Origin of the sequence: Segatella albensis DSM 11370 = JCM 12258, from assembly GCF_000426565.1 — a bacterium.
In the GTDB taxonomy this organism is placed as follows: Bacteria; Bacteroidota; Bacteroidia; order Bacteroidales; family Bacteroidaceae; genus Prevotella; species Prevotella albensis.
The window spans coordinates 57,365-115,035 of sequence record NZ_AUFP01000005.1 but is presented as its reverse complement, the minus strand read 5'-3'; the positions used below and the strand labels follow the sequence as shown (position 1 = coordinate 115,035).

At 41.8% G+C, this 57,671-nt stretch carries 38 protein-coding genes and 3 pseudogenes (1 of these 41 cut by a window edge); 20 read left to right on the top strand and 21 right to left on the bottom strand.

The features are described from left to right. Positions 1 to 403: the 3' portion of a ZIP family metal transporter gene (locus K333_RS0103420; RefSeq protein WP_024989288.1), read on the top strand. It extends 371 nt beyond the left edge of the window; only the last 403 of its 774 coding nucleotides appear in the window; its start codon lies off the left edge, out of view; the stop codon is at positions 401 to 403. A gap of 124 nt (positions 404 to 527) precedes the next feature. Here the strand turns inward: K333_RS0103420 and K333_RS12860 are convergent. Further along, positions 528 to 626, bottom strand: a pseudogene (locus K333_RS12860) (type I restriction-modification system subunit M N-terminal domain-containing protein); the annotation flags it as partial. Between the two features lie 961 nt (positions 627 to 1,587). On the opposite strand from K333_RS12860, the gene K333_RS0103415 reads away from it, so the two are divergent. The 5 genes from K333_RS0103415 to K333_RS0103395 are packed head-to-tail and all read left to right on the top strand — an operon-like array spanning position 1,588 to position 7,941. Further along, complete coding sequence (locus K333_RS0103415) at positions 1,588 to 3,990, top strand: TonB-dependent receptor (protein ID WP_024989287.1); 2,403 nt, start codon at positions 1,588 to 1,590, stop codon at positions 3,988 to 3,990. Between the two features lie 59 nt (positions 3,991 to 4,049). Further along, a complete protein-coding gene (locus K333_RS0103410; protein ID WP_024989286.1) occupies positions 4,050 to 4,478 on the top strand; it encodes a cupin domain-containing protein in 429 nt (142 codons plus the stop codon). A 36-nt stretch (positions 4,479 to 4,514) separates the two neighbouring features. Continuing rightward, complete coding sequence (gene preA / locus K333_RS0103405) at positions 4,515 to 5,969, top strand: NAD-dependent dihydropyrimidine dehydrogenase subunit PreA (RefSeq protein ID WP_036889054.1); 1,455 nt, start codon at positions 4,515 to 4,517, stop codon at positions 5,967 to 5,969. A gap of 49 nt (positions 5,970 to 6,018) precedes the next feature. After that, positions 6,019 to 6,744, top strand: coding sequence for a M15 family metallopeptidase (locus K333_RS11830; RefSeq protein ID WP_244870405.1), 726 nt, complete (start codon positions 6,019 to 6,021; stop codon positions 6,742 to 6,744). Between the two features lie 3 nt (positions 6,745 to 6,747). Continuing rightward, positions 6,748 to 7,941, top strand: a complete 1,194-nt coding sequence (locus K333_RS0103395) for a glycoside hydrolase family 3 protein (protein WP_051230852.1) — start codon at positions 6,748 to 6,750, stop codon at positions 7,939 to 7,941. Between the two features lie 393 nt (positions 7,942 to 8,334). On the opposite strand, the gene K333_RS13535 is transcribed toward K333_RS0103395, so the two are convergent. From K333_RS13535 to K333_RS0103360, 7 genes are all read right to left on the bottom strand, one after another. Further along, positions 8,335 to 8,469 carry a hypothetical protein gene (locus tag K333_RS13535; RefSeq protein WP_262498676.1) on the bottom strand — a complete coding sequence of 45 codons (135 nt, stop codon included), beginning with the start codon at positions 8,467 to 8,469 and terminating at the stop codon, positions 8,335 to 8,337. Between the two features lie 13 nt (positions 8,470 to 8,482). After that, on the bottom strand, positions 8,483 to 9,055 hold the full coding sequence (locus tag K333_RS0103385) for a sugar O-acetyltransferase (RefSeq protein ID WP_024989282.1): 573 nt from the start codon (positions 9,053 to 9,055) through the stop codon (positions 8,483 to 8,485). An 11-nt stretch (positions 9,056 to 9,066) separates the two neighbouring features. Then, positions 9,067 to 9,270 carry a hypothetical protein gene (locus tag K333_RS0103380; protein WP_024989281.1) on the bottom strand — a complete coding sequence of 68 codons (204 nt, stop codon included), beginning with the start codon at positions 9,268 to 9,270 and terminating at the stop codon, positions 9,067 to 9,069. A 27-nt stretch (positions 9,271 to 9,297) separates the two neighbouring features. Then, complete coding sequence (locus tag K333_RS11825; protein WP_244870404.1) at positions 9,298 to 10,515, bottom strand: transporter substrate-binding domain-containing protein; 1,218 nt, start codon at positions 10,513 to 10,515, stop codon at positions 9,298 to 9,300. 97 nt (positions 10,516 to 10,612) lie between these two features. Next, a complete protein-coding gene (locus K333_RS0103370) occupies positions 10,613 to 12,265 on the bottom strand; it encodes a glycoside hydrolase family 43 protein (RefSeq protein ID WP_027452330.1) in 1,653 nt (550 codons plus the stop codon). Positions 12,266 to 12,271: 6 nt separating this feature from the next. Next, a complete protein-coding gene (locus K333_RS0103365) occupies positions 12,272 to 14,740 on the bottom strand; it encodes a glycosyl hydrolase 115 family protein (protein ID WP_027452329.1) in 2,469 nt (822 codons plus the stop codon). 23 nt (positions 14,741 to 14,763) lie between these two features. Further along, positions 14,764 to 15,627 carry an AraC family transcriptional regulator gene (locus K333_RS0103360; protein WP_024989280.1) on the bottom strand — a complete coding sequence of 288 codons (864 nt, stop codon included), beginning with the start codon at positions 15,625 to 15,627 and terminating at the stop codon, positions 14,764 to 14,766. Positions 15,628 to 15,822: 195 nt separating this feature from the next. Here K333_RS0103360 and K333_RS0103355 point away from each other — a divergent pair, with 195 nt between their 5' ends. From K333_RS0103355 to K333_RS0103345, 3 genes are read left to right on the top strand one after another with little or no spacing between them, the layout of a single operon-like run. Beyond that, on the top strand, positions 15,823 to 16,218 hold the full coding sequence (locus tag K333_RS0103355; RefSeq protein WP_024989279.1) for an alpha-L-fucosidase: 396 nt from the start codon (positions 15,823 to 15,825) through the stop codon (positions 16,216 to 16,218). Positions 16,219 to 16,227: 9 nt separating this feature from the next. Beyond that, on the top strand, positions 16,228 to 18,570 hold the full coding sequence (locus K333_RS0103350) for a glycoside hydrolase family 2 TIM barrel-domain containing protein (RefSeq protein WP_027452328.1): 2,343 nt from the start codon (positions 16,228 to 16,230) through the stop codon (positions 18,568 to 18,570). Between the two features lie 2 nt (positions 18,571 to 18,572). After that, entirely contained in the window at positions 18,573 to 21,584 is a 3,012-nt protein-coding gene (locus K333_RS0103345) for a glycoside hydrolase family 2 TIM barrel-domain containing protein (protein WP_027452327.1), read from the top strand. Positions 21,585 to 21,990: 406 nt separating this feature from the next. Here the strand turns inward: K333_RS0103345 and K333_RS0103335 are convergent, their stop codons facing one another. Both K333_RS0103335 and K333_RS0103330 read right to left on the bottom strand, forming a co-directional pair. Beyond that, entirely contained in the window at positions 21,991 to 23,241 is a 1,251-nt protein-coding gene (locus K333_RS0103335) for a type II toxin-antitoxin system HipA family toxin (RefSeq protein ID WP_027452326.1), read from the bottom strand. Continuing rightward, positions 23,238 to 23,537, bottom strand: a complete 300-nt coding sequence (locus K333_RS0103330) for a helix-turn-helix domain-containing protein (protein WP_024989278.1) — start codon at positions 23,535 to 23,537, stop codon at positions 23,238 to 23,240. The genes K333_RS0103335 and K333_RS0103330 overlap by 4 nt, the downstream gene beginning before the upstream one ends. A gap of 270 nt (positions 23,538 to 23,807) precedes the next feature. Between K333_RS0103330 and K333_RS0103325 the strand changes: the two genes are divergently transcribed. The 9 genes and pseudogenes from K333_RS0103325 (at position 23,808) to K333_RS0103285 (ending at position 42,878) form a co-directional block, all read left to right on the top strand. After that, positions 23,808 to 24,008, top strand: coding sequence for a helix-turn-helix transcriptional regulator (locus K333_RS0103325; protein WP_024989277.1), 201 nt, complete (start codon positions 23,808 to 23,810; stop codon positions 24,006 to 24,008). A 152-nt stretch (positions 24,009 to 24,160) separates the two neighbouring features. After that, a complete protein-coding gene (locus K333_RS0103320) occupies positions 24,161 to 27,415 on the top strand; it encodes a helicase-related protein (protein ID WP_024989276.1) in 3,255 nt (1,084 codons plus the stop codon). 10 nt (positions 27,416 to 27,425) lie between these two features. Beyond that, positions 27,426 to 31,220: an Eco57I restriction-modification methylase domain-containing protein gene (locus tag K333_RS11820; RefSeq protein ID WP_081657191.1), complete on the top strand. Its 3,795-nt coding sequence runs from the start codon at positions 27,426 to 27,428 to the stop codon at positions 31,218 to 31,220. Beyond that, complete coding sequence (locus K333_RS0103310; RefSeq protein WP_024989275.1) at positions 31,213 to 33,090, top strand: hypothetical protein; 1,878 nt, start codon at positions 31,213 to 31,215, stop codon at positions 33,088 to 33,090. The genes K333_RS11820 and K333_RS0103310 overlap by 8 nt, the downstream gene beginning before the upstream one ends. Positions 33,091 to 33,182: 92 nt before the next feature. Next, positions 33,183 to 34,997, top strand: coding sequence for a hypothetical protein (locus K333_RS12640; RefSeq protein WP_024989274.1), 1,815 nt, complete (start codon positions 33,183 to 33,185; stop codon positions 34,995 to 34,997). 42 nt (positions 34,998 to 35,039) lie between these two features. Then, positions 35,040 to 39,344, top strand: a complete 4,305-nt coding sequence (locus K333_RS0103300) for an NACHT domain-containing protein (protein WP_024989273.1) — start codon at positions 35,040 to 35,042, stop codon at positions 39,342 to 39,344. A 55-nt stretch (positions 39,345 to 39,399) separates the two neighbouring features. Then, a pseudogene (locus tag K333_RS13075) lies at positions 39,400 to 39,561 on the top strand (AAA family ATPase); the annotation flags it as partial. Between the two features lie 110 nt (positions 39,562 to 39,671). Next, on the top strand, positions 39,672 to 39,998 hold the full coding sequence (locus tag K333_RS0103290; RefSeq protein ID WP_024989272.1) for an antitoxin VbhA family protein: 327 nt from the start codon (positions 39,672 to 39,674) through the stop codon (positions 39,996 to 39,998). 135 nt (positions 39,999 to 40,133) lie between these two features. Beyond that, the gene (locus K333_RS0103285) at positions 40,134 to 42,878 is read left to right on the top strand and encodes an AAA domain-containing protein (protein ID WP_027452325.1); all 2,745 of its coding nucleotides are present in this window, start codon (positions 40,134 to 40,136) and stop codon (positions 42,876 to 42,878) included. Positions 42,879 to 43,233: 355 nt separating this feature from the next. Here K333_RS0103285 and K333_RS0103275 read toward each other — a convergent pair whose 3' ends face one another. The 11 genes from K333_RS0103275 to K333_RS0103225 all read right to left on the bottom strand — a co-directional run bounded on the left by K333_RS0103275 (position 43,234) and on the right by K333_RS0103225 (position 55,754). Continuing rightward, entirely contained in the window at positions 43,234 to 43,485 is a 252-nt protein-coding gene (locus tag K333_RS0103275; RefSeq protein ID WP_154652976.1) for a hypothetical protein, read from the bottom strand. Between the two features lie 437 nt (positions 43,486 to 43,922). After that, positions 43,923 to 44,279, bottom strand: coding sequence for a hypothetical protein (locus K333_RS13345; protein WP_024989270.1), 357 nt, complete (start codon positions 44,277 to 44,279; stop codon positions 43,923 to 43,925). Between the two features lie 52 nt (positions 44,280 to 44,331). After that, positions 44,332 to 47,091, bottom strand: coding sequence for a DEAD/DEAH box helicase (locus tag K333_RS0103265; protein WP_024989269.1), 2,760 nt, complete (start codon positions 47,089 to 47,091; stop codon positions 44,332 to 44,334). An 8-nt stretch (positions 47,092 to 47,099) separates the two neighbouring features. Then, positions 47,100 to 49,040 carry an EH signature domain-containing protein gene (locus K333_RS0103260; RefSeq protein WP_024989268.1) on the bottom strand — a complete coding sequence of 647 codons (1,941 nt, stop codon included), beginning with the start codon at positions 49,038 to 49,040 and terminating at the stop codon, positions 47,100 to 47,102. Continuing rightward, positions 49,040 to 49,738 carry an OmpA family protein gene (locus tag K333_RS0103255; RefSeq protein ID WP_024989267.1) on the bottom strand — a complete coding sequence of 233 codons (699 nt, stop codon included), beginning with the start codon at positions 49,736 to 49,738 and terminating at the stop codon, positions 49,040 to 49,042. The genes K333_RS0103260 and K333_RS0103255 overlap by 1 nt, the downstream gene beginning before the upstream one ends. Beyond that, positions 49,738 to 51,720, bottom strand: a complete 1,983-nt coding sequence (locus K333_RS0103250) for a MotA/TolQ/ExbB proton channel family protein (protein WP_024989266.1) — start codon at positions 51,718 to 51,720, stop codon at positions 49,738 to 49,740. The genes K333_RS0103255 and K333_RS0103250 overlap by 1 nt, the downstream gene beginning before the upstream one ends. Before the next feature lie 73 nt (positions 51,721 to 51,793). Next, positions 51,794 to 52,099: a hypothetical protein gene (locus tag K333_RS12635; RefSeq protein WP_154652974.1), complete on the bottom strand. Its 306-nt coding sequence runs from the start codon at positions 52,097 to 52,099 to the stop codon at positions 51,794 to 51,796. 49 nt (positions 52,100 to 52,148) lie between these two features. Further along, positions 52,149 to 53,072, bottom strand: coding sequence for a nucleotidyl transferase AbiEii/AbiGii toxin family protein (locus K333_RS0103240; protein WP_024989264.1), 924 nt, complete (start codon positions 53,070 to 53,072; stop codon positions 52,149 to 52,151). Next, positions 53,065 to 53,829, bottom strand: a complete 765-nt coding sequence (locus K333_RS0103235; protein ID WP_024989263.1) for a type IV toxin-antitoxin system AbiEi family antitoxin — start codon at positions 53,827 to 53,829, stop codon at positions 53,065 to 53,067. Before K333_RS0103235 ends, K333_RS0103240 begins: the two co-directional genes overlap by 8 nt. Before the next feature lie 234 nt (positions 53,830 to 54,063). Beyond that, positions 54,064 to 55,161 (bottom strand): tyrosine-type recombinase/integrase, encoded by a 1,098-nt coding sequence (locus K333_RS0103230; protein WP_027452324.1) that lies wholly within the window; start codon positions 55,159 to 55,161, stop codon positions 54,064 to 54,066. Further along, on the bottom strand, positions 55,149 to 55,754 hold the full coding sequence (locus K333_RS0103225) for a hypothetical protein (protein ID WP_036889048.1): 606 nt from the start codon (positions 55,752 to 55,754) through the stop codon (positions 55,149 to 55,151). The genes K333_RS0103230 and K333_RS0103225 overlap by 13 nt, the downstream gene beginning before the upstream one ends. Before the next feature lie 813 nt (positions 55,755 to 56,567). Here K333_RS0103225 and K333_RS0103220 point away from each other — a divergent pair. Beyond that, positions 56,568 to 57,371 (top strand): type IV toxin-antitoxin system AbiEi family antitoxin domain-containing protein, encoded by an 804-nt coding sequence (locus tag K333_RS0103220; RefSeq protein WP_024989261.1) that lies wholly within the window; start codon positions 56,568 to 56,570, stop codon positions 57,369 to 57,371. Further along, positions 57,368 to 57,571 (top strand): annotated as a pseudogene (locus tag K333_RS0103215) (nucleotidyl transferase AbiEii/AbiGii toxin family protein); the annotation flags it as partial. The gene K333_RS0103220 and the pseudogene K333_RS0103215, both read left to right, overlap by 4 nt. Positions 57,572 to 57,671: the final 100 nt, after the last annotated feature.

The window sequence follows — 57,671 nt, the reverse complement described above, 5'->3', positions numbered from 1 at the left end:
CATGGCTATCGGTGTTGTTCTGGCTGGAGCAGGGCAGGAGGGCGTTGACATTAGTGTTGCCAGTGCACTCGTTGTGTCACTTGGCATTGCCATTCAGAATGTACCTGAGGGTGCTATCGTCTCTATTCCAATGCGTACATCGGGCAAGACACGTACAAAATCTTTTTTGTTGGGATGTTTAAGTGGTATTGCTCAGCCTTTAGGAGCGATTCTTGTCATCCTGCTGGCAACCCTGTTTGTTCCTATGCTCTCTTACATGCTGGCTTTTGCTGCAGGAGCAATGCTCTATGTGGTTGTGGAGGAATTGATACCCGAAGCCAGTAGTGGTGAGCATACTAATCTGAGTACCATTCTTTTTGCTGTAGGCTTTGCTCTTATGATGTTGCTTGATGTGATATTATAGTTATAGGTGATGAAAATAATGCAAATATGCAGAACTTTGATTATATGACTCCGACTCGCTTTATTTTTGGCAAGGAGTCGATTGTGAAGCTGCCCAGCGTCATGGCGCAGTTTGGAAAGAGAATTCTGTCGCTGATATACTTCAGGAAGATAAGACCCAGCACGACACCTTTATACTCCGAGGCATCAAGGTTGCCACACAGTTTGTCTGCTGCTCTCCATATTTTCTCCTCAAATTATTGTGCTAAATTCTCATCGGAATAGTAAGTTTAGTTTGGATTATGGATATATAATATGGGAATAAACTAAACCATGAAGTGTATTATCAAGCTGGTCTCTCTTTTTTTTGACGGCAATTGCATCTTTTGGTCTTGTTATGCGAACTTTTTTTTCTTTGAATTCTTGGTTAGGGTTTGCCTATTTTATTGTGTCAAATATGTCCGTTAGATACGACACTATTCTTCTTCCCCGTTGCCACTTCGAACTATTGGAAGTCTTAAACTCTTTCTCATTATGATAGATAAGCATGTATGGCAGACAGCAAAAGTTTTATTGAAATACTCCGTTTGCTTGATGCCTAATTTTATGCTCAATTGGTCATTTGGCTTTCTTCTGCTTGGTTATTTAGCAAAGTATTGTTCGGTGATTTGGAGCAAATTCATTCGGTCATTTTAACCCTCCAGATTGTAGTCTGTTGCTTAAAACTGTCTATTTGGCCCCAAATTCTGCATAAATATTAAATTTCAATTCCTTGTTTCATTCTAAAATGCATTTTTCATGGCAAAGAACAACCAGTCTACAGACAGGTAGATGCAAGTAACCTACCTGTTACCTACGAGAAATAACAGAAATGGAATAAATAAAGCACTACTCTTACTATACCTCTACAATACAATTCCTATAATCTTCCTCCTATTGTTGTCCGTTTGTTGTCCGTTCATTTAGCGAACAACAAACGGACAACAATCGAACCAATAGCCTTGTAATAGTATGGTTGTAGTATAGCTGTAATAAGGGAAAGACAAAGTATATATACAAGATTATTTAATAAAAGTAAAAAATAATAACATCATTAATTCTAAAAAAAACTATCTTTGCGAATAAATTACTTCTTCGTAGCCTTAAACAACACTTTTCCTAATATATACATCACATTCTATACACAATCATTAAAGGTATAAATATATGAAACAGAAGAAAAATTGGATAATCACCGTTCTTCTCATCATCTGCAACCTAAACGTGGTACAAGCAGAAACATTACGAGGAACAGTAAAAGATGCAATTACTGGTGAGCCATTAATAGGTGCTACTGTTAGAATTGCTGAATTGGAAAATGTTGCTGTAGTATCAGATATTGACGGCAACTATATAATAAATATCAAGCAAGGCGGCCGCTATACTGTTGAAACAAACTACATTGGCTACGAACCGAGTCTAATGAAAGAAATAATGATTTCTGGCGCAAAAGAAGTTGTTATTGACATTACTCTACGTGAAAGAACTAATGAAATAAAAGAAGTTATTGTGCGACCTCGTATCAATAAGGAAGCAACAGTTAACCCCACTGTACTGACAGGTGGTGTGATGCTTTCTATGGAGGAAGCCAGTAGATTTGCAGGTGGTTATAACGACCCTGCCCGTTTGGTAATGTCGTTTGCTGGTGTATCAGGCGAAGCTGACGGAAGTGGCCTTTCCATACATGGCAATGCCCCCGAACGTATGCAGTATCGCATAGAAGGTATTGAAGTTTTTACCCCAAACCACTTTAACGATACCTGGAATGCAGGCTATGGACTGGTGAGCGCTCTGAATTCTAACGTCATTGGCAACAGCGACTTCTTTACTTCAACCTTCAATGCCAACTACAACAATGCTCTGAGCGGTGTGTTCGACGTAAAGATGCGATCGGGTAACAACTCAAAGCACGAAAACATACTTCAGATAGGTACCATATCTGAGGAGTTGACACTTGAGGGGCCTATCTCACGACAGAACAACAGTAGCTACATCGTGAACTATCGTTATGGTTTCACTTCGCTAATGGATCAACTGAACTTGATAGACACAGACGGAGCACATGTAAAATTCCAAGATTTCTCTATCAAGCTCAATTTCCCAACCAAACGTGCAGGCACATTCTCTATTTTCGGTCTGGGCTTCCACGACAACACATGGGATGGTCGAATGAAACTTGAAGACATACATTCTGCATACGACGTTTCTGACGTCGAAGCTAAAGTATCACAACTGTTGGCTGGAATTTCTCACAAAATTCACTTAGGCAATAAGTGGAGTTGGCGTACCACGGCAGCCTATAACATGCAGCACCTAAAGAGTGACACATATTACTACGGACTTATGCGTTCTGATAATGACGTCCTCAAACAGCCACTGGCGTATGAAGAACCCGAGAAGAAATATCTCTTCAGCAACCAAAAGATGAACGAAGACCGATTGCAGTTTAACACAGAACTGTCGAAACAGCTTACAGACAAGTGGCTTACTCAATTTGGTGGCGGATACTCTCATCGTTTCTTCAATCTCACATATCGCTCTGCTGATAAGGTCTATGCACCAGTCAACACCATGCAAGAATACACCAATATGAAGGACAACACAGGCTTGGCAAACGTGTTCTGGCAGAACCTTTTCACAATAAACAATCATCTAAGCCTTTCGGCTGGTATTTCTGGGAATTACTTCCTGCTCTCAAAAGATCTGTCAATAGAGCCTCGCATCAGCATAAAGTGGGATGCTAACGATAAAAACAGTTTATCACTGGGCTATGGCCTGCATTCTATGGTGGAAAAACTTGATGCCTACTTCTATCGCGATGCACAAGGAAATCTGGTAAACAAAGATCTGGGATTGAGCAAGGCACATCATCTGCATGCCACCTACATTCATAAATTCAACAGCAATCTTACATTGCGCATGAATGCCTACTATGAATATGGATTCAATACTCCAGTAGGTATTAACGGCAGCACATATTGTGTAACGAACCGCTACTTCTTCTACACCGACGAACCGCTTGAAAACAAAGGAAATACTCGCAACTATGGCGGCGACATCACCCTTGAACACTATATGAGTCATGGATTCTTCGGACAGACAAACTTTTCTCTCTATAAGTCACAATATAGGGGCGAAGACAAGGTATGGCGCAACCAACTCTACGATCGTGGCTTTATGTTCAAAATACTGGGTGGTAAAGAATGGATGTTGGGTAAGAACGTACTCAATGTCAGCGCAAAATACTCTATCCAAGGCGGTTTACGCTATACACCTATCGACGTAGAGCAAATGCGTGCAAATGTAGCTGCAGGTATCATCGACGACAATCCTATATACAAGGATAATGAGGCTTTTTCAAAGCATTTCGATCCCACAAGCATCATTGACCTTACCGTTAGCTATAAAATCAACAAACGGAAAGTAAGTCACACTATTGCTTTCGAAGGTCTTAACATTCTGGGAACCAAGACTCCAATGTTCCAGCGTTTCGATTTGGGCACTCTCGATGTGCGCACAGACAAAGGCGGCGTCTCATTGCCAAATATCTTCTATCGTCTTGACTTCTAATAGTAAATTACATAAAATAAGAAATAGCTATGACACATAAAAACATACTTATCTGCTGTATGATAGCCTTAATTTACGGCATAACATCGTGTAAGGAGGCAAAAGTACAAGAAAACAAAGAAACACAGAATGTTGTGAGCACAGAACTTCTCCGCACCTCTCAAAGCTGGGATGGTGTGGAGCTGCCCGACTATCTGCAAGGGCGCCCCGAACTGGTGGCTGTGAAATACGTGTTCCCCGCAGGTAAGAAACTGGGCTGGCATCATCATCCCGTAATGAACTACGGCATACTGGTGCAAGGTGAACTTACCATCATCGGACAAGACGGCAAAAAGAAGGTTGTGCATGAAGGTGAAGCTGTAGTTGAAATGGTAAATACCATTCATCACGGCGAAAACCGAGGCAAGGAACCAGTCATCCTCTATATGTTTTACCTTGCACAAAAAGGCATACCACTTGCCGTACAGCATCCCGAGATTCCACTATAGTGAACTAAATAAAAGTATCATTATAACAAGATTGCTATGAAATTGAATATCTACGAAGAAGCAAGCCGCTGCCTGTTGTGCGAAGATGCCCCATGCACTCAAGCCTGCAGGACAGGCGACCCTGCACGTGCTATTCGTGCCATACGTTTCGACAACAGTAAGCCCGCACTGCAATGGGTAAAAGACTGCAGCGACGAAGATTTAGAGCGAGCAGAACAAGTGTGCATTCACTCAGGCGGTTCTATCAATATCAAGGAAATACTGCATAACATCAGCCAAGACGATGTGGACAACAGCAACTATCCAGATCTTCATATCATATTCTGCGGTATTCATTGTGAGAACCCATTCTTCCTGGCCTCGTCGGCTGTCTGTACCAACTACGATATGGTTAGCCGTGCTTTCGAGGCTGGATGGGCAGGTGTATTCTATAAGACCATCTGTATGCAGGAAATAAAGGAAGTGTCACCACGTTTCGACGCAATGCATAACAATGACACACACGGTGATTTCTATGGATTCCGGAACATGGAACAACTGAGCGAGAATCCTGTAGATCTCGATTTTGACATTCTTCACCGATTGAAAAAAGACTACCCATCAAAGGTAGTCATAGCCTCTATAATGGGACAGAATGAGGAAGAGTGGATTTGTTTGGCCAAAAAGGCCGAGGAGGCTGGTTGTGATGCGATAGAACTGAACTTTTCATGTCCTCAGATGAAACACAAGGGCATGGGCAGCGATGTTGGACAAAGTCAGGAACTAGTAAAGAAATATACCGCTTGTGTAAAACGAAGTGTGAGCATACCTGTCATCCCCAAAATGACACCTAATATCACACATATTGCCGAACCTGCAGTAGCCGCAGTAGAGGCTGGTGCCGATGCAATTTCTGCCATCAACACCATAAAAAGCGTTACGATGGCTGCCGAGGCTGAAGTAGCAGGACAGCGCACCATCTCTGGGTATTCAGGTCGTGCTGTACGACCAATTGCCCTACGTCACATTTTGGAACTGGCACAAGCCCTCTCGCATACATCCCTCAGTGGTATAGGCGGCATTGAGACTTGGCGGGATGCCTTAGAATTCATCCAACTTGGCTGTACAAACGTTCAGGTGTGCACTGCAGTCATGCAGTATGGCTATCGAATCATAGATGACCTAACACTTGGTCTTCAGCGCTATATGGCAAAACGCAACATCACACAGTTACAACATTTGGTTGGCGAACAGTTGCCGAAATTTTTTAAACCCAATAACCTTGATCGTGATACCATCGTCTATCCAAAGATTGTTCGAGACCTATGTATCGGCTGTGGCCGCTGCTATATTTCTTGTATGGACGGAGGTCATCAGGCTGTCACTTTCGACACAGCCACCCGTGAACCCCATATTATAGGTTTCAAATGCGTAGGTTGTCACCTATGCCGCCTCGTCTGTCCAACAGGAGCTATAAGCGTATGTAAAAGAATAATAAAAAAAAACTTATAATCATAAAACAATGAAGAATATATTATATCTATTAACATTATGTCTTTTCATGCAGTCATGTTCTAAGAAGAACACTAAGATCTGTATTGAGGAAGATACAAGTCAGTTTGTAACTATTACCGATGTTGTGCCCGACGCCATCCTGGAGATACGCTACTACGGCACGTACAACTTCGTGGGCAGTCGCATCGACGGCTATGAGGAGCCTACGGCACTGCTCACCAAGCAGGCTGCAGACAGTCTGAAGGCCGTCAGCGATGATGTGAAAGCACAAGGCTATCGCCTGAAGATCTACGATGCCTACCGTCCGCAGAAAGGCGTTGACCACTTCGTGCGCTGGGCAGAGGACATCAACGACACGCTGATGAAACCCTATTTCTATCCCGATCTCGACAAGAGCGTGCTCTTTCCTCAGGAATACATCTGTCTGAAGAGCGGACATACGCGTGGCAGCACCGTTGACTTGACACTGTTCGACATGAACACTGAAAAGGAACTCGACATGGGCGGCACCTTCGACTGGTTCGGCCCAGAGAGCCATCCCGACTTCTGTGGCAATCCTGAAACGGGCGAGTACACAGGTGACAACTCAAAGTCTCCTGCTGAGCCTAAGCGCAGCATCACCCCCGAGCAGTTCCAGAACCGCATGATTCTCCGCCAGGCCATGCTCCGCCACGGCTTCAAGCCTTTCGACACCGAGTGGTGGCACTTTACCCTGAAGGACGAACCCTTCCCCGACACCTATTTTACATTCCCAGTCAAACAATTAAAGTAAGAGATGAGACAGGTAAAACTATGGATGAGAGCCGCCATCCTCTTCATCTGCGGCGCAAGTATATTCACCTCGTGTACGAACGACGATGACCCTGTGACCCCGCCGACCGACGAGGTGGAGACGCAACTGCAGAAGATGACGTTGCGCGAAAAGGTGGGGCAACTGTTCTACGTGCGTCCGGAGTGTCTCGACACCACCATTCACTTCAACCTGGTCAGTACCATAGACCACAGTGCAGACGACATCAAGAAAATCAAGCTGCAGGCCGTGAACGGCACGATGCAGGGCGTGAACGAGAAGTACCCCGTGGGCGGCATCATCCTCTATGCCCATAACATCGAGGACGAAGCGCAGCTGGCCAGATTCATCTCGCAGATACGCACCCTAAACGGCTCACCGCTGCTTTGCATCGACGAGGAGGGAGGACGCGTGGCCCGTATCGGAAACAATGAGAACTTCCAGGTGGAGAAGTTTGAGTCGATGGGCGCCATCGGTGCCACGGGTGACCCGCAGAATGCCTACCACTGCGGCAACACCATCGGCGCCTACCTCAGGAGATATGGCTTCGACATCGACTTCGCCCCCGTGGCCGACGTGAACACCAATCCGGAGAACATCGTCATCGGTGCCCGTGCCTTCAGCGACGACCCTGCGGTGGCAGCACCGATGGTCGTCAACTACCTGCAGGGGCTGAAGGATGCCGGCGTGACTGGCTGCATCAAGCACTTCCCTGGCCATGGCGACACCAAGGCAGACACGCACTATGGCTATGCACAGAGCCTGAAGACTTGGGAACAGATGAAGGACTGCGAGATGATCACCTTCAAGGCAGGCATCCAATGGGGTACTCAGTTGATAATGACGGCTCACATCGCCACGCCTAATGTCACGGGGTCTGACATCCCCGCCACCATGTCGTCCGTCATCCTGCAGGACAAACTGCGCGGTGAACTGGGCTACCAGAACATCATCATCACCGATGCGATGGAGATGGGAGCCATCACCAAGCAGTACACCAATGGCGAAGCCGCTGTGGGTACGCTCCAGGCTGGTGCCGACATCGTGCTGGGTCCGCAGAACTTCGTGGAAGCCTTCGATGCCGTGGTCAAGGCCGTGGAAGACGGCAGGCTCTCCGAACAGCGCATTGACCAAAGCGTGCGCCGCATACTGAAACTGAAGAGGCAAATAGGACGATAGTGACAATCAGAGACTATAGCGTGTAGGCATGATAATATAATAAAATCGGCACAATGCAAACATCTACAAAAATCTGCAAATATCAGGTGACAACTACCCCCAAAATGAGTATCGGATATTTGCAGATTTTTACCCCTATTTTTCGTACTTTCTACCGCAGAATGTGCTAATTTTTATTTGCAGATTTTTGCAAGTATTTGATAATAAGTTAGTTATTGAATTTGTTGAAATACTCTAATAATACAGTATAACTAATTATCAATCAGTGTATTATAAACTATTTTCCGACGCAGAAGTTACTATCTGCAAATATAATCCGCTGATATACAGCAATATAACATTAGTTTATATTATAACGTAAAAACAACCATTTTTATTGCCTTGAAATGGCGTTTATAACGTAACATTCATAACACCACCGCCAACGTTGGCCAGATAGCTGTTCAGATGTGAATGTACATCGATTATGCCCTGAGCCTGTACCATTGCCGCAAACATCAGCGAGATTAGCGTTATCCTCAGTCTCATACCTTTTTGCTTATTATTCGATTTCAATCTTCTTAATTACTTTGGCAGGGACACCACCGACAATCGTGTTTGCCTCGACATCCTTTGTCACGACAGCACCAGCTGCAACAATGGCACCATCACCAATGGTGACTCCGGCAAGAATTGTTGCATTGGCTCCAATCCAAACATTCTTGCCTATGTGAATAGGGGCATAGCTCATGCTCTGACGTCTGGCAGGGTCAAGGGCGTGATTGATGGTTGCCAACACGACGTTGTGTCCAATAAGTGCGCCTTCATCGATGGTGATACCACCCTGATCCTGAAATTTACAGCCCATGTTGATGAAGACTCGCTCCCCAATGACGGTGTTCTTACCGCAGTCGGTATGGAACGGTGGAAACATTCCAACCGTCTTGGGAAACTCTCGTCCCCAAAGCTGCTTCAATAAAGCGTGTAGCTGTTCTGGAGTATGATACTTCCCGTTAATCTCGGCAGTTATCTTTAGTGCCTCCTGCGACAACTGATGAAACATCATGTGGACTTTGCCGCCACCAACTACAGGCTTACCTGATGCCATATAGTCACGAAATTCTTGTATTGTCATTATCTTTTGATTTATTGTTCTTTTGTAAATTTATAAACAGCCCACGTAGGTATAATAACCAATAGCAATAAGGTTATCTCTACCAATGCGTAGGAGCCAAAATAGTCAACCATTGTATGAAATTTCAAAACTCCATCTACAAGGAATATCAGGAGGGCAAACCAGCAGACATAGAAGATGGTTGCATATTTGATTTTTCGTTTCTTTAGTTTCATATTTACAATATAGATTCTAATATTTCTTTATTTGTAGGCATATACAAGCCCATACTTCTCATGCAGTTTGCGGAGGGAACCATCTTTCTTCATATTACTTATGACATTGTTCACCATCTGCAACAAATCTTCTTGCCCTTTCTGCATCAGCACACCAATCTCACCGTGAGTAAAGGGAGTGTTCAATAGTGGGGCAGCGAGTCGGGAATCGGTCTGCACATAGTAAGGTGCCTCTGTAATCTCTGTTATCATCACGTCGGCTACACCTTCAGCAATGAGTGTAGGAATTTCCTCGTTCTTGGGGTGTATCATGATGTTAGCGTGAGTCAGGTTATCGTTGGCAAACTTCTCATTCAGCCCTCCTGGATTTACCATAACTGTCACTTCTGGCTTGTTGATGTCGGTCAACGACTTGTAGCGGTCTGCTTCAGAAGCTCTGCAAAGGATGGTCTTGCCGTTAGCCAGATAGCCGTCACTCATTAGCATTGTTTTACGTCGGGTGTCAGTGATAGTTATACCACCAATAGCAAGGTCGAATATCTGAGGCTCTGTAAGTACATCGGCTGCCAACGTAGGCCATGAGGTCTTTTTGAACTCTATATTTACGCCCAACCTATTTGCTATCTCTGTGGCAACCTCAATATCGAAGCCCCAATAAACTCCATCAGGTTGGCAGAAAGATAGCGGTCTGTAGTCACCAGTAGTGCCAATGAGGATAGTGCCATGTTCAATAATCTCTGCAACTTTACCATTGAGGGGAATGTTCGTTAAGGTTGAAAGGATGAAAATGGAATGTTGTTCGTTTTCCTTTCCGAACTGGATAGCTCCCTTTAGATCATTCTCTGGGAAAAGCTTTGTACTGTCGAAATAGTAAAGCCCATCTTGACTGTTGTACCAACCGCCTATATATCCTTCGTGCTGCAAGACATGGTGCACAACCTTGTTGAGCAAGTCACGCATGCTCGAACTCAGCTCGCTTGCTACCGACGGGACGCAAGAATGGCTGTTTTGAGTAGCAGCAAAACTGACGGCTATTCCTTCAGTCGGTTCCGTCATCGTGCGGATGTCAAGAGTAAATCCGTTGGGGTGGTTTTGACTGAAAGTCCAAACCTTGTCAGCAATATTTGTTATGTTGCTTTGCTTTGTTGTGTTGTCATCATTTGAAGAACATGAGGCAAAACAGGTTGTTCCACAAATGGTCAGGACAGCTATAATCAGCCAAATTTTTAGTCTTTCTCGTATCATATCACAGTATTATTTCCATTGTTGTTTTTTTTATCTACTTCTATCTCCTTCTAACGTCCTCTATCTGCGGAGCAAGCGAAAGCTGAATTAGGATTTTTTATTCTGTTGTATATTCAAACCAATCAAAATCTGCATATCCGTCACCACCTTGGGCAAACAAGCCAAGCATAACGCCTGTGAATCCACCTATCACTTCGGTTGAAAGATAGCGGAAATCCATTTTGCTAAGTGTAGTGAATGATTTGCCATCGGCTGAAACTTGCATGTAGTAATAATCCTTGTCAGAGCTGATGCGTATATAAGCCTGAGAGTCTTTCAATTCAACGGGTTGACCGGTATGACAGAGTGCTCCCACACGGATGTTTGACTTGACAACTAGCTTTCCTTTTTTTCGTTCTACAATCAAATCATAATGATTTAACGGTGCGGCATAAGCCGTGATTCCTGCTTGCGAGCCTTCTGTTAGATGTGATGCGTCAACGAGCGCGGTGGCGCTGAAGTATAACTCTGTCTGGCGCCTTGCCACAAAGGTGGGTGATGTGGCTGCATCGAGAGGCGTAGAAGTGGAATGTAGACGCAGCCATCCCTTTCGCTCGGTGAGCGAGTAGCGTGAATAATCGGGATTACCTATACTCATCCATCCCCAAGGTAATCCTATGCTGCTGTAGCTGTCGGCTGGTACCTCGCGCTTGATATATTTAAACTCTTCGCGAACAGGGTCAAGGGGCATTGGGACTTCAGGCAAGGTGTTGCATTTCATGTCGATGGCGATAGTTCCATTGCCATTGACCACAGGCCATGCATCCTTGTCCCAACGTACAGGTGCAAGCAGTGTTTCGCGTCCCATCACATGCAGGAGGTAACCGCTGGTGCGATACCCCAGACATATCATCCACCATGAGGAGTCGGGCGCTTGTATGAGGTCTGCATGTCCGAGTCCTTGAATATTGCTGTTCTGCATCTTCATACTGAAATGCGTGAGAATGGGGTTTGCAGGATTCGGCTCATAGGGACCGAACAGTGATTTACTTCGCAAGATGTTGACGTGGTGGCCATGTTCCGTGCCGCCTTCGGCAAGCATCATGTAATAATAGCCGTCTTTCTTGTATATGTGCGGTCCTTCAGGATAACGTCCGCCGAGTCCCGTTCCCAAGTGATGAAAATCGCCTGTACGCTGACCTGTATTAACGTCAATTTCGCAGATGTTGATTTCACCCGGCTTGATTCCTGGGCGTGTTTCGTCTGCTGCTGCTTTCCATAAGAAATAGCACTTCCCTTCGTCCCAAAAGAGGGTAGGGTCGCAACTGCCGAGGGCAAAGTCAATGAATATGGGGTCGGACCATTCTTTAGATGGGTCATCTGTCCATACGTAGAAATGACGACGTGATGGGAAAATGGTGGTCACCATGTAATAGCGGCCCTCATGATAGCGGATGGTTGGAGCATAGATGCCCGCATTAGTCCAACCCTGTTCCGGCTGGCTTTGTGTGTAAAGCCCCGAGAGGTCAAGCTGCGATTTGCGCGAGAGGCAATTACCTACCTGTTCCCAGTGTATCAAGTCTTTGCTGTGGAAAACTGGTACTCCAGGAAAATACTGGAACGTGCTGTTGACAAGGTAGAAGTCTTTTCCGTTTGTGCACACACTTGGGTCGGCATGAAAGCCGGGAAGCACAGGGTTGCGATAGCCCTGAGCCAGAATGTTCAAAGACGCTATAACAGCGATAGATGTTATGAATAACAGTTTTTTCATAATTGTTTATTCTTTGCCGTGATAGGATGGATGTTCATTATCAGGATTAATGACTAATTTTTCAACTACGATTTCTGGGTCTATCATAACAACTTTAATGGTATGATTGCCTGCTGTAGGTATGTCGAAATCGATGCTTAGCCATCGAAGGTTGTCGAAAATTTCGCTACGCATCCGTTGACGTGTGCCAGACAGATAGATGTCGCTTGCAGGTTGAGGAAGTGGTTTCAGCACCTTAGAACGTGCAATGTTCTCTTTTGTATATTCGTTGAAGGTGTCCACATATCCTTGTCGTGCATCAATGGTCTGCATCTCGCCATCATCGACACGAACACCGATACGGAGTCCGCGAGCTGGGTTTATGTCGTTGGTGGGCAAAATTCCCAGTGCAAGCTTCTGCTTGCCTGATTGTGAGAAGTGGATGTCATATTCCAATGTTGCGCCATCACCCAGAGGACGGCTTTTTGCTGTAACGGGTTCAATGCCCATATTGCCCTTGCCGCGTCCCAGTCCTGGCAAAAACACCCAGCGTGCATCATCTGTGGCTGTTCTGCGTGTGTAGTCATGAGCCATGATGGCTGTCTCGCTGACGGTTATGCCAGTTTTGTCCGATGGTTTGGCCACTTGAGGCAAGGTGTTCTCGTTTGGCATCGACCACATGCGGTAGCCAATGTGCTTGTCAAGCATCATGCCATCCCACTTGCCTCCAGCAATGACCTTGTTATATTTGTCGGTCATCTGCTTGTCACGCTCAAAAAGCGTCTGCATTGTAATCGAATCACCCAAAGTTGCCGCCAGATATATCTTCGCCACTCCAGCACTTGCCACAGCCGGGTATTCTACCAATTGATAGAAGGCATCCTGCATTTCCGCAGGCATCTTCTTGCTGAGTGAAAGGGTGCGTTTCTCCAACTCATCCCAACGGTTGAACATACGTTGTTCCTCACCAGTCTCAACGCTGTAGATACCCACACGCTGTACCTCTGGCTTGCGCTCCAGATTCATATTTGAATATTCCGTAACGATGTCTGCAATTTCTCTTGCATATTCGCCGCCAAAGATGCTTCGTGCCCAATCTACCATGTATTGGTCTATCTTGTCGGCAGGATAATCGTCAGGATTCCAGGCATAATGCATAATGAAGTCTATAGGCATTTCCTTTGGTTTGAGGTCGCCTACATTGATAATCCAGATACGGTCAATGCCCGTCTGGTATGCCAGATTCAGTTGCTCGCGAATCTTTGCGGCAGTCGTAGTATTTATCCACCGGTCATTCCAGGGTCCACCGTTCATGTCAATGTGGTAGTACATGCCCATGCCTCCTTTGCGTGTCTGTTCCTTCTCTGGTCCTGTGCGACGGATGTATCCCCAGTTGTTGTCGCAGAAGAGCAGGGTGACATCATCAGGAACGGTGAAACCAGCATCGTAATAGCGTTGCACCTCGGTGAAGATGGCCCACAATTGCGGAACCTCACTGGCAGGTTTCTTATACACACGTTCAATAATCTCGCGCTGACCATCCACCACATCTTTCAACGTCTTCATATTGTCCTCATCATCACCATTGCCCATAGCTACATCGCCGTCACCACGCATACCGATGGTTATCAGATTGTCGTATGCCTTATTGCGCTCAAGACCCTCTTCAAAGAATCTGTCAAGATTGGCCTTGTTCGTCGCATAATCCCACGCACCTATACTGTCTTTACGATATACATACTCCTTGTGGGCACGCATCATCGGCTCGTGATGGCTGGTTCCCATGACGATGCCCATATCATCAGCCAACTGAGGCGAGAGAGGGTCATCTTCGTTGAAACGGCTGTCCCACATGGCCGGCCAGAAGTAGTTGGCTTTCAGACGGAGCATGAGTTCAAAGATACGAGCGTATGCTTTAGAGTTGATTCCACCAAACTGGTTCTTGCACCACGTGCCGAACGAAGGCCATTCATCGTTGATGAATATGCCGCGGTATTTTACTTTAGGTTCACCATCCGTATAGATGCCGCTTTTAGCAAAGAGCTGATCATGTTTCTGGATGGGTGCATCAGCCATCCAGTACCAGGGCGAGACTCCTATTTGTCTTGACAGTTCATAGATGCCATAAATGGTGCCACGCTTGTCAGACCCCAAAATGACGAGCTTGCCCTTGTCCGTAAAAATCAAATACTGCTCCCATTTGCCCTGCAGTTCTTTTGACTGCTGTTTGTACTTCTTGGCCAGTTTGCTTTTTCCTATGGTGCCCACTACAACAGGTGCATTTGCACTGCCAGTGACGGCTTTGAGGTCGTGGCGCAGATTCTCCACAGCCATTCTTACCCCCTTCCAGTCGAGAGGGTCGTATGTGATGGTGTCTGATGTTCCCGTCAGTTCCACGTCATATATCGAGCTTCGCTTAAAATTAATGAATTCTGTGGCGTATGCAATGTTTGCACATGCTATCACCAACAGTAAGCTGATCATTTTTTTAGTCATATAATAATATTGTTGTTGTTGAATTATAATCTAAGTTGTCTGCGATATTCCTGGGGAGTGATTCCAGCCATCTTGCGGAAGATACGGATGAAATAACTATGGTCGCTAAATCCAAGTTTGTAGGCAACCTCTTTCACCGAACAATCAGAGGTGAAGAGCAGCAATTGGGCGCGTTCCACCTTTTTACGGTTGATGTACTGAACAGGTGTCTGGGCAAATTCCTGCTTAAAAAGCCGGATGAAGTAGGTCTTGGTGACGGTTGCCACATCGGCCAGTTCTGTCACGTCTATCTCATCGGCAATATGTTCATGAATATGCTTCAGTACGCGTTTCATGCGCTCATCGGATGTCCAGATGCGGGGCTTCGCCTCCCGAAGGAAGTGCGACATAATCATCAGCATGGCACCTCTCAACTCCATTTTCTCCCATAGTGCCATGTTCATGTACCGTTCCACATAATCGGAAGTCTGTGCCGACGTATCGTAGCTCTTCGGATCGGGCCCTGGAAGCTTAGCGTCGGGATGCTGTGTTGACACATATTCAAACAACCGTTTGACGCTGTTCCCCGCCCAAACCTCGGTAGGTAGTTCATACGTCTCCTGCATATCTACTTCGTTCTTAAATCCTTCATACATGTGAATATAATACAATTTGAATACCCCATGACACTCATACGAATGAATGACAAAAGCTGGTATGATATACATGTACCCTGGCTTTAACCTAACGTCCTTATCCGGCAGATGAAGCATAGCCTCTCCTTCCATTATATAAAAGATGCGGATGAAGGGAGAACTCACTTTCTGCCAGTTCCAATCAGCATGATGCGTGGCATAGCCTACATTCAGCATCATCAGGTTCATTGACTCTATCGGTATCTGTATCATCGCATAATGATATTTAGCAATTTTGCTGCAAAATTACAAAAATTCTTTGATTTTTTAATGAAAGCGATAGGACAAAATTGCACTCCGCCCACTGTTATCATAATAATGTCCTATTATTGGATAATATTTTGATCTGTTGGTAACTATATATTTTGTACCTTTGCAGACAAATCGAAATACTTTATTTTAGAATCAATGAACAGATACAGATTATTGGCAGTCATCGCCATTGTAATAACGATTGGGGTGACAAAGGCTCAGGATACTATTGATATATGGAATCTTCCGCCCCTCAGCATAGAGCAAGGACGTTATACCACCGACTGGGACAACCTGAGCCGGCAATATAATACGCCTGCATGGTGGCGTGAGGCAAAACTGGGTGCATGGTCTCACTGGGATCCGCAATCAGCGGCAGAGGATGGTGACTGGTATTCGCGTGGTATGTATATGGAAGGTCATCCCCAATCGAAATTCCATCAGACTATTGGCGGTTTCACCGGAGTGATGCTCGGACTCTTCGCGCATTGCGGTAATGAAACAAGCGCTGGGTATGCTGATGTTGACTGGTTTGAGTATCTTATACAATAAAAAAAACATATGAAATCTATTATTACTCTTTTTGCTTTTCTGTTTAGTACAGGACTCGCAGCACAAACAAGCCAGACGTTGTTTGATGACGGATGGACATTTAGCCAAGATGGTAAGACCATCAGTGTGAACCTACCCCATGACTGGGACATCTATACGGCTCCCAATCCCGAAAGCGGTGCTACCGGTACGGGAGGAGGCTGGTATGCCGCAGGTAAGGGCGAATACCGCAAGAAATTCGCAACGCCCAAAGGTGAGATTGTGAAACTCCACTTTGAGGGTGTCTATCAGAAAGCGGAGGTTTTCGTGAACGGCCAAAAGGCTGGACAGCATGGTTACGGCTATACTCCGTTTACCATCGATGTCACACCATATTTATTTAAAGGCAAGCGGCAGAATGAGGTCGTTGTGAAAGTAAATAACAGTGAACAGCCCAACTGCCGTTGGTATAGCGGTTCTGGCATCTATCGCCATGTGTGGCTCGAGACCATGCCCGCGTTGCATATTTCGGAGAATGGTGTATTCGTGACGACACCGAAGATTGAGGCCAATAAAGCTACAGTCAATGTGGAAGTGACCGTGCAAAACGAAGGCAATTCTGAACAGCAGAGTATCGTAGAGGTAGAAGGCCAGCAGAAAACGGTACTTCTGAAGGCAGGCGAAAGCAAGAAGGTAGACTTTAGCTATACCATCAGTAACCCGCATCTTTGGTCACCCGATGATCCATATCTTTATACCGCAAATGTGAAACTCTCAACTCTCAGCTCTCAACTCTCAACGAAATATGGCATCCGCTCCTTCTCGTTCGATGCTGAGAAGGGCTTTATGCTCAATGGTAAGCCTATGGTTCTTAATGGCGCCTGCGTGCATCACGACGACGGCGTGTTGGGTTCGATGGCCTTCGATGCGGCAGAAATCCGTAAGGTAAAACTGATGAAGGAGGCTGGGTTTAACCTCATCCGCACTTCACATAATCCTACAACACGTGCTTTCCTCGATGCCTGTGACTCAATCGGTATGCTCGTTATCGGTGAGGCCTTCGACGGTTGGCGTACAGCCAAGTTGAAATACGACTATTCAACACTCATTGACTCATGCTATCGCGAGGATATTCACGCAATGGTGATGCGTGATCGTAACCACCCCAGCATCATCTCTTGGAGCCTAGGCAACGAGGTTATCGAGCGCAAGGAATTACGTGTTGTCCATACAGCACGCCTGCTGAAGAAGGCTGTCTTGGAGATTGATGACACACGTCCTATCACTGAAGCCCTCTGTGCTTGGGACCGCGACTGGGAAATCTATGATCCCCACTTCGAGGTGCTTGATATCGGTGGTTACAACTATATGATTTTCAAGCACGGCAGTGACCATCAGCGCGACCCCAAGCGCGTGATGTGGCAGACGGAAAGTTATCCGCGTGATGCCTTCCGCAACTGGGCAACTGTGAATGACCATCCCTATGTAGTAGGTGACATGGTGTGGACAGGTCTCGACTATCTGGGTGAATCGGGCATTGGTCGCTATTATTATGAGGGCGAACGGCCGGGCGAAAGCTTTGCTGAGGGGGGACAGCCCGATTGGCACGGTGCTTACTGTGGTGATGTGGACATCACCGGCTGGCGCAAGCCCATCAGCCATTACCGTGAGATGTTGTGGGACGTCAAAGGTCAGTGGTCAAAGGCCAATGGTTTGTATATGGCAGTGAAAGAGCCCAACGGCTATCGTGGAAACATCAAGGAGACCATGTGGAGTGTATGGCCTACGTGGGAGAGTTGGAACTGGACAGGCAGTACTGACTACAAGGGTGAGGCTGTTCCCTCCTGGGAGGGTAAACCCATTGATGTGGAGGTTTATACGAAAGCGCCTAAGGTAAAACTTTATCTGAACGACAAACTTGTAGGTACGAAACAGGTGAGCCGCGATACACAGTTCAAAGCAGTGTTTAGCATTCCCTACGAGGTAGGTGTGCTGCGTGCTGAAGCTGATGGAAAGAGTGTGACACTTGCCACTGCCGGCGAACCTGCACGTCTGCGACTCACTGCCGACCGCAATGTGATTGCTGCCGGAGGTCAGGATTTGGCATATATTACTGTTGAGGTAGTCGACAAGGATGGTCGCGTCTGTCCTGATGCAGCCATTCCCTGTGAGGCTGTCGTGAAAGGTCAGGGCCAGTTGATGGCTTTTGCTTCTGCCGATTTGAAGGACCGTGAACCGAAAACCTCTTCTCGTGTCACCACTTGGAAGGGTCGCGCCTTGCTTGTAGTACGCAGCAGTAAGACCAAAGGTAAGGCCCAGATTAACATCAAGAGCAGTCTTCCTACAGCCACACTGACCATTATCTCAAAGTAAAGATGAAAAGAGTCCTCGTCTTCATAGCCTCCATGCTGACCTTGACAGCTCAGGCACAAACCACACCCGACTGGGAGAATCCCGCCGTGCTGGGCATCAACAAACTGCCCTATCATGCCACGTTGCAACTGCCTTCGAAATGGAAGGAATGTCCGGAGATATTCAGTCTCGACGGCGAGTGGCAATTCCATTGGAGCCGCAATCCGGAGGAAAGGCCTGTGGGATTTGAGAGAGAGGACTATGACGTAAGCCAATGGCACAAAATCAAGGTGCCGGGCAACTGGCAGACGCAGGGCTTCGGCACCCCCATCTATACCAATATCGAATACCCTTTTAAGCGTAACCGCCCCAGTGTGACGAGTGAACCTCCACATGACTGGACCGCCTACGAGAACCGCAACCCCGTGGGTTCGTATGTGACGTTCGTCAATGTGACCAAAGAAATGCTCGCTAAGAACCTGATTCTTCATTTCGGCGGTGTGCATTCCGCCATGTATGTGTGGATTAACGGTAAAAAAGTGGGCTATAGTCAGAACTCCATGTCGCCCGCAGAATTTGACGTGACAAGCTATCTGCGCGAAGGCATGAACAAACTTGCCGTAGAAGTGTATCGCTGGTCAGACGGCAGTTATCTGGAGGATCAGGACATGTGGCGCCTTTCCGGCATCTTCCGCGAGGTGCAGCTATGGGTACGTCCGTTGGTGCATATAGCCGACTATCGTGTGACGGCTGTGCCGAACAGCGACTATAGCGAGGCGGAAGTGTGCGCAAAGATAAGCATCTGCAACACTGGGAAGCGAGTTGCCAAGGTGTTCCCCGTATTTAAAATTGAAGAGAAAATAAATAGCCAGTTACGCCCGCTGACAATCAATGCCGGCGACACCGTTTGCCAAATATATCATTACACATTAAAGAATCCCCAATTATGGTCGGCCGAGAAACCGAACCTCTACCCTTTCAGCGTGGAGTTGCAGGATAAAAAGAGACAGTCAATAGAGCATTTCGACTATCATCTGGGTGTGAAGCGCGTGGAATGTGTGGACGAGGTGTTTAAGATTAACGGACGGAATGTGAAGCTTCGCGGCGTGAACCGCCACGACCATCATCCTGTCACGGGCCGCTACGTGGATGATGCCACCTACAAACAGGATTTGCGCCTGATGAAACAGGCCAACATCAACTTCCTGCGCACCTCGCATTACCCCGACCGCGAGTATATCTACGAACTCTGCGACCGCTGGGGCATCTACGTGATGGATGAGGCCAACCAGGAATCTCACGGTTATGGCTATGCCAACGAAGAAATGGGGCACGATACTGCTTGGCGGGATGCCCATGTGGACCGTGCCGAATCGCTCGTAAAACGCGACTACAATCATCCTTGCATCATTCTTTGGAGTTTGGGCAATGAGGGTGGGGTAGGCCCCAACATCCAGGCCATGCACGACAAGGTTTGCGAACTCGACTCAACACGTCTCCCCTTCTACGATTGCCATCCCCGTTATTCTGCTCTCCACGACCATGGCTATCCTTCGCCAGAAGATCTACGCCGCGAGGCTGAGAAGGAAACGGAGAAACCGCTTATTGCCAGGGAGTATGCCCATGCTATGGGCAACTCTATGGGAAACCTGCAGGAGTACTGGGATGTAATCTATTCAGACTCTAGTATTGCAGGTGCAGCCGTGTGGGACTGGGTAGACCAGGGACTCCTGAAAAAGGATGGCGATATTAAATACTATGCTTATGGTGGCGACTATGGAGACAAGCCTAACCTCGACGCTTTCTGCATCAATGGACTGCTGGCTCCTGACCGCACGCCGCATCCCCACTACTATGAGGTGCAGTATGTCTATCAGCCTTTGCAGTTCGTTCAGGAGGGCGATAGCATCCGTATCATCAACCGTGACTATTTTACCGGCATCGACCAGTATGAATACTATTGTGAGGTCTATCATAACGGGGAACTGGTCACCGGAGAACTTGCAAGAATAACGGGTGACAAATTCGGAATCCCCTATCCATTCTACCCCTACAACGAACCAGAACTGATTCTGAATGTCTATGCCCGTCTGCGTCAGTCCACACCATGGGCAGAAGAGGGATTCGTCGTTGCCCGCGAACAGTTCATTCTCAAACCTGAAGAGTTTTGGTATGGTGTCAGCGAGGGGAATGCGAAGCCTGTGAAATCTGCAGAGGATATGGTATTTACAACAGATAACTGCTACGTCACCATCAACCATACCGGGGCTCTCAGCTCGTGGATTGTCGATGGCAAACAGATGTTGCAGGCTCCTTTGGAACCCTATTTCTGGAAACCCGAGAACGACAATCAGCACGCCGCTCATTTTGCTGAGCGTATGGCTCCTTGGCGCGATGCAGCAGAGAATCGTACGGTAAAATCCATTCGTGTCAAGAACCATCAAGTGATTGTCGACATGACGCTGTCTGTAGGAGCCGAACTGACGTTGACATATACCGTAAAGAATGACGGACGTATCAGGGTGGATATGGACTACCGTCCTACGGCCACCGATACCCCTTTGATTCCCAAATTCGGTATGCGTTTGCGCTTGCCTGCCGACATGACCCATATCGAATACTACGGTCGTGGCCCATGGGAGAACTATCCCGATCGTAAGCGTAGTGCATTCTTGGGGCGATATCAGATGCCACTTACTGAATATGAGACGGAATACATCCGTCCGCAGGATAACGGCTGCAGGACAGATGTACGCTGGTTTTGTATTTCAAATGGAGAAAAGACCCTTCGCATCGACGGCTTGCAACCTCTTTGCATTCGCGCCTGGGACTATGGCGAAGAGAATCTGGAGGGAGTCCGCCATCCCCATGAAATCATGCGAGGATGCTATGTCAATCTGAACATCGACCTCAATATTCATGGTGTGGGTGGCATCGACACATGGGGCAGGCGCACCTTACCCCAGTACACCATCGACGGCAATAAGCCTTATCGCTATGCCTTTATACTCAGTTGGCAAAACAAATATAACTAAAATAACTTGGAATAACAAAGAGCAATTAAGAACGCTTAACACAACAAAAGCCCTCAAAATGAGAGCTTTAGTAGTAGTTTATCCAAATTGTTCCAAGTTGTTTATAATCAGCTATTTGCCCACGCACCAACGGCAATCCACGTAATATCGGCGTTCTACGGCTTTAATCGGTACAAAACTAATTTTCGAAAGTCTTTTCGAAAGTTAGTGAAAGTGCAAATACTTGATAATAAGCGCTTTGACAGTTCAACTTGTACCGCGCCTTTTTGCTCGACTTGAGAAATGCTCGCTAGAATGTATTATCCCACTGGATATCAACGAGTTTCTCTTTGTTCGCTACATATTTCAATTCTGCCGCAAAGTTACACATTTATCACGAAAAAACGTGCAGAATGCGCTATCTTTTTTATAATTCATCCCAACGAATGGAATATGATTCTAACAACTTTGCGGGTATTTGTAGTTCTGTAGCGGTTTTGCGCCAGTCTTTGATTGCAGCACGCACCTCCTCAATAATTTCTGATGCTTCTTGGTGTTCAAGCATGTAGCTTTCACTTGCAGAGAGTAACGCGTTGATGTCTGACTCTTCTGTGTATGAGTTAATAAGCAAGCATTGATGTAACTTCGCTCCTGGATTGATGTCGTATGCAGGAGAGAGTGTCCAGCCTTTCGGGGTAAGCAGGAAACCGTGATTACGGAAGTGGTCGTCAGTGTTGCCAAACATGACGTTGAATGCCACTCTGCGATAGAGTTCGCGGAGATTCTGGCGCACATCGGTACATCCACGAAGGATGAAATCAACAATGTCAAGATAGCCGTTACCTGTGCTGCTGCCAGCACCATCATCCAAGCCAAGTAACGACATTGCAGAAGCAAAATGTATGCGACGTCCTTCTGCTGTTCTATCGAAGCGTTCTGAAAGCAGCAGGTCACGGTCTTTTGAAATCTTGATGGTGCGTGTTTTTGCCACGTTGATGCTAGCTTTGGCCGCCAGCTGATGCGAGAAGTGCTCAATAAGCTCAGTATTCTCCAAATCTTTTTTTGAAGGGAACTTTGCTACGTACAGTTTCCCGTCTGTATCAACCACGTTGGCCTTAGGACGAGCACCACCGAGCGAGGTTCCCGGGTCAATCAACTGGTCAAGCCAGCGTTGATCCGGCAATTCATTGCGCTCCTCTGCCAACTCAATCTCATGGCATGCATCGCACAGGGCACGAAGACTCTCAATAGGGGGAACAAGGTATTTTGCACTTGCGTTAATATAGTTATCGTCATCTTCAACTTTGTAACGTATGCCGCCCATACGGGTGAAGTCCTCGATACCAATAAGGTAGTCGTAATTGGTGAGCATACGTTTCGGTTTGCCTTCCTGTTGGGCAGTCAGTCGCTCTCTGCGGTCAAGCAGTAAACGTCCCCAGCGATCAGGGAATGAATCTTTGACAAAGCCGAATACATTATCATTACCACGAGGATGCTGCAACGAAGGAACATTCAGCAGGTCACCACTTAGCAGGATGCCGCCATGTTGTTTCAACCACTGGCGCGAATACTCAAAGACAAAATGATCCTTGCCGCGAACGTGTTCGTAGCCTAATATTCCAATCTCTTCGGGAGAGGTTAGGAAGTCAAAATCTGCGTAAACTGTAATCCTTTTCATTTTCTGAGTAATTCTGCATCCTGAAGTTGTCTGCCAAGAGCATCGTCAGCAGCCAACAGGGTGATATCCTTTTCCAGATTAAGTGCAAAGAGAACGCGCGCATAGATGCCCATGGAAACCGTTGGGTCGCCATGTTCTACCTTTGAGACAGTCAGGCGTGTCACAGTAGCTCTGTCTGCAATGTCCTGCATAGACAAATGTCTACGCTTGCGGGCCAACATGATTTGCTCGCCCATAATCTTCAGGTTCTGGCTTAATGCCCTTGGCATCGTTTTACCAAATGTATTCTTTCCCATAATTGTATCTTATTGGGCGCAAAGTTAAATAAAAATGTTTGATATAACAAACATTTTATGAAAAATTTGAAGCTTGACTCTTGTTTTTGATTCTTTTGGTGCGAAAACAGTACTCCATTAGTCAGTCTGGTGGGACATTTTGCTATTCTCGCTTTCAGAATTTGTTAAAAGACCAATATTTTTGCCTGTTTGCTCATATTTTTAGCAAAACTTGATATTTTCTGCTGAAAAAACGTTATCTTTGTACCCTATATTATAATAATGTGTAACATGGAAGGTAAAGACTTAAATCGTCTAAAAGTAGTGCTTGCAGAGAAGAAGCGCACCAATAAGTGGTTGGCCGAGCAAATAGGCGTTGACCAAGCCACGGTGTCCAAATGGTGTACCAACAGCGCACAACCCAATTTGGAAAATTTGATAGAGGTTGCCAGATGTCTTGAAGTTAACGTCAATGAACTTCTGCGAATGTAGTGAGGGAGTAGGAAGGAGTAGCGCAGGCGTAGGATAGGCGGAGCGTAATCCAAGCTTATACCTTCGGAGATGGTTCGAAGAAGGTTCGGAGATGACACATTAGAGATTGAAGAGGCATGAAGATAAATGATGTAAAATGAAATTAATATACGATGCAGAATAGTTTTATAACGAATAAAGACAAGTTGCTGTCAGATATTATCAACGGCATCCTTCCAAAGAGTCAGTCTTTGGATGTGCTTGTTGGGTATTTCTATTTCTCTGGATATAAACTTATTTCCGAGAAGCTGATAGACAAACATGTACGCATCCTTGTTGGGCTTGATATAGACACACGGATTACAAAATACATTCGTGAGATAGATACATTGGCCGATTATAACAAATCTCGCAGTCAGCTCAAAGATGACTACTACAACCACTTCGTAAGACTGTTTAACGAAACTGATTTCCTTGATAGCCAGCCAAAACTAGAGTCCTTCAAACTATTCTATGACAAGATAAAGGCCGGAACCTTGGAAATCAGAAAGACCGACGAACCTTGTCATGCCAAGATGTATATCTTTGACTATCGCGAAGATATTAACGAGGGAGGTGAAGACCCTGGCTCTGTCATTACTGGTTCCAGTAATCTTTCTTACGAAGGCCTGGCTGGTCGTGTAGAGATTAATGCTCGCTTCAATGACAAGCAATCGTATACTGATGCGAAGACCATTTTCAAGGAGCTTTGGGAGAAGTCTATGATTATTGCCGACAAGGATCATGTCGATGACTTCGACACGAAGGTTATTGACCGAATCTGGTTTGAAAAGCTGTATAGCCCCTACAAGATGTACCTCCGTGTACTCAAGGAATACTTTGCTATCCCCACAACAGAGAACTTGCTGACCCCTTACGATATTACTGATGGCAAGTTCTCTAATTTGAAATACCAAACAGACGCTGTACAGATGGCAATCAATGCCATTAAGAATCACAATGGTGTGATAGTGGCCGATGTTGTAGGATTGGGCAAAAGTATCATCGCTTCTACCGTTGCCCGTAATCTCCGTCTGAGGACACTTGTGGTTTGTCCGCCTCACCTGGAAGAACAATGGCGCAGTTATCGTGATGACTTCGGTTTTACAGCTTCCATATATACAACCGGCAAGTTGGAAGAGGCTTTAAAGTATTACGAACGAATAGTGAAGGCAGACGAGCAGTATCTGATAGTTGTTGACGAGGCTCACCGCTACCGTAACGAATACACGATTGACTACACCATTCTGCACCAGCTTTGTTCGGGTAACAAGGTGATGTTGTTGACGGCAACCCCCTTTAACAACCGTCCTGATGACATTTATGCGATGCTGAAACTTTTCCAAATTCCAACAAAATCCACCTTGAAGACGGTTGATAATTTGGGGGCCAAGTTCAAAGATTTGATTACTACTTACAAACAACTTCGGAAAGACCAACGCGAGGGGAAGAAAACTGATGCAGAGGTTTCAAATGAGGCTGGACGTATTGCTAACGAGATTCGATCTATTATCAGTCCACTTGTCATTCGCCGTTCGCGTATAGACCTAAAGGAGATACCCGAATACGCAGAAGATTTAAAACAGCAGAACATCCAATTGGTTATTCCCAACGACCCCATAGAACTGGATTATGACCTGAGTAGTCTGAAAGACCTGTATCTTGAAACGCTTGACCGTATCAGCGAAGATGAAGGCAGATACAGGGACGATGGGAAATACCGCTTCAAGGCGGCCCGATACTCTCCTGTCTTATATCTTAAAGAGGAATTAAGACAGGAACTTTCCGACCTATTGGAAGAAAAGACAGGTGTTGAACTGAATCTGTTGTTTGGACGACAGGCCAATGTCGCAAAATTCATGCGTCGTTTGCTCGTGCGTCGCTTTGAAAGTTCTGAATATGCCTTCCGTATGTCATTGGAATATATGATAGGTAGTTCTCGTCAAATCTTAAAATGGATTGAGGGAAAGGGCAAAATGCCTGTCTATAAAAAAGGTAATCTGCCCGATGTTGATGACTTCTATAAGACCGATGATGATGGTAACGACCTCATTACGGATACATACGAAAAGTATGAGAAACGTGGTTTCTTTGAAATCGACATGAAGTATATCAAGGAGTCCTTCGTTGAGGACATCAAGGCTGATATGGCTCTCCTTTTAGAGATACAGAAGAAATGGTTCGGAGAGGACGGAACTATCATGAGCGACCCCAAATTGGAATCGTTCAAAGGTATCTTGGACAAACAACTTGCCAAGGAGCCCCAGCGAAAAATCATTGTGTTTACTGAGTTTGCCGATACCGCCGATTATCTTGGCGCGGCTTTGCAAGATTACGGTCTTCCCGTATTCAAATACACCTCTGCAGATGCTTCTCAAGCCAACAAGAACACCATCAACGCTAACTTCAATGCTGGAGAGAAAAAGGAGTATTGGCGGGATGACTATAAAATACTGGTAGCCACCGATGCCATATCTGAAGGATACAACCTGCATCGCGCCGGAACCGTTATCAACTACGACATACCCTACAACCCGACCCGCATTATTCAGCGTATAGGGCGTATCAATCGTGTTAATAAGAAAGTGTTCGACCAGTTGTATATCTACAACTATTTCCCTACGGATGTGGGCGAATCGGAAACCCGCACCAAGGAAATCTCCACGCTAAAGATGGCTATGGTTCACGCCATTATGGGCGAAGACACCAAAGTGCTGACCAAGGATGAGGAAATACAGTCCTATTTCTTGGAGCAATACCGGAAAGAAATGGCAAAGAGCGAAGAGGTCTCATGGGACGTTAAGTTCCAGAAGTTGCTGAATGCAGCCAAGGGAACAGAGATTTTCGATGAAGCCATGCAACTGCCGCATCGTGCCCGTACTGGCCGTTCTGTTGCAAAGCCAAGAAGCGGAGTCCTAATGTTTGGCAAGAAAGGTAACGACTTCGTCTTTAAGATAGGTAATGATGAAGGATTGATTGTTCAGCTGACAGCAGAAGAAGCCATTGGGCTTTTCGAAGCAGAGATGTCCGAACAGCCCGCACCACTCTCTGAGTCTTTCGAACCTGCTTACCAGTTGACAAGATCTCATTTGTTCAGTAGTGATGTGCAGGACAAGAACGAGAAAGCACGCATAGAAGCCATGCAGAAAGTAAAAGTGATGCTGAACCGCAAGGCTCTGCCAACCGATTATCTGAAAGACTTGATGAAAGTCATTCAGAGCGACGGTTTGTCTGGTTATGAGCTTCGCTTTATCAACCAATTGAAGCCGGCAGATTACTCAAAACTACCCGACCAGATAGACGAGTACTATATTAACCGCATCATCGAAACCTGCAATCATGTGGATGATGGTGAGGAATCAATCATATTAGCAGAAGAATTAAAGTAGCATACGAGATATGGAGTTCAATAAAGCATATAACCGCGCAGAGTTTCTCTCCTTCCTGAGAACCAGTTTCCTGCCAGAGGATTTCCAGCAGGAAACGAGGGTTGTCGATAATCCTGTTCAGTTCCAATACACGCAGCAAGTAACACGTCTTGGAGAATGTGAGTCTTTGGGCTTGGTCGTTTATGAAGTGCGACACAGTTCAAAACACGATGCCCGTGTTGGTCTGACGAAAGAGGCTTTCCGCCTGTTGGCTGATGAATTCTGTGAACGGGCCTTGGTGTTCTTTGTACCAGAAGATGACAACAATAACTATCGTTTCTCACTGATTGAGATAACTCTTGACCAGTCAGGATCTTCATCACGTGTTAGCCGTCGCTACTCCAATCCCCATCGCTATTCCTATTATCTCGGTAAGGGTATCGCATATTATACCCCTAACAAATATCTGAATGAATACGGCCGCGTGGTTAGCGTAGAGGATTTGCGCAACCGTTTCTCGGTGGAGGTGCTTACCAAGGCTTTCTATCAGGAACTTAGCGACTGGTATGCCTGGGCAATCATGGTGGTGCGCTTCCCTAATGATTTGAAGACGTTAGAAGATAATCAGAGGTATAACTCTGAGGCCATGATACGCCTGATTACCCGCCTCATCTTTGTCTGGTTCCTCAAACAACGCCACTTGGTGCCCGATGAATTCTTTGACGAGCAGTTTATTGCCAATGAACTGATTCAAGGCTTCACCCCTCATGCTGAAACGACTCTGTTTGGAAAGTCATACGACAGCAAGTATTATAAAGGTGTGTTGCAGAATCTGTTTTTTGCCATGCTGAATAGTCCCATCACCCCAGAGGGCAAGGACACCATTTCTGAACGTCGTTTCCGTAATGGGCGTGGCGATTATGACAACAACAAACTGATGCGTCATGAGGATTTGTTTATCAATCCTGACAAGTTCGTGGAATTGGCCAACAAATACGTGCCATTCCTGAATGGTGGATTGTTCGACTGTCTGGATGACAAGGACAAAGGCATCTATATTGATGCTTTTACTGATAGAAAGGCTATTAGTGACCAGTTGGTGATACCAGATTTTCTGTTCTTTGGTGACGAAGTGGGCAAAAACATAGACCTTTCCGAGTGGTACGGCGACAAGAAAAAAAAGAAGGTTAGCGCACGTGGTATCATTGACATCCTTAAACGCTATAACTTCACGGTAGAGGAAAATACGCCCTTCGATCAGGAGGTATCACTTGACCCAGAACTGTTAGGTAAGGTGTTTGAGAATCTTTTGGCTGCATATAACCCAGAAACCCAAACAACAGCCCGCAAGCAGACTGGCTCTTTCTATACTCCTCGTGAAATAGTGCAATATATGGTTGATGAAAGTCTGATAGCCCATTTGAAGCGAACGGTAGGTGAAGAGTTAGAATCCGAATATCGGAAACTGGTGCAATACACAGATGAGGAGCCAAATCTTACTGATGACCAGAAGCGCCAGATTATGCAGTCGCTCTACGAATGTAAAGTGCTCGACCCTGCTTGTGGTTCAGGAGCATTCCCAATGGGTATGCTTCAGCAGATGGTCCATATTCTTGGACAACTTGACCCCAATAATGAGCAATGGAAGGACATGATGTTAGAGAATGCAATAGAGGAAGCTTATAATGCGGAACATGGAGTTTCGGAAGAAGAGGAAAAAGAAATCAAGGCTGATATCTTTAGAAGTTTTGATGAAAATCTGAACCGTCCTGACTATGCCCGTAAGCTCTACCTGATAGAGAACTGTATCTATGGCGTAGATATCCAGCCTATCGCCATTCAGATTAGCAAACTCCGTTTCTTTATCTCTTTGGTGGTTGACCAAAAGACCAACAACAATCCTGTAGATAACTTTGGTATCCGTCCCTTGCCTAACCTCGAAGCAAAGTTTGTAGCAGCAAACACCTTGGTCGGATTGGAGAAAAAGGAAGCAACCCTATTTGATTCAGAAGATATCAAGCAGAAAGAAAGGGAACTTATTCTTGCCAAACACAAAATATTTGGAGCAAAGACTGTTCGCACAAAGCGAAAGTATAAAGATAGGGTAGCTGAGTTGCGTATGGAAATTGCTAATAAGTTGAAAGAAGCTAATTACATTCGCAATGAGGAAGCCCAACAATTGGCAGGATGGGATATGTTTGATCAAAACACATCATCACCATTCTTTGACCCTGAATGGATGTTCGGAGTGAGTGAAGGTTTTGACATGATTATTGGTAATCCCCCCTATTTGCGCATCCAAGGCTTGCGGAATACAAATGACAGATTTGTAAATTATCTCAGTCAAAAATACAAATCTGCGACAGGTTCTTTTGATTTCTATGTTTGTTTCGTGGAAGCAGGATTAAGATTTATCCATAAGCAGGGCTTGGTAAATTATATTATGCCAGTAAAATGGTCTAATGCAAGTTTTGGCAAGGGTCTCCGCAAGTTAGTGGCATCTAAGAAGTGCGCTAACCGCATCATAAACTTTGGAGAATATCAAGTGTTTAATGCTTCCACTTATACAGCTCTCCAATGGTTCAAGCCAAATTCTGGCGCTTTGGCATACAATGAGTTGGATCGCGACTTGACCACAAATGTGGAATTAAAGAAATATCTTGATTCTCTTTCTGAGAACAACTTTTCACATATCGACGAAAGTAAACTGACAGAAGATACATGGGTGCTGACCAGTGACATTATAAACCATTTGCTCGAAACACTTAACAAGCAACCCAGACGTGTAGAAAATGTATTTTCGAAAATATTTCAAGGGCTTGCAACAAGTAAAGACGATGTCTATTTCTTGCAAGATTGCAATGAAAGTGGAAACTTAGTTACAGGATATTCGAATCAGCTTGAACGAACTGTACAGATTGAAAAAGGATTAGTTCGTCCTTTGTTAAAAGGCGAAGATGTTCATCGTTATGAAGTAATCAAAACTAATCGAGTTGTTATCTTCCCATATAAATTGGTAGAAGGTAAAGCTGTCCTTTATGAAGAGAATGAACTGAAAAAACTGTACCCCAATGGATATTCATACTTGAAGGAGTGTGAAACCATTCTACGCAGTAGAGAAAAAGGGCGTTTCAATATTGATGGAGCTTGGTTCCAATTTGGACGAAAGCAAGGTATTTCATCTGCAGAAGAAATAAAACTTGTTGCTCCTGATATTTCTATGGGTGGTAATTTTGCATTAGATATAAAAGGGCAATTTTACCAAACGACAACTATTTACGGATATATCAAGTATGAGAATGTAAAATGCTCATATAAATCCTTGTTGGCACTTTTAAATTCACATCTTTGTTGGTGGTTTATGCAAAATACAGGTAATGTAATGGCCAATGGCTATTATCGATATAAACCAGCCTACATCAATCCGTTCCCACTACCCGGTGACGAAGCTATTATTGCAGCCGAGCCAATAATAGAGCCATTGGTAGACTGCCTAACATATTTGTATAACAAAGACAATAGTGATATATACGCACATACATCCAATAAGAATTTATGTATTCATTTCAATGATATTCTTGATATGGTGGTCTATGAATTATATTTTGCCGACCACATGAAAGAACAGAATATATATGTAATTGAGCGATTGAAACAATCTCCTTTAGTAGATTTGTCTATAAAAGACATTCGTGAACGTATTGAGAAAACGTATAAATGGTTCCAGACTTCGGACAATCTTGTTCGACAGAGTTTAATGCTCCTTGATACCAGAAGTAAAGATATACTATATTTAATTCACTTAAATGCAACAACCCATGAGTAAGATTAAATCCCTTCAACTGAATAATTTTAAGTTTTTTCGTCAAAGTGATCCAATCATATTAAATGGCAAACATCTACTCCTTTATGGTGAAAACGGCAGCGGTAAAAGTTCTATCTTTTGGGGATTATACACTCTGTTGGAAGCGGCATACAAACAACCTAATGAGGTAAAATCATATTTCAATTCAAGCGATATATCCCTTGTAAATATTTTTGCCAACAAACAGACAGCTCCTGGAACTGGTATTGAACATTATGACTCATATGTCACAATTGAAACCGACAATGGGAAAACTTTTAAAGCATCATTGTTAGATACGACTATTTGTGGAAACAATGATGCTAAAGAATCTCGAAAAGCGATGGATTTTCTCAACTATCAATCTCTTTTTGCCTTTCAGCATTTTAAAAATAGCGAAAATGTAGACTTATCAGATGTGTTTGACTACTACATATTGCCGTATGTTACATTTACTCCAATTAGAGTTAATGGCAAAGAGATTTCTAATGCAGGGGAGATGTGGAAAGAGTATCAGAATGGACCTATAAAAGTAGGAGGGAACATAAAGAAAAATAATAAAAATGAATTTCAAAGATTTGAATCTCATTTTAGAAATGAATTTCAAAGATTGATAGATTTTATCAATCAGAATTCCTACGACATCATTAAAGAACTTGGTTATGATATTCATTTCACGCTTTCATATACGTTACCTTCAAGTTATATAGGATATAAAGTTTATGACTATCACAAATATAAGATTATTCTCACGATAGATAGTTACAATGGAAAAAGCATCTCAATTAATCGCCCACAAACATTCCTCAACGAGGCGAAGTTAACTGCATTGGCACTTTCCATACGCTTATGTGTCTTGAAGTATAGAACAAACACATTAGCAGCTGATGCTTTACAGGTACTGGTATTGGATGATATTATGATAAGTTTGGATATGAGTAACAGGGAGATGCTGAGCGAGTTACTGCTGAAAAATGGAGGCTATGCTGATAAATATCAACTACTATTTTTTACTCACGACAGAAATCTTTTCCAGTTTATCGATAGAAGGATTGGGCAATTGAACAACAAGAGTAATTGGAAAGAAATTGGTATTTATATTGGGAAAGATTCTCATGGTATCGAATATCCTGTAATAGTTGACGAAGAAGCGGATTCATATAGTAAGGCACAAAAATTTAAGGACGCTTTTGATTACGAGACTGCTTCAATTTATATACGTAAGACATTAGAACAAATATTAAAGAATTTGCTTCCACCAGAAATATTAAAGTCCGATCCTGATACATTTGTATCTTTACAATCTATGTGGGATAAATTTAAGCAGATTTATAGTCCAGATGCAAATATTATAAACCTTTTTAAAAACTCAAAATTGCTAATACTAAATCCATCTGCACACCTATTATCAAAACCAATATATAAACGTGAACTTGATAGGGCTTTTAAGCTAGTTGATGAACTCAAAAAGATTTCTTCAAAATACAAGGAAATTGTTTTGATCGAAAAAGGGGCGAAAGTTCAGTTTAAAACAACAAGTACCCCGCAGTATTTGTGTTCATTTAATTTGGATGTTGCTATGTGTGCTGATAGAGAAACAAAGCAAGTTGCTAATGAACCCAGATGTTCTAATATATATTTTGAATATGATGGCAAACAATATTATGATCCAAATACAGGCCAGTCTGATATAAATCATCCGTTAAAAACTGCGACGCCTAAATTGTCACGATTTGTCAAAGGGCTTTCTCAAAATCCATTCAATATTACTGAAAATGATTTTTTAGATAATGCAAAAGTAAATGGTATTTCATTGCGTGAGTATTTAGATGGGCATAGTTTAACTATATGAAATGTAAGATTCTCATCATAGCCTAAAGGTTTCAATAACAAGAGAAGAATATGAGGATTAATATGTCGCCCATGAATTGAATATATGAGAATATGAATCTAACAAAAAATAAATACGAAATATTGCTACTCCTGCACCATAAACTATGCAGCTCAAATACTTGCAATGATGCAGGGATAGTAGATAACCTACTTCGTGAATTGAATGAGATTGAGAAATTCCATTTGTTTCCAACAGACCCCATCCTCGCAAAAGTAAATACTATTTACGAAAGGTGCACAGACAAAGGTTTAACGCTAACACTTCGTTTAGAGTTAGCGAAAGAGTTTTATATCTATTTAGCAAAGATGATGTTCTCATTTGAGGGGGCAACATTGCCAAGTAGAGAACAATATATTAAATTATTGGAATATAACAGGACGGAGTTCCCGTATGAATTAGCAAATAAATGGGGTGAGCGTCTCGCAAATACGACAGAGTTTAAGGATGATCTGTTTTTCTTTATGATTATGAAAAACAGTTTAACAATAGCCTCTGAGGATGCATATCTTACATATCGAAAAGAACTACGTATTACCCCAATAGATTTCTCAATGCCCTTTAAACTGGAGGAATCCTTATCAGATGAGATTAAGAAGGATGTTAATGATATTCTTTTACGAACACACAAGAAATATATTGATTATGTTGAAACTAATTATTTTAGAATAAGAAATGTATTTAGGTATTACTGTAAAAAAATCGTCGTATACGTTCAATGTAATTACAGAAATAATGCATGTTTGGTAATGATTAATGTTTATGATTCTTTATCTGACAGTTTGAGTATCTATCCAAATAATGTTGAGATAATGTATCGCTTTGCAAACGTAGAAGCTATTGACCAAAAAATAACCGATTCATTACTAACAGGTTTTATATATCCTAATTGTTCAAATATTGAACATATTTTTTCTATTTCTGGTATTCATCATGATCTAAACAGAATCTTTATTCGCTATGCATCTTCACCTAATATTGTAGATTATATAACATACATTTTACGCGGGCAACTTAAATCTGTTAGCATAACTGATACGAATGAGATTGTTGTTGATAAGGAAAAATGGTTACTTCTTATAGACGAAACTCCATCTATAAAGAATTTGAATGATCTTTTGTATGATGGGAACACGTTAAAATACAAAGCTGTAATCTTTAGGTTTTATGTAGGCGAAGATATAGAAGAAATGCTAAATAGCCTAAAGATTAAATTCTTAGATGTAAGTACGTTGGGGCGTGAGGTCATCAATAATCAAAATGGTGAAATGATACATCTGTTTATAAAAGAACGGCTTGGACAAATACAACTCGATGATTCTTACATGGATATTCCTAAAGGCGAATTGTTGATTAAACGTTTAGAGAATTGCGTGAAGGGACGAGAGGGATGGAGTGAATATGAAATATTAGGAACAGATATATTTCATTATCTTTTTGGTGATGGTTTCAGAAATTACACCTATGAATTTCAATCAACAACATATGATGGTATCTCTCGAAGAGACCTAGTGGTAAATAACACATATAAAGAAACTCCGAGTTTTTGGCAAATGGTAAAAGACGACTACAAATCAAGGTTAATAATTGTTGACTTTAAAAATTACAAGGAAGGATTGTCAGCAGATGACTTTTATAAGCCCACGAAATATATTAACCCTTTGGTCGGAAATTTTGTCATTATATTCTCAAGATGTGGTCTTTCTGAATCAGCAAAAATTTGCCAAAACAATTTACTAATTGAGAATAAGCTGATTATATGTTTATCTGATAGTGATTTAATTAATATGATTAATCAAAAAATGAATGGTCAGGATCCTTTGTGTAGCTTAGAGAATATTTATTTTACTCTATGCAAGAATCATTAAATTATGATTGTCCATCAATATTAATGTAAGGAACCGAAAGATATGAATAGCGAAACCAATTTCAAACCCAAAAGAGTAACAGACCCCAATGATCGTCTTGATGAAGACGGAAATTGGTGTATCCGAGGACTTTTTAGACATACTCAAGCCATTGCTCATAAAGTAGAATGTCATGACAAGTCAGCTAATACTGATGGATACATTGAACTTGTAGATGACGAAGAACGTCCTGTTGGGAAATTGGTGGTGCAAGCTAAAACATATAAATCAAAATATGAGGGACAGAACAAAGCGGAGATTCCTGCTTATTTTGTAGCTTACGCCATGAGAATGCGTAATGAAGTTTGCATTTTCTTTTCTGTTGATGCAAATGATAATAAGATTTATTGGAAATACATTTCTGATGACTATATAAGACATTTTAATAATGAGGGAGATAATATAATTCACACATATGAATTCCATAATGATGAAATAGTAACGAGCAAGAACGTTGCTACAACTATTGACCGTTGGAAACAAATATTCAATGATAAAATCGCACAGCTAACAAAAGAGAAGAAGAGTACAGAGGAGGTAATGTCAGAAAGCCGTTCAGCATTTGAACGGATTAATACGGATTTTCACAACTTAAAGGATTCCTTTATTGATAGAAAAGAGATAGGAATGCTTTGCCAATGGGTCAAAGATGACCTCTCAGAAAATGAGTCTTGTGTGAAATTGCTCGTTGGCAATGCTGGTATGGGAAAAAGCGTTGTAATCAGAAAGACCATTCAAAGACTGGAAAAGGATGGCATTAAATGTTTCGCAATTAAAGCGGACAAGCTACAACCCCCTGTAGGATATACGAGCAATGAACACTTGGAACTATTGAGAAACACATTTGCCAGCTTAAATAAAGAAAAAAGGTCTGTGTTAGTTATAGACCAAATTGATGCTTTGTCACAATACATAAATAGCGACAGAAGCAAATTAGAAAATATCACGGCCCTGATTAAACTCTTTTCTGATGGTGATAAATCAGGAAACGTAAGGATTATTGTATCTTGCCGCTCCTTTGATTTGGATTTTGACCCTAAACTAAGTCTGTTGGGACGTGAGCCTAAAATTGAACTTGCGCTGTTGGCGAAAGAAGATGTGGAGAAGGTGCTTGATAGACTGAAAGTAGGGCTTTATAAGGAACTGGGTGATAAAACGAAAACAGTACTGCAAACACCCCAGCATTTGAATCTGTTCTGCCGAATATATGCGCAAAACAAGAGAAATGACTATTATTCGATTACAGACTTGTATGATGAATTGTGGCTACAGACAATCAACTTGGCAGAAGTAAAAATCAACAAAGAGATTGCAGAAAAGATTCTCTATGACCTGGCACTTAAGATTTATGATGACGAAACATTAACCCCTCAATGGGATTATGATACGTCTGAATTTAAAGAAGCAAATTATCTGATTAGTGAAGGTATTATCGAACAAATAGATAATAGGGCAACATTCTTCCACCAAAGCATGTATGACTATGTCTTTGCCCGATATTATAAAAAAGAGAAACGCTCGCTGATTCAAGATTTGCTGGCAAAGGAGAAGCACCAAGGAATATTTATGCGCTCAACTGTGAATTTCGTCTTGGATTATGAGAGGGCCAAAAACGAGAAGCAATATAAAGAGGACGTAAAGACAATTCTGTTTTCAGGTAAGATTAGGACTCATATTCAGCTTATGCTTTTGTGGGCAATGGCAAACAGGGAGGACATATTGCTGTTTGAGAAGAAATGTATCAAAGATTTGTATGTACAGAATAGATTGCTGTTCTTTTCATTTATCAGACGGACATACAATAAGGAATGGTATCAGATCATTACGCCACTTATTGCTAAGGAGATTAAGACGATGAGAATCGGAGATGCTGTTTATGAGAATGTTTATGGGTATTTCTGGAATCACGTTCAGATGAGTACTGAAGATGTATTCAAATTGGTTGATAGCATAAAGGATGAAATAACAAGAAATGCTATTGCCAGAAATATTCTGCGTGCAACTCCTGATTACACATTTGATATTGTTACGAAATGGTACAAAGTCTTATGTGACACCCCCTATTATAAAGCTGACTTCTTAGAAAGGGCTTTGCCAACTAATCCTCAATTCGTATTAGACAACATATCTGAATTGATAGATTATATTTTAAACCCACAAGAGAAAGAAAATCATCATGAAGAGCGAGTAGTGGAAACAATATTAGAGGAGATTTGCACTCCTCTAAAGGAAAAGTACCCCGAAGTTTTTTATCCAATTCTACGTGATAGAATACTTTATGCTATAAATGCAAATAGGACACCTTCGTGGAGAGATGTTATTGACAATAACAATGTGTTCCCTCTGATGATGGATCAGCATCATCATGCATATGCTTTGCATGAATGGTTCGGAGAGATGTTGAAGAGACAAGTTCAGCATCAAACTACTAATGCTATTGCAGACATAAAATATCTGTTGGGGCAAAGGGAGGCAAGTTGCTATTGCTTTGCTTTTAGAGCAATGAAAGAATCCCCATCCTTGTTTACTGATGATATCATTGCGATTCTTAAAGATACAAAGTTGGTGGATGATTTGTTATCTTATAGTGATGCTACATATTATTTCTTGGAGATGTTAAGAGCTTGGTTCCCGTTTATTGATAGTGACACATTGACCTTATGCCAGGAACTTATATACGACTTTAAGTCGGATTCTGATATGCAACCAGATAAGAAAAGATCATATACCGGGGCATTTTATCCACATTTAGGTTATGAGCAAAGGAAATTGATTTGGGCCATACCAAAGAATCTGAGAAATAGCAATATAAAGCGCAAAAAGCAAGAGTTAGATCGAAGATTAGGGTTTGAATGGAAAAACGAGAAACCCGACCATGAGGTTACTGCTGCAGTCGTCTGTGGCGGACTGATGTCTTCTGAACAATACAAAACCATGTCATGTGAGGTTTGGCAGAAATCTTTTTATGGCATCAAGGATTTTGCAAAGGGAAAGTTTCGCTATTTTGACAATCGTGCACATGCTGACGCATTTAAACAATGTGTCAGCGAACGGCCAGACTATTTCGAGAAATTAGTATTTCAGATATTTGAAGAAGAGCATGTTCCAGCCATCTACAAATTATCAGGTCTCGATGGCTTAAGAATAGCAGATTATCCAAAAAACAAATTGTTGCCACTTCTTTGGAAATGTATGGATATGTTTGACCAACTGTGCAAAGAGGGTTTTGGATATAGACTTTTTGAGGTTGTTGACAATGTCACTATTACAGAAGGAGCGCATATCGATAGAATTGTAGGGTTCCTAAAAAGAATCATTTTATCTGAATATAACTCGAAATATGATGTGAGTATCGAAGACCGATTTGATAAAGCTATTACAAATGACACGCTAAGTGCTGGTGTTAATAGCACTCAAGGACATGCTATACAATCATTGACCAAGATTGGAAAATTACAGACAAGAAAAGCGATGGTCTATGATTTCTTTATGGATACATGCGATGAACTTTCTATAGAGCATCAATTAACTGTTATGCTTTATCTGCAAAGAGAGTGCTATTACAATGAACTATACAATATGGTTATGTTTAGATATGCAAATAGGTCAGTTGCCGACTATCTGTTTCTGAATGCGGATAGAATGCATTGGTTTTGGTGTAATGATCCCGATCAGATACTTCCATACTTCAGAATGATACTCTCTAAGAGAAGAGCAAAACCAATCTTGGTTCAGATTATGTTTTTCGGAATGCAATATGAGAAGTCGAAAGAATTATCCAAGGAGATGTTCGAGGACATTCTTTCCCAAAATGAAGAAGAGGTAATAAGAAAGATTATTCCATTAGCATACCAGCATTTATCTGATGAAACTTATGGAGAACAAAGTGAAGCCTTATTGCGACGATTTGCTAATGATAATCGGAATGAAATCAGACATTCCTATTTCATATGGTGCAGCAAAATGTCCGAATCAAGAATAGAGCTGTTTAAAGATTTACTGGCTTTATGGCTCAATAGTTCTTTAGAGAGTGGTTACCATGATATTGTCGAGTATCTTAAAAAATGCTGTAATGATTATCCTTATGAAAGCTATCAATGTATAAGGATGTTGATAGATAGCAAAAGTAATATCACTTATTATGACGAAGAGGAATTACTAAAGATTCTATTAGCAATTTATCGTATTTTTATGGATGACGAGGATTACGAAAAAGCAGATGAAGTGATGGATGTTTTTGATGAAATGATGCTGAATTCATACTCAAACGGGATGGCTAAGGTTCTTAAGGAAATTGAGAAAAATTAGTTTTATCTACAACATATTAAATATAATGTGTATGTTTTGCAAACATAATTATAATATGGCACTGGCAATAAACATAGAAGACCTGTTGAACAAACAGAAGATAGAGTCCAATAGGATTGAGTTCAAGAAGGGTTGGAATCCGGTAAGCATATACCATAGCGTGTATGCTTTCGTTAATGATTTCAACGATATTGGAGGTGGGCTTATATTGGCAGGGCCACGGGGTGACTGATATATTGATATAGATGGTATAACGACACACGAATTTCATGGAATAGAGAAGTAATGCCGGAATAATAATGTTATTGAAATAAAGTAAGACGAGATATGAGCGCTAAGAACGATAAGGAGCTAAACTTAAACTTTGATGAGTATATCCGTCAGGGGGATCCTCAGAAAAAAGAGAGGGCTGAAGCTTGGCGCGTAGCTATTGGCTTGCAGGCGGTGGATGGGCTAAAGGTCTCCGGCTACTTGTTGGAACTTGCCCGAAGAAATATCGAGGGTGAAATCACCATGGAAGAGGTTGACAAACTCTTAGATGAGTATTATGAAGAGAAACATAGAATAAGGGATACTTGGAGAGAATATGAGACCTACACAAAGATTGATGTTCATCCAGACCCCGAAGGCAGTAAAAGGGGAAGGCCAATATGATACATAACAGACATCTTCTTCGTGGCAGAAAAACTTGCTGCCGGTAAATAGATTGCGTTATACAATGACATCAAAGTGGTACGTAAAGGATAAAAAGCCAAAACAGTAAAAGTCAATTTATAGATTATCAATTAAATGCCAAACACATTCATCATCATAAAAGGGCAGCCCAAGGCTTTGCAGATAGAGCAGTTCCAGATGGGCGGTAATGGTGTGTACGACGTGAAGTTCAAGTCTTCGCCTCGTACATATCATTACAGGTATAATGATGTTGTTTGGTTGAAGGATGCCGTCTGGCATGATCATCTGCATTGTAAGGTTTACATTGCTGGAAGAGAACAACATAATGTTGAAGACATTCGTTCTTTCCAACATGGAGAACAAACGCATTGGCGAATTACATTCAGTAATGGTTATGTGCAAGACTACCTTCATGGTAGTATTCAAGTGGTAGAATCGTGTCTGGCAGACGACATAGCAAATAATGCTTTTGAATTCCTAAAGCGTATTGCACAGGTTAATGAACTGGGAAAGGATGAGGAGCACGGCGGCATCCTTCCTGCACTTTATGAAAAGATAGACTTCATTGATAAGGAGTTGGTCGCAGCCCCATATCTTAACCCCAATGAATACCATGTCAAAAGGCATCGGGTATCTGATCTGATTTTTCCTTTTGGTTGTAACTCCAGTCAAGAGAAAGCCGTAAGGTGTGCTTTTGAGAACCAAATCAGCGTGATTCAAGGGCCTCCAGGAACTGGAAAGACACAGACGATCCTGAATATCATTGCTAACATCTTGGTACAGGGAAAAACGGTGATGGTGGTCTCTAACAATAACTCTGCAACTGCCAATGTGTTGGAGAAATTGCAGAAGTACGGACTGGACTTCATCGTGGCTCCATTAGGAAAAAGGGAAAACAAGGAGGCCTTTGTTAATAACCAACCTGTTGTTCCAGATGAATTACAGACTTGGAGTTTATCGATGACAGATTCGTTCCAAGAGAAACGAAGAGCGGGTGACACTTTGAAACAACTGCGGAAAGTGTTTGAGTTGCAGGAAGGTTTGGCTTCTGCGAAGCAAGAACTGAAGGCAATAGAGCTGGAGTGGGAGCATTTTAAGCAGGACAATCAGATTGATGAAGAGGCGTTTTCGCCTAAAAGAACTGCTAAATCCCAACGTATTATGAATCTTTGGCTTCGCTATCAGTCTTATGCCGAAGGCGATGTCATTACATATGGTACGTTTGGCAAATTAGTGGAACGCATCAAGTGGGCTTGGATGAATTTTACCAGGAAATATCTTCTTGGCGTAAAGTCGCCGTTAGATAGAAACAATATCCAGCCGATCATCTTGGAGCTACAGGCATTGTACTATATTGTGAGGATTAAGGAACTGACCGATTTCATAGATGACCATGTAAGTCAGCTCGCCAGTTATGACTCAAAGACATTGTCTTCAGCACTAACAGACCATTCGATGGCCGTTCTAAAAAATGCTCTCAATGGCAGATACTGCAAGGAGCAACGCCGGATGTTTAATGACGTGAAAGAGTTGCGCCTTTACGCAGAAGAATTAGTGAATCAATATCCTGTTGTTTTGAGTACAACGTTTTCTGCAAGAACAGCTGTCCCTGATATGGTTTATGACTATCTTATTATGGATGAAGCTTCGCAGGTCTCTATTGAAACTGGTGCTTTGGCTCTTACTTGTGCTAAGAATGCTGTAATTGTGGGTGACACCCTCCAGCTCCCGAATGTGGTTACGGATGAGGTCAAGTTGAAAATGGACAGCATATTCAAAGAATACAAGGTGATGGAAGGGTACAACTGTGCTGAGTACAGCTTTCTTCAGTCTGTCTGTGCAGTTATGCCAAACATCAAGCAAATCTTGCTCAGAGAGCACTACCGCTGTCATCCAAAAATCATCAACTTTTGCAATCAGCGCTTCTATGGTGGGAATCTGTTGATTATGACAGAAGACAATGATGAGCCCAACGTACTGACAGCCATCAAAACAGCTCCAGGACATCATACGCGTGGTCACTATAACCAGCGCGAGATAGATGTGGTAAAGGAGGAAATCATGCCAAACCTGCAAGATGAAACGGATATTGGCATCATCACGCCTTATAACCAACAGGTGAATGAATTTAACCATCAGATTCCCACAATAGAGGCCGCCACCATTCATAAGTATCAGGGGCGAGAAAAGAACACCATCATCATGAGTGTCGTGGATGACGAAATAACTGATTTCGCAGATGATCCCAATTTGTTGAATGTCGCCATATCAAGAGCGAAGAAACACTTCTGCCTAGTCGTTTCAGGTAACGAACAGGAGAAAGCAGGAAACATCACAGATCTGGTAGACTATATCGCCTACAACAATTTCTCCGTGACGGAGAGTAAAATCAGCTCTATTTTCGATTATCTCTACAGTCAATATACAGCCGAGCGTATAGCTTTTCTTGCAGGTCATCGTAATATTTCTGAATATGATTCAGAGAATCTGACATTCTCATTGATTGAGAACATCATTCATGAGTACCCTGAATACGCTCACTTGGGTGTGTTCTGTCACACTCCGCTAAGGACCGTTGTAAGAGATTGGTCGTTACTCAATGATGATGAACACAAATACATTTCTCATTATTCAACTCATCTTGACTTTCTCATAGTAAATCACGTTACAAAAAAGCCAGTGCTTGCGATTGAGACCGATGGGTATAACTTCCATCATGAAGAAACGGACCAACATCGACGTGACGAAATGAAGAACCACATTCTTGATGTATATGGTTTGCCCTTGCTTCGTTTGTCAACGACTGGTAGTGGAGAAAAGTATAAGATAATAAAAGTTTTAAAAGACATAATGTGCTAATTGTGACAAATGTGATGCTGTGACACTTTTTCAAGTTTGACATTATGTGCATAGTGTTTATGATTCATTGGAGTTGCAGTCTATGTTCTAAAACCAATGATGAATTATGACCACTGCTTGCTATCTTATCTGGTCAGCCATCCCACCTAACGAAGTAGGGCGGGGTATTAGGCTTCCCGACCTTGAAAAAAAGTGGCATCGGCAAGCCGATTTTCTGATTTCGTGACCTCTGCTTGCAGATTTATCTGGTCAGTCTCACCGACACCCCAAAGGGTATTAGACAATAGAAACGCCATTGCTTCATTGTGTGATTTGGCACAAGTGAAACAATGGCGCATGATTGCATGGTATGCCTTTAGAACAATTCTTCCAGCGGTTTCTTTTGTTCAATAGTGATGATACCGTTCTTCTGTTCGTAGGCGTTGATGCACCTACGGAACATCAGTTCAATGACATCACGGATGCTACTGTGGTTGCGGTCGGCAATGGCACGAACCTTGTCAACAAGTTCTTTGTTACAGATGGTATTGAAACGCACCCAGTCCGTTTGGGTAGTTGCAACAGATGCTGTCGTTGGTGTTTTTTCTTGATTGACATTGGGTGTCATATCCCTTTGTGCTTCATTGGGACGTTGTGAAACCTGATTGTTGTTCTGATAGCCAGCGCCATTATTGTACGTTGGTCTGCTTGGCGTACTTGAAACGCCTGAGTTGTTAAATGAAGAATCTGGATCCATAGTTCTGAAACTTTAGTGATGTTATAAATATTTGAAAATTGTATTCGGTCAAGAAAAGAAGATTCTAAATCTCCGTTGAATTTGATGAATCGTTGAGCCCTTGGGTGCAGGTGCCGAGTATTCAGCAATATTGCCCTTCAACATGCCACATGATTGAAGTGGTAGTGTTCATCAAAATGCCAGATAACACAGGGTACTTACCTCACTATATTTCTTTCTTTATTGAAAGGTTGTTGAATGTTTGTTGAGATGTTAAGTATCTTGTAACCAATGTCTTTGGCTCTTTTATTCAACAATTCAACAATATATTATAAGAGATGAGAAATGTTGTCATGACTGACGGTGTAGAATCGCCCGATGCGACGCACTTCAGCATAGCCAGTAGTGTTGTCTCTGTCTATGACATATGTGGAGTAAGATAGTGCATTGTCAGCATGAGGCAACTTCCACAGGTCTTTGAGTATTCGCTTGACCTGTGCTTTGTCCATCTTGAACACCTTATATATATAGTCGTCATTCCACTGCTTCATCTCATCCAGTTCGTTCTGGATAATGTTCATCCTGTCGAAGATGAAGAGCACATGAAGTTGTGGATTGCGCTCGAAGTAATTGTATATTCTATCTTGTACCATATTCTTGAATGCTTTTATGCGGATAACACTCATTCTCTTATTGAGAACATGATATATATATTCTATATTGTATTGATTCCTTCATTTAAACACCAAACAGCATTTGACCAAGTTCCTCTTGTTTGACTTCAACTCTTTCTGTTGGAAAGATTGTTGAAGTAGCAAGAGATGTCTTGCGAGACAACAAATCATCTAATGTTTCATCAAAAGATTTGATGTCAGCTCTTACAGCCATTGGATAGTAAACGAATACATCCTTGGTCTGTCCAATACGATATGCACGGTCAGTTGCCTGATTTTCTTTTGCTGGATTCCAATGTCTGCTATAATGGATGACATGATTAGCCGCTGTTACATTGAGCCCCATACCGGCAGCTACAGGTGACATGATAATCACGTTAAAACCATCAACAGCTTGAAATTCATTTATACTTGATTGCCTTGATTGCTTGTTTGGCATATTCCTCTTAACAATAGATGGTGTATCACCATTTATGATTTTAGTAATGATGCCATATCTTTCAAGGCAAAGCTTCTGAAGCATTTTTTGTGTCTCCTTGCGTTCCACGAAGATAATAACCTTCTCTTCTTTTTTCTTTATTTCGTCAAGGAACTTGATAGTAGCTTGCAATCTTGCACTTGTATCAACAATTTCATCAGTTTCGTGATTGAGAAGAGTTGAATCATAAAGATACGGATGCTCTGAAACCTCACGTAGGTGCATGATTGTAACGAGCATATTGGGCTGTATGCCACTCGTATAGTCATTCACAACAGATGCATATGTCTCCTTTTGTACAGGTGGCATAAGCACTTTTTCTTTTAATTCTATTTTGTTAGGCAAATCCTTTGCGGCATCTTTTTTCAGTCGTCGCATAAAGTATACACCAAGTTTGTCATGAACTTCGTTGCCTAGAGCTACAATGTCTGTATCTTCCTTCTTTAGAGGATTCTGGTATTGAGCAGCAAATGCCTTTGCATTACCTAGAAGACCTGGCACACAGAAGTCCATAATACACCACAAATCCAGCAGAGAGTTCTCTACAGGAGTTCCTGTCATGGCTATTTTGAAGTTACATTTTAAAGCCTTAGCTGCATTCGTGACAAGTGTACCTGGCGATTTTATTTTCTGTGCTTCGTCCAAAGCAACCACATCAAATTCTACAGCACAGAAGTTTAATTGAGAGATGCGCAGTGACTCATAATTTGTAAGAATAATATCCATCTTTTGCATCTTATCTACTATGCTCTTATCGAACTTTCTTGTTACATCTTTTGATGTCAGCATGTTGATTTTCATGCGGGGTTGCATGAAAAATCTTTCATACTCATTCTTCCAGTTTTCTAATAGAGATATTGGTGCAACAATAAGATACGGCTTATGATTGGCATACTTGCGTGAATGCCAGTCTATAAAATAAAGTATCTGTAGAGTCTTACCAAGTCCCATATCATCAGCCATCAAGCATCCACTGGCTTTACTCTTGTACAGGTGTTGCAACCATGCCACACCCTCTTTTTGATGGTCTTTAAGAGAGAACCCTTCTTGAAGGAACGGATCTGTGAAAAGCGTATATTTATCACCTTTCTCTATAGTTCTTTCCTTTACCGCAAATCCCAACTCTTCGGCATTTTCTTCAATAATGAGTACATTTCTCGCTTCATTGCCATTCTCACTTTCAACTTTTGCTGGCTGTGAAGGATCCTTCAGCTGCTTTTCTGCAGTTTGAGCTAGAAACATTGCATCTTCGATATCAAGTTGAGTATTGTTGTATTCGACAATGCCTTTTTTGTTTTCTTTTGCTGATTGGATTTCTCTCTTCAGTTTTTCTAATTCTTCTTCACTGTTAATGGTGACTTTTGTTGTGCCATTTTTGGGCGTTTCAACAGTAGCACCAGCTATCCAGCAGGATTTATATGGACAAATGAAAGGATAGAACTTTGGCTTATATACACCTATTTCAATCACTCTGTCACTATACAGTTCTGATAAATCAAAAGCATTAGGGTCAAAGTATTCAGTTGGTTGTTCTATCATCTTCTGAATTTCGTCTCTGCTCTTGTGCTTTCCGCACTGTTCTTTCAGATAGTGCAGGTTTTCTTTCTGTTCCTTATTGAGCACAATACGAACACGTTCACCGTTTTCACGCTGAACTGGATATTGAGCTTGTACTTTACGCATTTTGTCAAAATACGTTTGGAATTTGTCATTTTCTTCAATATCAACAGCTGGTTCTACTGTAAATCCTTCATCATCTCGTCCGATTTCAATCTTAATACGCTCTGGTGCATATACATTTTCGTTTTCAAGATAACTGTCCAATTGACAACCAGCCTGTTCTGCAAGCGCTTTAATCTCTGCAAAACAGCGAAGATTATAATCTGTTGTTTTATCTTCTTCTGGTGTAGAATTGAAAGCATCAACTCTGTTGAGTAAAGCATACTGAGCTTCATTGAGTAAGTATTTGTCACGTCCTTTGACTAAGATATTACCACCTCTCTCACATACTATCAATTCTCCATCAGGAACATAGGTGAGAAACTCTACTTTATATTCAAAGTCAGATAAGTTGAGCATACTTGTGCCAACGAGACGCATAGCTTTATCGTATGGCTGTGGTACTCCAAGAAGTATTCTTTCATCCTCATCCAAAAGATATATATTCTCGTAAGGTAACAAGCATCCTTCCTTAGAGGCATAAGCATAGCCATTATCTACCAATGTTGCAAGAGGCAAATAGTAGATACAATCATCCGTGGCCTTCCATTCTTGGAAATGGAGGTCGTGACCATTGTAATTGACAATGAACATGATGCCTTTACTGTTTATAATCTGACTTAACATAATTGTTTCTAAATTTTTACTTTAATAAAATCATTTTTGTTATATTCTTGTTTATACACGAGGCCGCCACCAGCTTCTTTTATGTAGCCGATAGAAAATTCACTACCACTTGTTGAATGAACGATTTGTTGCCATCCATTTGTGTTCGGTCTTTTTATCCAAATGCTACCTGTAGCCTTGGCTCCACCAACAAGAGGGCGTATATGAACATATTGTTGTCCTCTTGAAATGTTTATATAGAAGCCTTTATTGTTGCATACAATTCTACATTTGTCATGTGCTATCCATTTACTGGAAATTGACCATGAGATTCTGGTTTCATAAACAACTTGCTTGTTATTTGATGGTGGTGGAGTAGTGTGCTTTGCCTCATTACAGACATTCGGCTCTTTGTTCTCTACTCTTGCCGTTGGTCTCAAATATTCTGGGACATCATCAAACAATGTTTTTTCAACTGGTTTGGCTTTGGGCTTATATTCTTCTTTTGGAATAGGCTTTGCCTTAAACAAATCATTGTCCTTTGATTCCAAGAAAGATACGCTCGTATTACTTGAAGATAATACCTTTTCTTGCATCCAATCATTCAAGCGATCCTGCCAATAACCTTGATGGGTCATACGTCCCTCATTGTAGTGACTCTTATAGCCCCAATCACTAATTTCGATAAGATTATTCATTGAAGGAATCTTCAACTCGGCTGTACTGTTAATCAGTCTTCTTTTATTAGTGACCAGTTTAACCTTTGCATGATTATGATTGTAAACATACAAAGCACCTGTATCAGAAAACTCAACTATCATTTTGTCCTTCATGAACAATACGAGAGCTGAAGTCTGCGATGTGCGAGACTCTGTCTCTATATAAAATGGCAGGAATATACCACTTATACGGCTATCTCCTTGCAACAAGCGTTTTGTTGCTGTCGAACCTACGATTCTAAAGGCACTGACATATTCGACATACCTAAGCCAAAAGATCTTACGGTCTCTGTCTTGTACACAAACTTCAAAGAAAGTTTCGATAATCTTCCGATTGAACCAAAGATTTACAAGTTGCTTGGCCTTTTTAAGTTTCTGAGCTTCTTTTTCTGTTGCACCAATAAAAGGTGCCCATGTTGAAGTCAATGTAATATCACCAAGTATTCTGTTAGCAAATTTGCATAGTCTTGTACGCTTCAATTCGTCACCACTTTCATTAACACGCGAAACTAAATCTGCAAATACCAGTTTCTTGGTGCGATCATTATCATGAAGTTCAATGACAGACTCAACATAGTCAAGATCTGTTATTTTGTTGGCTTCAAAGAAGTTAACAATCACATCAGAATAGTAAGATTGACTAATAGAAGCAGATTTGTTACAGAAGTACGATGGTGCAGCTTTCAAATCTTGTTTCTTTTGAGTCAACAAAGCACATAAGCGTCGTGGACCTGCTTCATCAAAGAGATTAGCATGATTCTTCATCGCCATATACTTTTTGTTGTTGTCCTTATAAGCTTGTAACTTCTTTCTGAGAAGCTCACATGTCTGCGCACGAAATTCAGGATCTATCATGTTCCATGTGTCAAGACAATAGAATGACAATCCATTGAAAAATAAGTCTCTCCAGTTTGTATCAAGAAGAGTTAATGCATACTGATAAGCGCCTTCATTGCCCTGCAATTTCATGAGGTAATATGATACAATGCGAAGTTCACGAATACTCCAGATACTCATATCCTGATTATTCTCCTTTGCATTTTTGATTACCTTCATGATGACTTCGTCAATCGTCTGTTGGGAAACTTTTACTGTTGTGTCTGTCATCATGCGCTCCTCAATTTCTTTTAAGGTACGCATGTCGCGGTTGATGGCCAACTCTGTCTGATGGTCAACAGCACGGTCTGCTTGCAAGTGGAAATCCTGTAAGATACCTTTATTGATATTTAAGAGTGCATATATATCTTCCATTATTTTTTCTTATTTATTAATCGCTTGTTAGCAATATCTTCCAACTGCTTTTCAGCGTTTGTTCTTACTCGAAACTCAACACGTCGAGACAGAAATTTATCTTCTTCACCATTTTTCTTGTAAATCAGATGGCTTGATGATAAGCCGTTGGCTGTTACGAGTTTCTTCATCCAGATAATATCATTTGGTGGCATCAAACCAAAACAATATTGGAGTACAGATCTTGTTCTGTCCTGTGATAACTCCATGTTTGAGTAGTAGCCTCCATTACTATTTGTATGTCCCTCGATACGTATCTCAACTATGTTGTCGCGATATTCCGGACGTTTCAGAACTGCGATATATCTAGGAAAGAAATCATTTAGAATCTCCTTGAATCTTGGCTTCAATTCCTGTTTGCCTTCATCAAACAACATCGACGGTTCTTGAAAACGTATGCACAGTGAAGAGTCGATGGTTGCTCTCCATGTTGCCAAATCATCTTTGAACTCTTTTTGGAGGTCTATATATAATTGCGTCTTGGTCTTATCGTATTTCTTGACGATTTCTTCATCTTGTTCTGCATTTTTTTGCACCTGTAAAAGTGCTCCCATCAGCAGCAGAATAAAAATGAATAGAAGACCAGCCATCAAGTCACCTGTAGAGAGTGAAAATGCATTTTCTTCTCTGCCTTCGTATTCAATATGTCTTTTCTTCATTATTTCTTATAACGTGAAATTGTATCAGTCAACATTTCTGTAACTTCATTCTGTCGTTCGATAGTTGATGCCAAGGCACCTGTTGTCTGAGTGAGACTAGAAGTGTAGCTTGCAAGATACTTGTCAGTGGTATCTTTAACAGTGCGACTATATTCTGTCAAGCCACTTTGCAATTGAGAGAAGATAGAACCAAGTCCTTGTTTGATGAGATCGAACTTTTGTACATACTCATCTGACAACTGCCCAGAGTTTTTGAGCATTTCAGTAACTTGATCAATACCTTTTTGACTTGCAGTCTGGAGTTGAGCTAGTCTTGCAGCATAGTCGTTTTGTCCCTTATTGAACAACTCGGTTGCAAGCTTCATATCACTACTGATAGTACGAAGATTGCTGGTACTTACAGTTATCTCACCCTGAGCTTGTTTGAAACCATTCATTGTGCCGGTTACATACTCATTCATCTTTTCCAATCTTTCCAAACCTACATTGAAATTCTCAAGCAGCTTCTTTGTTTGAGAGGTTGTATCTTCCTGGAGAGCAATAAGGTCTGTTTGCTTGCTGTTGATGTCATCTGTGATACCCTTGACAGATTGCTGTACCGAGTTAGAAAGGGTAGAGATAGTACCTGTAAGGAATGATCCCATCTTTTCTGCAGCATCAGCAAGTTTGCTAACCATTTGATTGCTTTGCTCTTGTGATGATTGAGAGATTCCTGACATGACTTCTTTGACCTCTGTGATGGCATTACTGATAGCTCCTGTAGCATAAGTAATCTGCTCTTGCATCTGCTGCATAGCTGTTGAATTGGCATTCGCAGAGGTGTTTGAAATCTCAGAAATAGCATGTTTGACTTCTTCGATAGTAACTTGCAGTGTAGCAGATATATTCTCCATGTTTTTAGGGAAATCTGCCATTGCTTGTGTGGCGGTACCAAGCTGCATCGCAAGATTTTCAAGTTCTGATGTTGCAGACCCAGAAAGACCCGTACTAAACTCATTTAAGAGTGATTGCATGCTTTGCTTCAACTCATCTACCACATTCTGCATCATATCGGTAGCTGGAGATGAAACCGTATCTGCCATCTTATCGATATGTTCTACAACAGCCTTGGTGGTGGCATCAACACTTTCCATAAGTGGTACAATCTTTTGTTGCATCTGTCGTGAGAGCGTCTCATCAAAGCCCTGGTTTAGTTCCATTGCCAAATCGGTAGAGAATGACATGAGAGCCTTTGATTGCTTAGTATTCTCAGTAAGAATCTCACGTATAGCATTACCTATTGTGACATTTTGACCTTCTGCATTTGTATAAGTAAGTTTATTAGCTATTTCTAATGTCTGCTGCTGAAGATCATTTTTCAAAGCTTTGTATAACTGGTTGACTATATTCTGTTGATTAATATTAGCTAACACGAGGTCATCTATATAATACTCAGAATCCAACATGTCTGTTAGTTCTTTGACATCTTTATATAGTCTATGTCTTAATGCTTTATCAGCGGCTGTAAATAAAATAGAGAATGTCATACCGAGCAATGATGTCAAGAACGCAGTACCCATACCAGCCAATAACCCTTGAATACTTTCATTGATTCTTTCTGTATTGCTACTATCAAAACCTTTAATACCCAATGTCAAACCAAGGAACGTACCAAGGAGACCTAAACCAACGAGAGTTCCCGCTGCAGTGTCGAGCATTCGTAAGTTAAGTTTGTTATATTTACACACGCTATAGTCATTAATATACTCAGAAGCAGGAATATTAGATTTCTTGCCATCGTGTGTCTCAATATTGATAGTTTTACTATAAGTCTCCGCAAGGGGAGCAATCTTAGTTTCTTTGAGAGAATCCAAGATATTGTCATTATTAAGGAGCTTTTTTATTGCTTCCTTAATATTGTACAACTTATACTCTTCCTTACAAAATAGCAGGAAGACGATTATAATGACTGCGGCCGAAGCCCATGTTGTAAAATCAGACATAACCTATATCTTTTGATCTTTTGTTTAATATTCAAATGTAATAATCTCTTTAATATTTACTTTGCATGAATCTTCATCGGTAATATACCAATAAGGATGAGTGTTTGAATAAGTGCGTCCAGTATCTATGATACAATTTCAATATGTTGTTTTTGAAACACCATACCCTTACTTTTTTTATTTGTACAGGATTAGGAATGGGCATATCGAGCAACTTGAGCAACATAAATTTACTGTAAAGACGGAAGATCGGTTTGTCTTTCGTATAGTCTTCATCAGCAGCCATTCGTAGAACCCAGGAAACCTGAAAGTCCATAACGGCTTCTTTACCTTTGTCGCCTTCCGAATGGTCTGTCATGAATTTTGATGTTCTGTTCATAATTTCAATAACTCAAATATGATAATTGGATGTGAATATACAAAAGGGATTATTGTATTGATAATAGATTTTTTAATTTCTCAACTTCCATTTTTAATTTTTCTGGGTTCTGTTCCGCGAGCTTTTGAAGGTTGAGGAGTTTCCATTTGACAGAAGGATAATTTTTGAAATATTCAAATTCATATCCATCCCATTTAGGAGCTCCATTTTCAAAACTGACTAAAAAACGGCGATCGTCATCAGTCATAAGTGAATTTACATCTGCAATGAGCTTGGTACGTGTCTCTTCAAATTCTTCGTATGTGAATGGAGTTTCAGTCATTCCGACAAATTGGTTGACAAGTGCCTCATGTTGGTCAATAAGGGTTGGTGCAAATGACTCATGTATAGGACGGTCACTGCCAAGCAAGCAGAAAATGAGACCTTCACGGCAATCCTTCAGCGGAATTGTCATGTACTTTACATCGAATAGGTCTCGTGGATGTTGACGTGAGAGTGCTGCTGCAACCTTACCTCCATAGAGTAGTGAAATAGGAACAATGTCAGCGATACAATATACTTGAAACTCATCCTGAGCCTTTTCGCATAATGGAAGATGCATTAACTCACCACCAACGATACCTCGTTTTGTTTGGTTAACCTCAACCTTGACTTGTTTGCCTCGGTATTCGCAGAGTAATTTGCATGTAGCGTAGTTTGGAATGATGTGCATACCAGGGAATGCTTTACGTGCTTTCTCACTAATCGATTTCAGATGAAAGTTAATGTCATCGATACTTTTCTTGCGGTCTGCCAAAGGAATATAAGTGAGATCAATGTCAACTGAATACCTAGGCAGATTCCTTAGGAAAAGATTGATTGCCGTTCCTCCGTGTACAGCAAAAACCTTTTCTTCCATAACCAAAGGTAAAAGACGCAACAGAAGGTCAACCTTCTGAGCATAAACGCTTGATAGTATATCTTGTTTATTCATATTCTGCTAATTCTCTTGGAATTGTGATTTTGTATTTTGAGACATAGACACCACCTTTGCACAATTGTATTTTAGAAGTGCCAAGGTTTATTCGGCCAACATCAATAGCTTGAAACCAAGGATAATTAGCCTTTTCTGCCATATATAAAAACATTCTTTTGACAGTCATGTTATTAGTTGTTTCAAGCAATTGTTGAACTTTGGCTGGGCGAAGTGCCGTTAATTGCTCCATGATGTAATATAAATCCATGAAGCTATATCTATTTGGGGCCAATAGAAGACATTCCATGAAAGCAAGTTCAGGTGAAGATGCTTGTAGGGTATAATTATTTTGCTTTATTGCTTGTTTCTGGATTAGGCCGAAAGCCGATGTCGTAAAAAACTCTATTGTCATATCAAACAAATCACTTTTTGCCCATTGAGGAGTTCTTGGCTCATTGCTAGCAACCATAAGTTGAGGTTTCCCCATTGGTACAAAATGGTAATAACCAGAAAGTTCAAGAGCAGAGTGGGCTGCTACACGATACTGTTTACCAGTTTGCTCCTGGCAACTTGCTAAAGCCGCCAATGCTGATAGAGAATCTCCGCTACGATACATCACCCCCTTAGACAAGGATGTCAGCCAGCCAGATTTACGGTACTGCTTCATCAACTGATCAGAATACCCCTGCTTCTTTAGTCCCTCGGAAAATAGTATTCCTCCAGGGAGTATATTCATTAGTAATGAGTTGATTTTGCTCTTCGTTTCTATAGCCATATTTTATAATACGTTGAATATTTCAACCGCAAAGATATAATTTTTTTAGGATATAACCAAACATTTGGTTGAAAATAATGCGTTTTTCTATAGTTTTACTTTAGTTTTATGCAAAAAAAACTTGTTGGAATTGGCATTATCAGCAGGTCAAACATAAAAAACGTCTGAACTAATTGGTATATAGATTCGGCAATATGGCTTGTTATTGCCGAATCTATAATGATTATTAGGTTGCTATTCCATTTTTACGATAGCCTCAATCATTTTCTTCGAAGACATCTTGGCATAGTTCTGTGTGCTTGACACTTGCTTATGTCCTAGTAGGGCAGCAATGGTATAAATGTCAACTCCTTTATCCAGCAACTGCATGGCGAAAGTATGCCGGAAGCAGTGGAAGGTGATGTGCTTGCGGATTTTTGCCTTGCTGACCCATCGGCCAATATGAGTTACAAGAATGCTTTCAGTAATCATGGGGAATATCTTACCCTCAGATTTCGATTCACCTAACACTCTGATGGCTGGAAGAGACAAGGGCAATTGAATCAAAGTGCCCGTTTTCTTGATACGGAACCTGATATACGCTTTTCTTCCACGGTTATGATGTATATTTTCCCATCTGAGAGCAAGGATGTCACTCCTTCTTAATCCAGTATAGATGGAAAACATACCAGCCCTGTACACATCAGGATTATCATCATATGGTGTACTTGCCAACTGCTTGATTTCCGCACTCGATAAGTATTCCTTAGGAATGTCATGGTTCCATTTTATCTTTTCCACGCATGTTGTGTAGTCTTCAGAAAGAATATTGTCCCTATAGGCAAAATGGACAATGCTAAGGAATGCATTGAAATATGCACTTGCAGAGTTCTTGGATAGCTTTTTCTTGGTGTGCTGCAGCCCCTTGGCACGAAGCAGGTAAAGACGGAACCGTTCGCATAGGCTCGCATTGATGTCCCTAAACTTGCATTGTCCCTTACAAAATCTCTCAAAATGAAGTCGGCTGCTTTGGTATTTTGCACCATGACAATCACCGTTCATTCTGAAATATTCCAAGAAATCTTCGTCAAGCCTGGCCTTAGCCAAGAAACTGTAGTCGTGACGGACCAGCTGCAGATACCTTTCACATCTAATCGTCTCTGCTATCTCTTCCACAGCTCTGTTATGTTTGAGCTGCTGACTATTTTCTGGGTTAGTGTATATCTCCAAGTTCAAGCATTCGTACCTCACGCTATTGCCCTTGATGTCATGAATGGCAGGATTGAACTCCAGGTAGATGGATTTCATTTTACCCTGTGAAATATTTCTGTTCTTTAGAGTCACTTGTGACATAATGTACCTCCTTTCTTTACGATAGTCAGTATATCTACCTTGTTATAGACCTGGCTTTTATTATGTCTTTTCACTCTTATCCTATGCAGGGCAGCAAGAGCAAAGATAACTTCCTCATCAATATCGAAGAGTGTACAGACTTCTTCAAGGGACAGCCAACGTTTCAGTGCAATAGATTCTCGTTTCCATGCTTCTTCACAGGCAGACTTGCAGAAACGACGATACATACCAACATAGTATGAAGGAATAGAATTACGTATTGCAAACTTTAATACCCAGCATCTGCTCATGCCCGTGTAGCGCATCAGCTCTTTCAAAGAGTAACTGGCATAACCGATAGGGGAGGTTAGTGTAATTGGAAGAGCCGAGAACCATCTGACGAACTTTTTCCAAGCAATCACATAGTTCCCATCGTTGTTCTTTTTAGCATCAATGATGCCGTTTGCAATGAGTTTGTTAATGTATTGGCGGCTGAATCCAGAAAGGCGAGCCGCTTCTCCTACGGAAAGCATCTCATGAGAGAGTTTTGCTTTCCATTCTGCGTCCAAACTATCGTATGGATCGTAGAAGTGTTTCTTGTTATTGTATATCATATTATCAAAACCTGCTTTAGTGCAGGCATGATAATATAATGAAATCGGTGCAATGCAAACATCTACAAAAATCTGCAAATATCAGGTGACAACTACCCTCAAAATGAGTATCGGATATTTGCATATTTTTACCCCTGTTTTTCGTACTTTCTACCGTAGAATGTGATGGTTTTTATTTGCAGATTTTTGCAAATAGTTGATAATTAGACAGTTGCTATATTTGTTAAAATGTTCTAACAAAGTATTGCAACTATCTAATAACCAATGCATTACAATCTACTTACCCACGCAGAATCTACTTTCCCACGCAAAATCTACTTTCCCACGCAGAAGTTACTATCTGTAAATATAAGTATCTGATAATCAATATAAACGCCTTTGTCTTAGGGCGTCTAAAGTGACTCCGAGGGACGGTGGGGGGACGTAAAATAGGCAAAAATCTGCAAATATGACTGCCGTCAAAAAAAAGAAAATGCAAACATCTGCAAAATCGATTTTCCAGTTTTTTGCACGTTTACACTTTTTAACGCAGATTTTTGCGGATTCTTGCATTAAGGTTTAGTTTAGGTTATGGATATTTAATATGGGTATAAACTAAACCAAAGGGTTGCGCTATCAAACAGAATAATTGGCTTCTCTTTCTTTTTGGACGGCAATCATATCTCATATTTAGAGTTATATGCGTGTATTTTGCTTCCAAATTCGATAAAAATGCGAATTTGGAGATAAAAATCTATAAAATAGTGTGGTTTTAGGCGAAAAAAGTACAAAGATAATATTTTTTTTATTATATTTACACCAAAATTGCTCAGTATGACATTACAAAAGTGGGTAGAAAATAGAGCTATTCATGGTTTTCCTACGTTTTCTGTTGAGGATGTAAGGGCTGCTGACTTGTGCTCTTCAGAACAGATTCTTCAAAATGAACTTTCCAGACTTAGTTCAAACAAGACTATAGCCAGTGTATATAGAGGGTATTACGTTATTATTCCCGTTCACTATGTTTTACGTGGGTCAGTTCCTGCGACCTACTATATTGATCAGTTAATGTCGTACCTGCAAAAGCCTTACTATGTATGTATGCTTAGCGCAGCCGAGATGCTTGGTGCAGCTCATCAGCGTCCCCAGCAATTCTCTGTAATGACGACTTTTCCTAAGCGTAGGACAGTTTCTACTCGTAATGTAACCATAGATTGGTTTTATCGGGATGGACTACCGGAGGAAGCCCTAATTACAAAGAATACAGAAACGGGAACTATCCGTATATCAAATCCTCTTCTAACCGCCGCTGACTTAGTGCAATATCAGCAACATGTAGGCGGATTGTCGCGAGTCGCCACCATACTTGAAGAACTTTCAGAGCAGATTGACATTAATAATCAGTTTGCGCCACTTGCAACTTATGTGAAAAAGGTTGTATGGCAACGACTTGGCTATATACTTGAAAATGTTGTCGGGGAAAAGAAGTTAGCAGATAAATTGTATGAACAGCTTCGTACATCATCGGGGTATTTCAAATATCAACCTTTGAGTACATCGGCAGAAGATAATCTATCTGTTAGAGACAGCCGGTGGAAGATAAACATAAACGTAGAAATAGAAACAGACGATATATGATTAATAGAACAGCGATACAGCAATGGAGCGAACATGCTCCGTGGATAGATAATGCCCAGATTGAGCAAGACCTGATTATATGCCGTGCCTTGGTTTCCATCTTTAGTGATGAGTTCCTTGCATCGCAGTTGGCATTCCGAGGTGGAACAGCTTTGCATAAGCTCTATCTTTCACCCCAGCCACGTTATAGCGAAGAAATAGCTAATATAAAAGAGAGAAAAGTAAGCAAAGATTTACACCTTATATATTTGAGATTATGAATAATAGATTTTTCTTAATAGCCATATTGATATATTTATC

What these genes read in the sequence shown, in the direction of transcription:
- K333_RS0103415 (WP_024989287.1), top strand. Translation starts at nt 1,588, where the DNA reads ATGAAACAGAAGAAAAATTGGATAATCACCGTTCTTCTCATCATCTGC.
- K333_RS0103410 (WP_024989286.1), top strand. Translation starts at nt 4,050, where the DNA reads ATGATAGCCTTAATTTACGGCATAACATCGTGTAAGGAGGCAAAAGTA.
- preA (WP_036889054.1), top strand. Translation starts at nt 4,515, where the DNA reads ATGAAATTGAATATCTACGAAGAAGCAAGCCGCTGCCTGTTGTGCGAA.
- K333_RS11830 (WP_244870405.1), top strand. Translation starts at nt 6,019, where the DNA reads ATGCAGTCATGTTCTAAGAAGAACACTAAGATCTGTATTGAGGAAGAT.
- K333_RS0103395 (WP_051230852.1), top strand. Translation starts at nt 6,748, where the DNA reads ATGAGACAGGTAAAACTATGGATGAGAGCCGCCATCCTCTTCATCTGC.
- K333_RS13535 (WP_262498676.1), bottom strand. Translation starts at nt 8,469, where the DNA reads ATGAGACTGAGGATAACGCTAATCTCGCTGATGTTTGCGGCAATGGTA.
- K333_RS0103385 (WP_024989282.1), bottom strand. Translation starts at nt 9,055, where the DNA reads ATGACAATACAAGAATTTCGTGACTATATGGCATCAGGTAAGCCTGTA.
- K333_RS0103380 (WP_024989281.1), bottom strand. Translation starts at nt 9,270, where the DNA reads ATGAAACTAAAGAAACGAAAAATCAAATATGCAACCATCTTCTATGTC.
- K333_RS11825 (WP_244870404.1), bottom strand. Translation starts at nt 10,515, where the DNA reads ATGATACGAGAAAGACTAAAAATTTGGCTGATTATAGCTGTCCTGACC.
- K333_RS0103370 (WP_027452330.1), bottom strand. Translation starts at nt 12,265, where the DNA reads ATGAAAAAACTGTTATTCATAACATCTATCGCTGTTATAGCGTCTTTG.
- K333_RS0103365 (WP_027452329.1), bottom strand. Translation starts at nt 14,740, where the DNA reads ATGACTAAAAAAATGATCAGCTTACTGTTGGTGATAGCATGTGCAAAC.
- K333_RS0103360 (WP_024989280.1), bottom strand. Translation starts at nt 15,627, where the DNA reads ATGATACAGATACCGATAGAGTCAATGAACCTGATGATGCTGAATGTA.
- K333_RS0103355 (WP_024989279.1), top strand. Translation starts at nt 15,823, where the DNA reads ATGAACAGATACAGATTATTGGCAGTCATCGCCATTGTAATAACGATT.
- K333_RS0103350 (WP_027452328.1), top strand. Translation starts at nt 16,228, where the DNA reads ATGAAATCTATTATTACTCTTTTTGCTTTTCTGTTTAGTACAGGACTC.
- K333_RS0103345 (WP_027452327.1), top strand. Translation starts at nt 18,573, where the DNA reads ATGAAAAGAGTCCTCGTCTTCATAGCCTCCATGCTGACCTTGACAGCT.
- K333_RS0103335 (WP_027452326.1), bottom strand. Translation starts at nt 23,241, where the DNA reads ATGAAAAGGATTACAGTTTACGCAGATTTTGACTTCCTAACCTCTCCC.
- K333_RS0103330 (WP_024989278.1), bottom strand. Translation starts at nt 23,537, where the DNA reads ATGGGAAAGAATACATTTGGTAAAACGATGCCAAGGGCATTAAGCCAG.
- K333_RS0103325 (WP_024989277.1), top strand. Translation starts at nt 23,808, where the DNA reads ATGGAAGGTAAAGACTTAAATCGTCTAAAAGTAGTGCTTGCAGAGAAG.
- K333_RS0103320 (WP_024989276.1), top strand. Translation starts at nt 24,161, where the DNA reads ATGCAGAATAGTTTTATAACGAATAAAGACAAGTTGCTGTCAGATATT.
- K333_RS11820 (WP_081657191.1), top strand. Translation starts at nt 27,426, where the DNA reads ATGGAGTTCAATAAAGCATATAACCGCGCAGAGTTTCTCTCCTTCCTG.
- K333_RS0103310 (WP_024989275.1), top strand. Translation starts at nt 31,213, where the DNA reads ATGAGTAAGATTAAATCCCTTCAACTGAATAATTTTAAGTTTTTTCGT.
- K333_RS12640 (WP_024989274.1), top strand. Translation starts at nt 33,183, where the DNA reads ATGAATCTAACAAAAAATAAATACGAAATATTGCTACTCCTGCACCAT.
- K333_RS0103300 (WP_024989273.1), top strand. Translation starts at nt 35,040, where the DNA reads ATGAATAGCGAAACCAATTTCAAACCCAAAAGAGTAACAGACCCCAAT.
- K333_RS0103290 (WP_024989272.1), top strand. Translation starts at nt 39,672, where the DNA reads ATGAGCGCTAAGAACGATAAGGAGCTAAACTTAAACTTTGATGAGTAT.
- K333_RS0103285 (WP_027452325.1), top strand. Translation starts at nt 40,134, where the DNA reads ATGCCAAACACATTCATCATCATAAAAGGGCAGCCCAAGGCTTTGCAG.
- K333_RS0103275 (WP_154652976.1), bottom strand. Translation starts at nt 43,485, where the DNA reads ATGACACCCAATGTCAATCAAGAAAAAACACCAACGACAGCATCTGTT.
- K333_RS13345 (WP_024989270.1), bottom strand. Translation starts at nt 44,279, where the DNA reads ATGAGTGTTATCCGCATAAAAGCATTCAAGAATATGGTACAAGATAGA.
- K333_RS0103265 (WP_024989269.1), bottom strand. Translation starts at nt 47,091, where the DNA reads ATGTTAAGTCAGATTATAAACAGTAAAGGCATCATGTTCATTGTCAAT.
- K333_RS0103260 (WP_024989268.1), bottom strand. Translation starts at nt 49,040, where the DNA reads ATGGAAGATATATATGCACTCTTAAATATCAATAAAGGTATCTTACAG.
- K333_RS0103255 (WP_024989267.1), bottom strand. Translation starts at nt 49,738, where the DNA reads ATGAAGAAAAGACATATTGAATACGAAGGCAGAGAAGAAAATGCATTT.
- K333_RS0103250 (WP_024989266.1), bottom strand. Translation starts at nt 51,720, where the DNA reads ATGTCTGATTTTACAACATGGGCTTCGGCCGCAGTCATTATAATCGTC.
- K333_RS12635 (WP_154652974.1), bottom strand. Translation starts at nt 52,099, where the DNA reads ATGAACAGAACATCAAAATTCATGACAGACCATTCGGAAGGCGACAAA.
- K333_RS0103240 (WP_024989264.1), bottom strand. Translation starts at nt 53,072, where the DNA reads ATGAATAAACAAGATATACTATCAAGCGTTTATGCTCAGAAGGTTGAC.
- K333_RS0103235 (WP_024989263.1), bottom strand. Translation starts at nt 53,829, where the DNA reads ATGGCTATAGAAACGAAGAGCAAAATCAACTCATTACTAATGAATATA.
- K333_RS0103230 (WP_027452324.1), bottom strand. Translation starts at nt 55,161, where the DNA reads ATGTCACAAGTGACTCTAAAGAACAGAAATATTTCACAGGGTAAAATG.
- K333_RS0103225 (WP_036889048.1), bottom strand. Translation starts at nt 55,754, where the DNA reads ATGATATACAATAACAAGAAACACTTCTACGATCCATACGATAGTTTG.
- K333_RS0103220 (WP_024989261.1), top strand. Translation starts at nt 56,568, where the DNA reads ATGACATTACAAAAGTGGGTAGAAAATAGAGCTATTCATGGTTTTCCT.